This is a genomic window from Scytonema hankhaensis NUACC26 (assembly GCF_045865695.1).
Classification (GTDB): Bacteria; Cyanobacteriota; Cyanobacteriia; order Cyanobacteriales; family Nostocaceae; genus Scytonema.
The window spans coordinates 1-57,671 of record NZ_BAACAP010000206.1; the positions used below are offsets into that span (position 1 = coordinate 1).

Annotated in this window: 55 protein-coding genes and 3 pseudogenes; 34 read left to right on the forward strand and 24 right to left on the reverse strand. The window is 41.0% G+C overall.

Annotated elements, in window-relative coordinates:
- Both ACKTT2_RS24810 and ACKTT2_RS24815 read right to left on the reverse strand, forming a co-directional pair.
- Positions 1–173: pseudogene (locus tag ACKTT2_RS24810) on the reverse strand (photosystem II q(b) protein); the annotation flags it as partial.
- Positions 174–592: 419 nt separating this feature from the next.
- The gene (locus ACKTT2_RS24815) at positions 593–829 is read right to left on the reverse strand and encodes a hypothetical protein (RefSeq protein WP_407891525.1); all 237 of its coding nucleotides are present in this window, start codon (positions 827–829) and stop codon (positions 593–595) included.
- Between the two features lie 325 nt (positions 830–1,154).
- On the opposite strand from ACKTT2_RS24815, the gene ACKTT2_RS24820 reads away from it, so the two are divergent.
- Both ACKTT2_RS24820 and ACKTT2_RS24825 read left to right on the forward strand, forming a co-directional pair.
- A complete protein-coding gene (locus ACKTT2_RS24820) occupies positions 1,155–2,336 on the forward strand; it encodes an aldo/keto reductase (protein WP_407891527.1) in 1,182 nt (393 codons plus the stop codon).
- Positions 2,337–2,369: 33 nt separating this feature from the next.
- On the forward strand, positions 2,370–3,113 hold the full coding sequence (locus tag ACKTT2_RS24825; protein WP_407891662.1) for a superoxide dismutase: 744 nt from the start codon (positions 2,370–2,372) through the stop codon (positions 3,111–3,113).
- Positions 3,114–3,593: 480 nt separating this feature from the next.
- Here ACKTT2_RS24825 and ACKTT2_RS24830 read toward each other — a convergent pair whose 3' ends face one another.
- Positions 3,594–3,863 carry an AAA family ATPase gene (locus ACKTT2_RS24830; RefSeq protein ID WP_407891529.1) on the reverse strand — a complete coding sequence of 90 codons (270 nt, stop codon included), beginning with the start codon at positions 3,861–3,863 and terminating at the stop codon, positions 3,594–3,596.
- Positions 3,864–4,022: 159 nt separating this feature from the next.
- Entirely contained in the window at positions 4,023–4,916 is an 894-nt protein-coding gene (gene rsmG, locus ACKTT2_RS24835; protein WP_407891531.1) for a 16S rRNA (guanine(527)-N(7))-methyltransferase RsmG, read from the reverse strand.
- A 374-nt stretch (positions 4,917–5,290) separates the two neighbouring features.
- Here rsmG and ACKTT2_RS24840 point away from each other — a divergent pair, with 374 nt between their 5' ends.
- From ACKTT2_RS24840 to ACKTT2_RS24910, 15 genes and pseudogenes are all read left to right on the forward strand, one after another.
- A complete protein-coding gene (locus ACKTT2_RS24840; protein ID WP_407891533.1) occupies positions 5,291–6,541 on the forward strand; it encodes an ABC transporter substrate-binding protein in 1,251 nt (416 codons plus the stop codon).
- Between the two features lie 88 nt (positions 6,542–6,629).
- Positions 6,630–7,580 carry a branched-chain amino acid ABC transporter permease gene (locus ACKTT2_RS24845; protein ID WP_407891535.1) on the forward strand — a complete coding sequence of 317 codons (951 nt, stop codon included), beginning with the start codon at positions 6,630–6,632 and terminating at the stop codon, positions 7,578–7,580.
- Positions 7,581–7,598: 18 nt separating this feature from the next.
- Positions 7,599–7,835 (forward strand): hypothetical protein, encoded by a 237-nt coding sequence (locus tag ACKTT2_RS24850; protein ID WP_407891537.1) that lies wholly within the window; start codon positions 7,599–7,601, stop codon positions 7,833–7,835.
- A 9-nt stretch (positions 7,836–7,844) separates the two neighbouring features.
- Positions 7,845–8,777 carry a branched-chain amino acid ABC transporter permease gene (locus ACKTT2_RS24855; protein WP_407891539.1) on the forward strand — a complete coding sequence of 311 codons (933 nt, stop codon included), beginning with the start codon at positions 7,845–7,847 and terminating at the stop codon, positions 8,775–8,777.
- Between the two features lie 17 nt (positions 8,778–8,794).
- Positions 8,795–9,574 (forward strand): ABC transporter ATP-binding protein, encoded by a 780-nt coding sequence (locus ACKTT2_RS24860; RefSeq protein ID WP_407891664.1) that lies wholly within the window; start codon positions 8,795–8,797, stop codon positions 9,572–9,574.
- 26 nt (positions 9,575–9,600) lie between these two features.
- A complete protein-coding gene (locus ACKTT2_RS24865; protein ID WP_407891541.1) occupies positions 9,601–10,323 on the forward strand; it encodes an ABC transporter ATP-binding protein in 723 nt (240 codons plus the stop codon).
- 180 nt (positions 10,324–10,503) lie between these two features.
- The gene (locus ACKTT2_RS24870; RefSeq protein WP_407891543.1) at positions 10,504–10,680 is read left to right on the forward strand and encodes a hypothetical protein; all 177 of its coding nucleotides are present in this window, start codon (positions 10,504–10,506) and stop codon (positions 10,678–10,680) included.
- A gap of 3 nt (positions 10,681–10,683) precedes the next feature.
- Entirely contained in the window at positions 10,684–11,175 is a 492-nt protein-coding gene (locus ACKTT2_RS24875; protein WP_407891545.1) for a hypothetical protein, read from the forward strand.
- 311 nt (positions 11,176–11,486) lie between these two features.
- Positions 11,487–12,152 (forward strand): hypothetical protein, encoded by a 666-nt coding sequence (locus ACKTT2_RS24880; protein ID WP_407891547.1) that lies wholly within the window; start codon positions 11,487–11,489, stop codon positions 12,150–12,152.
- Positions 12,153–12,239: 87 nt separating this feature from the next.
- Positions 12,240–12,848 (forward strand): annotated as a pseudogene (locus ACKTT2_RS24885) (RNA polymerase sigma factor); the annotation flags it as partial.
- A pseudogene (locus ACKTT2_RS24890) lies at positions 12,843–12,989 on the forward strand (ClpX C4-type zinc finger protein); the annotation flags it as partial. The pseudogenes ACKTT2_RS24885 and ACKTT2_RS24890, both read left to right, overlap by 6 nt.
- Positions 12,990–13,371: 382 nt before the next feature.
- A complete protein-coding gene (locus tag ACKTT2_RS24895; RefSeq protein ID WP_407891549.1) occupies positions 13,372–14,043 on the forward strand; it encodes a hypothetical protein in 672 nt (223 codons plus the stop codon).
- Between the two features lie 46 nt (positions 14,044–14,089).
- Positions 14,090–14,326: a hypothetical protein gene (locus tag ACKTT2_RS24900; RefSeq protein ID WP_407891551.1), complete on the forward strand. Its 237-nt coding sequence runs from the start codon at positions 14,090–14,092 to the stop codon at positions 14,324–14,326.
- Between the two features lie 57 nt (positions 14,327–14,383).
- Entirely contained in the window at positions 14,384–14,941 is a 558-nt protein-coding gene (locus ACKTT2_RS24905; protein WP_407891666.1) for a hypothetical protein, read from the forward strand.
- Positions 14,832–15,071 (forward strand): DNA methyltransferase, encoded by a 240-nt coding sequence (locus tag ACKTT2_RS24910; protein ID WP_407891553.1) that lies wholly within the window; start codon positions 14,832–14,834, stop codon positions 15,069–15,071. The genes ACKTT2_RS24905 and ACKTT2_RS24910 overlap by 110 nt, the downstream gene beginning before the upstream one ends.
- Positions 15,072–15,095: 24 nt before the next feature.
- Here ACKTT2_RS24910 and ACKTT2_RS24915 read toward each other — a convergent pair whose 3' ends face one another.
- Complete coding sequence (locus ACKTT2_RS24915) at positions 15,096–15,656, reverse strand: PDDEXK family nuclease (protein WP_407891555.1); 561 nt, start codon at positions 15,654–15,656, stop codon at positions 15,096–15,098.
- A gap of 388 nt (positions 15,657–16,044) precedes the next feature.
- Between ACKTT2_RS24915 and ACKTT2_RS24920 the strand changes: the two genes are divergently transcribed.
- Together ACKTT2_RS24920 and ACKTT2_RS24925 are read left to right on the forward strand one after the other, a co-directional pair.
- Entirely contained in the window at positions 16,045–16,656 is a 612-nt protein-coding gene (locus ACKTT2_RS24920; protein WP_407891557.1) for a Uma2 family endonuclease, read from the forward strand.
- Positions 16,657–16,982: 326 nt separating this feature from the next.
- Positions 16,983–17,336 carry a hypothetical protein gene (locus ACKTT2_RS24925; RefSeq protein ID WP_407891559.1) on the forward strand — a complete coding sequence of 118 codons (354 nt, stop codon included), beginning with the start codon at positions 16,983–16,985 and terminating at the stop codon, positions 17,334–17,336.
- Positions 17,337–17,357: 21 nt separating this feature from the next.
- Here the strand turns inward: ACKTT2_RS24925 and ACKTT2_RS24930 are convergent, their stop codons facing one another.
- The 4 genes from ACKTT2_RS24930 to ACKTT2_RS24945 form a co-directional block, all read right to left on the reverse strand.
- Entirely contained in the window at positions 17,358–19,091 is a 1,734-nt protein-coding gene (locus ACKTT2_RS24930) for an NAD+ synthase (protein WP_407891668.1), read from the reverse strand.
- 28 nt (positions 19,092–19,119) lie between these two features.
- Positions 19,120–19,866, reverse strand: a complete 747-nt coding sequence (locus tag ACKTT2_RS24935) for an NUDIX hydrolase (RefSeq protein ID WP_407891561.1) — start codon at positions 19,864–19,866, stop codon at positions 19,120–19,122.
- A gap of 96 nt (positions 19,867–19,962) precedes the next feature.
- Positions 19,963–20,547: a nicotinate-nucleotide adenylyltransferase gene (locus ACKTT2_RS24940; protein WP_407891563.1), complete on the reverse strand. Its 585-nt coding sequence runs from the start codon at positions 20,545–20,547 to the stop codon at positions 19,963–19,965.
- A gap of 80 nt (positions 20,548–20,627) precedes the next feature.
- Complete coding sequence (locus tag ACKTT2_RS24945) at positions 20,628–22,037, reverse strand: nicotinate phosphoribosyltransferase (RefSeq protein ID WP_407891565.1); 1,410 nt, start codon at positions 22,035–22,037, stop codon at positions 20,628–20,630.
- Between the two features lie 296 nt (positions 22,038–22,333).
- Between ACKTT2_RS24945 and ACKTT2_RS24950 the strand changes: the two genes are divergently transcribed.
- Together ACKTT2_RS24950 and ACKTT2_RS24955 are read left to right on the forward strand one after the other, a co-directional pair.
- The gene (locus tag ACKTT2_RS24950; RefSeq protein WP_407891680.1) at positions 22,334–22,567 is read left to right on the forward strand and encodes a hypothetical protein; all 234 of its coding nucleotides are present in this window, start codon (positions 22,334–22,336) and stop codon (positions 22,565–22,567) included.
- A 1,172-nt stretch (positions 22,568–23,739) separates the two neighbouring features.
- Positions 23,740–24,183, forward strand: a complete 444-nt coding sequence (locus tag ACKTT2_RS24955; RefSeq protein WP_407891567.1) for a hypothetical protein — start codon at positions 23,740–23,742, stop codon at positions 24,181–24,183.
- Positions 24,184–24,263: 80 nt separating this feature from the next.
- Here the strand turns inward: ACKTT2_RS24955 and ACKTT2_RS24960 are convergent, their stop codons facing one another.
- Positions 24,264–24,974, reverse strand: coding sequence for a diacylglycerol/polyprenol kinase family protein (locus ACKTT2_RS24960; RefSeq protein ID WP_407891569.1), 711 nt, complete (start codon positions 24,972–24,974; stop codon positions 24,264–24,266).
- A gap of 61 nt (positions 24,975–25,035) precedes the next feature.
- Between ACKTT2_RS24960 and yidD the strand changes: the two genes are divergently transcribed.
- Both yidD and ACKTT2_RS24970 read left to right on the forward strand, forming a co-directional pair.
- Complete coding sequence (yidD, locus tag ACKTT2_RS24965; RefSeq protein WP_407891571.1) at positions 25,036–25,260, forward strand: membrane protein insertion efficiency factor YidD; 225 nt, start codon at positions 25,036–25,038, stop codon at positions 25,258–25,260.
- A 267-nt stretch (positions 25,261–25,527) separates the two neighbouring features.
- The gene (locus ACKTT2_RS24970) at positions 25,528–26,235 is read left to right on the forward strand and encodes a M15 family metallopeptidase (RefSeq protein ID WP_407891573.1); all 708 of its coding nucleotides are present in this window, start codon (positions 25,528–25,530) and stop codon (positions 26,233–26,235) included.
- A gap of 99 nt (positions 26,236–26,334) precedes the next feature.
- On the opposite strand, the gene ACKTT2_RS24975 is transcribed toward ACKTT2_RS24970, so the two are convergent.
- The 5 genes from ACKTT2_RS24975 to ACKTT2_RS24995 all read right to left on the reverse strand — a co-directional run bounded on the left by ACKTT2_RS24975 (position 26,335) and on the right by ACKTT2_RS24995 (position 30,587).
- Positions 26,335–26,808, reverse strand: a complete 474-nt coding sequence (locus tag ACKTT2_RS24975; RefSeq protein ID WP_407891575.1) for a TspO/MBR family protein — start codon at positions 26,806–26,808, stop codon at positions 26,335–26,337.
- Between the two features lie 92 nt (positions 26,809–26,900).
- Complete coding sequence (locus ACKTT2_RS24980; RefSeq protein WP_407891577.1) at positions 26,901–27,374, reverse strand: TspO/MBR family protein; 474 nt, start codon at positions 27,372–27,374, stop codon at positions 26,901–26,903.
- Positions 27,375–27,485: 111 nt separating this feature from the next.
- Entirely contained in the window at positions 27,486–28,163 is a 678-nt protein-coding gene (locus ACKTT2_RS24985; RefSeq protein ID WP_407891579.1) for a response regulator, read from the reverse strand.
- 92 nt (positions 28,164–28,255) lie between these two features.
- Positions 28,256–29,167 (reverse strand): GTPase Era, encoded by a 912-nt coding sequence (gene era, locus ACKTT2_RS24990; RefSeq protein ID WP_407891670.1) that lies wholly within the window; start codon positions 29,165–29,167, stop codon positions 28,256–28,258.
- Between the two features lie 259 nt (positions 29,168–29,426).
- Positions 29,427–30,587, reverse strand: coding sequence for a succinylglutamate desuccinylase/aspartoacylase family protein (locus ACKTT2_RS24995; RefSeq protein WP_407891582.1), 1,161 nt, complete (start codon positions 30,585–30,587; stop codon positions 29,427–29,429).
- A gap of 67 nt (positions 30,588–30,654) precedes the next feature.
- Between ACKTT2_RS24995 and ACKTT2_RS25000 the strand changes: the two genes are divergently transcribed.
- From ACKTT2_RS25000 to ACKTT2_RS25015, 4 genes are all read left to right on the forward strand, one after another.
- Positions 30,655–31,398 (forward strand): 16S rRNA (uracil(1498)-N(3))-methyltransferase, encoded by a 744-nt coding sequence (locus ACKTT2_RS25000; protein ID WP_407891584.1) that lies wholly within the window; start codon positions 30,655–30,657, stop codon positions 31,396–31,398.
- Between the two features lie 118 nt (positions 31,399–31,516).
- Complete coding sequence (locus ACKTT2_RS25005) at positions 31,517–32,638, forward strand: tetratricopeptide repeat protein (RefSeq protein WP_407891586.1); 1,122 nt, start codon at positions 31,517–31,519, stop codon at positions 32,636–32,638.
- Between the two features lie 240 nt (positions 32,639–32,878).
- A complete protein-coding gene (locus ACKTT2_RS25010; RefSeq protein ID WP_407891588.1) occupies positions 32,879–33,259 on the forward strand; it encodes a two-partner secretion domain-containing protein in 381 nt (126 codons plus the stop codon).
- Positions 33,225–34,844: a pre-peptidase C-terminal domain-containing protein gene (locus ACKTT2_RS25015; protein WP_407891590.1), complete on the forward strand. Its 1,620-nt coding sequence runs from the start codon at positions 33,225–33,227 to the stop codon at positions 34,842–34,844. The genes ACKTT2_RS25010 and ACKTT2_RS25015 overlap by 35 nt, the downstream gene beginning before the upstream one ends.
- A 194-nt stretch (positions 34,845–35,038) precedes the next feature.
- On the opposite strand, the gene ACKTT2_RS25020 is transcribed toward ACKTT2_RS25015, so the two are convergent.
- Positions 35,039–35,746: a hypothetical protein gene (locus tag ACKTT2_RS25020; RefSeq protein ID WP_407891592.1), complete on the reverse strand. Its 708-nt coding sequence runs from the start codon at positions 35,744–35,746 to the stop codon at positions 35,039–35,041.
- Between the two features lie 562 nt (positions 35,747–36,308).
- Between ACKTT2_RS25020 and ACKTT2_RS25025 the strand changes: the two genes are divergently transcribed.
- Positions 36,309–36,977, forward strand: coding sequence for an esterase/lipase family protein (locus ACKTT2_RS25025; RefSeq protein ID WP_407891594.1), 669 nt, complete (start codon positions 36,309–36,311; stop codon positions 36,975–36,977).
- Here the strand turns inward: ACKTT2_RS25025 and ACKTT2_RS25030 are convergent.
- Positions 36,898–37,338 (reverse strand): VOC family protein, encoded by a 441-nt coding sequence (locus tag ACKTT2_RS25030; protein WP_407891672.1) that lies wholly within the window; start codon positions 37,336–37,338, stop codon positions 36,898–36,900. The two genes, ACKTT2_RS25025 and ACKTT2_RS25030, sit on opposite strands and share 80 nt — an antisense overlap.
- Positions 37,339–37,564: 226 nt before the next feature.
- Here ACKTT2_RS25030 and ACKTT2_RS25035 point away from each other — a divergent pair, with 226 nt between their 5' ends.
- Complete coding sequence (locus ACKTT2_RS25035; RefSeq protein ID WP_407891596.1) at positions 37,565–38,164, forward strand: hypothetical protein; 600 nt, start codon at positions 37,565–37,567, stop codon at positions 38,162–38,164.
- Positions 38,165–38,189: 25 nt separating this feature from the next.
- Here ACKTT2_RS25035 and ACKTT2_RS25040 read toward each other — a convergent pair whose 3' ends face one another.
- Positions 38,190–38,327, reverse strand: a complete 138-nt coding sequence (locus tag ACKTT2_RS25040) for a ribbon-helix-helix protein, CopG family (protein ID WP_407891598.1) — start codon at positions 38,325–38,327, stop codon at positions 38,190–38,192.
- A 49-nt stretch (positions 38,328–38,376) separates the two neighbouring features.
- On the opposite strand from ACKTT2_RS25040, the gene ACKTT2_RS25045 reads away from it, so the two are divergent.
- The 3 genes from ACKTT2_RS25045 (at position 38,377) to ACKTT2_RS25055 (ending at position 43,226) form a co-directional block, all read left to right on the forward strand.
- Positions 38,377–39,486, forward strand: coding sequence for an RNA-guided endonuclease InsQ/TnpB family protein (locus ACKTT2_RS25045; RefSeq protein WP_407891600.1), 1,110 nt, complete (start codon positions 38,377–38,379; stop codon positions 39,484–39,486).
- A 234-nt stretch (positions 39,487–39,720) separates the two neighbouring features.
- The gene (locus tag ACKTT2_RS25050) at positions 39,721–40,956 is read left to right on the forward strand and encodes an SdrD B-like domain-containing protein (RefSeq protein ID WP_407891674.1); all 1,236 of its coding nucleotides are present in this window, start codon (positions 39,721–39,723) and stop codon (positions 40,954–40,956) included.
- Between the two features lie 197 nt (positions 40,957–41,153).
- Positions 41,154–43,226 (forward strand): choice-of-anchor Y domain-containing protein, encoded by a 2,073-nt coding sequence (locus ACKTT2_RS25055; RefSeq protein WP_407891602.1) that lies wholly within the window; start codon positions 41,154–41,156, stop codon positions 43,224–43,226.
- Positions 43,227–43,432: 206 nt separating this feature from the next.
- Here ACKTT2_RS25055 and ACKTT2_RS25060 read toward each other — a convergent pair whose 3' ends face one another.
- From ACKTT2_RS25060 to ACKTT2_RS25070, 3 genes are all read right to left on the reverse strand, one after another.
- Positions 43,433–46,123, reverse strand: coding sequence for a peptidase domain-containing ABC transporter (locus ACKTT2_RS25060; protein WP_407891605.1), 2,691 nt, complete (start codon positions 46,121–46,123; stop codon positions 43,433–43,435).
- Positions 46,072–46,830: a peptidylprolyl isomerase gene (locus tag ACKTT2_RS25065; RefSeq protein WP_407891607.1), complete on the reverse strand. Its 759-nt coding sequence runs from the start codon at positions 46,828–46,830 to the stop codon at positions 46,072–46,074. Before ACKTT2_RS25065 ends, ACKTT2_RS25060 begins: the two co-directional genes overlap by 52 nt.
- 239 nt (positions 46,831–47,069) lie before the next feature.
- Complete coding sequence (locus ACKTT2_RS25070; protein ID WP_407891609.1) at positions 47,070–47,867, reverse strand: TIGR00297 family protein; 798 nt, start codon at positions 47,865–47,867, stop codon at positions 47,070–47,072.
- Positions 47,868–48,093: 226 nt separating this feature from the next.
- Between ACKTT2_RS25070 and ACKTT2_RS25075 the strand changes: the two genes are divergently transcribed.
- Positions 48,094–50,124 (forward strand): S8 family serine peptidase, encoded by a 2,031-nt coding sequence (locus tag ACKTT2_RS25075; protein WP_407891611.1) that lies wholly within the window; start codon positions 48,094–48,096, stop codon positions 50,122–50,124.
- 278 nt (positions 50,125–50,402) lie between these two features.
- The gene (locus tag ACKTT2_RS25080) at positions 50,403–52,139 is read left to right on the forward strand and encodes a C2 family cysteine protease (protein ID WP_407891613.1); all 1,737 of its coding nucleotides are present in this window, start codon (positions 50,403–50,405) and stop codon (positions 52,137–52,139) included.
- A gap of 47 nt (positions 52,140–52,186) precedes the next feature.
- Here the strand turns inward: ACKTT2_RS25080 and ACKTT2_RS25085 are convergent, their stop codons facing one another.
- From ACKTT2_RS25085 to ACKTT2_RS25095, 3 genes are all read right to left on the reverse strand, one after another.
- Positions 52,187–55,237, reverse strand: a complete 3,051-nt coding sequence (locus tag ACKTT2_RS25085; protein WP_407891615.1) for a DUF4394 domain-containing protein — start codon at positions 55,235–55,237, stop codon at positions 52,187–52,189.
- 560 nt (positions 55,238–55,797) lie between these two features.
- Positions 55,798–56,019: a hypothetical protein gene (locus ACKTT2_RS25090; RefSeq protein ID WP_407891617.1), complete on the reverse strand. Its 222-nt coding sequence runs from the start codon at positions 56,017–56,019 to the stop codon at positions 55,798–55,800.
- A gap of 57 nt (positions 56,020–56,076) precedes the next feature.
- Positions 56,077–57,507, reverse strand: coding sequence for a flavin monoamine oxidase family protein (locus ACKTT2_RS25095; RefSeq protein ID WP_407891619.1), 1,431 nt, complete (start codon positions 57,505–57,507; stop codon positions 56,077–56,079).
- Positions 57,508–57,671 lie beyond the last annotated feature (164 nt).

A 57,671-nucleotide genomic window follows, 5' to 3' on the forward strand; every position in this document is an offset into this window, starting at 1 on the left:
ACGGGAGGAGCAGCGATGAATGCGATGATGAAGCAAATGGTAGCGGCGAGGAGGGTAGGAATCATCAACACGCCAAACCAGCCTACATAAAGACGGTTTTCGGTGGAAACGATCCAGTTACAGAACCTCTCCCATACGTTTCCGCTTTCGCGACGCTGTACAGTTGTGGTCATAATTTGTTATGAGTGCTTAAATTGCTTAACTAATTGCAATACAGGAATACTTTTTTCCTGTATTATTCTGACTGTACATGAATTTACTGAATTTGAACTATTAAAATGTTATTAATCTTTCTTATAGCTAATATAATATTTTCTTATGCATCAAATTATACCCGCAGAATAGGCTAAGCACTCAGTGCAAAATACTTTATTACACCATTGGGTGGACATTGCCTACCATTTGCGTTTTGTGCGGCATAGCCCTACCTACTACGGTTTTTCCAAAAGCATATGCTGAGTTAATCCTCATATCATCAAACTTAGGGGATATTCTGCAAGAAATTTCTATTTCAACAAGCAATATGACGGAGTTTCCGAGGAATGCATTCCCAGGCTGTACCTGGGAACGAGAGGAAACAAGATATTAAAATTTAATCCTGTCTATAGGTATTGTCTTTAGCATCGATTAACCACATTTTTTCTAGAAAGACTCTTCGCCGACGAAGAACAACAGTACGATATCTTTTATAAGTTGTCATTCCCAATAATAAAACTATGGGTAAAGAAATAATAAAAAAGCCTATAAGATTGAGAGTATAGGCATCAGCAGCGCCCTTAGAATAAGTATTTACATTTGTGGTTGGCTGGGTGCTGATGTGATGTGGCATTGATACCTCCGGAGATTTTTTAGTGGAACTAACCGAGACTTCACACAGAACGTTTCATTTTACGCAATACTCAGATAAATTTCCGGGTACATTGCCTAATTCAAGCTCATTTCCTTTGTACTGTCATGGTCTTACTGCTTTCTTACAGATAAGTCAAGATAGTACAAATACTTATTTTTTGAGCTAATATATTGTATTTTTTGTCGCTTTATGGTATGCACAGAAATGCAATCCGTTCTGTATGCGGACATAATTTAATGTGGACTAACGTCCTAAGATACAACTAAAAATCCAAAATCCAAAATCTAAAATTTAACTTCTAATAATGCTTTACAGACGATTTGGGCGCACAGAATTAAAAATGCCAGTTTTTTCCTGCGGTGGCATGAGATATCAGTACAAATGGCAAGATGTCCCACAGTGGCAAATTCCCCGCGCTCGCCAGGAAAATCTAGAAGCAACGATTCGACGGGCACTAGAATTGGGAATTAATCATATCGAAACCGCTCGTGGTTATGGTAGTTCTGAAATGCAGTTGGGAAAAATTTTGCCAACTTTTGAGCGCGATCGCGCGATCGTCCAAACTAAAATTATCCCTAAAGCTAATGTTAAGGAATTTCAACGAGATTTTGAAAAATCACTCAAAAATCTTCGTTTAGACTACGTTGATTTATTAGGAATACACGGTATTAACAATACAGAGTTATTGAATTACACTATTCGTCCTGGTGGTTGCTTGGAGTACGTGCATAAACTTCAAGCAGAGGGAAAAGTAAAATTTGTTGGTTTTTCTACACATGGCGCAATAGATATTATTATCGAAGCAATAAATACCAACCAGTTTGATTACGTCAATTTGCATTGGTATTATATTAATCAAGTTAACTGGACTGCTATTGAGGCTGCTACCCGCCTCGATATGGGAGTATTTATCATTAGCCCATCGGATAAAGGAGGAATGTTATACAAACCACCACAAAAACTCGTAGAACTTTGTCAGCCCTTAAGCCCAATGGTTTTTAACGATTTATTTTGTTTAAGCTATTCCCAAGTTCATACATTAAGCGTGGGTGCAGCCAAACCGCAAGATTTTGACGAACACTTAAAAACATTAGATTTACTAGACAATGCATCGGAAATTTTGCCACCTATTTTGGCTAGGTTGGAAGAAGAAGCAATAGCGATTTTGGGAGAGGATTGGGTCAAAACTTGGCATATTAATTTACCAACATATGAGAAAACCCCAGGTCATGTAAATATTCCAACAATTTTGTGGTTGAGAAATTTGGCTGTGGCATACGATATGGTGGAATATGCCAAAATGCGTTACAACCTGCTTGGCAATGGAAGTCATTGGTTTCCTGGTCGTCAAGCAGATAAAATCCCTCAATTAGACTTGCGGGAATGTCTCCGTCTCAGTCCTCATGCAGAGAAAATTCCTCGCTTTTTAATAGAAGCACATCAGATGTTGGCAGGTGAAGCAAGACAGCGATTGTCACAAAGCTGATAAATTATGAATTATGAATTATGAATTATGAATATGACTGTTAATCGTCGTCATTTCTTGTTCTTGCTAGGAGCTGGTGCTGGGGTTTTGGCGCTAGATGCTGGTGCTTTTGCACAACAGGCTCCCACAAGAAACCAACCCAGTTCTAATACATCAGGTGCTATTCAACTACCACCACTACCCTATGCGTACAATGCGTTGGAGCCTCATATCGATGCAAAAACAATGCAGTTTCATCACGATAAACACCATGCGACTTATGTAAAGAATTTGAATGCAGCATTAAACAAACATCCAGAACTCAAAGGGAAAAGCGTTGAAGATCTGCTCCGCAACATGAATAATGTACCAGAAGATATTCGTACAATAGTACGCAATAATGGAGGCGGTCATGTGAATCATGCAATGTTTTGGAGAATCATGAAGCCAAAAGGTGGTGGAGAACCCACAGGTGCGATCGCATCTGCCATTACAGAAAATTTTGGCAGTTTCGCAAGTTTCAAAAAGCAATTTAATGAAGCAGGTGGGGGTCGATTTGGCAGTGGTTGGGTTTGGCTCGTTCGCAATAAAGATGGCAAACTAGCTGTTATGACGACACCCTACCAAGATAATCCTATAAGTGAAGGTAACTACCCAATTATGGGTAATGACGTGTGGGAACACGCATATTACCTGAAGTATCAGAATCGTCGTGCTGATTATTTAAACGCATGGTGGAATGTTCTGAACTGGGATGAGATTAATAAGCGGTTTGCAGCATCCAGTAAAAGGCAGTAGGGGACTGACAATCCTCATTGCTCGTCATCCCCAAAGGGGAACTCAAGTTCCCCACTTACGTTTTCAACTTTTTTCCTAGCATTTGAGAATTTAAAGATTTTGACAAAAATTATTAAGATAATTGTAAAGTTCGCGAAATAGAGGGCATCTTTGTTGAACTTCATTTAGCTGTATTTGCAATAATAGTAAAGGAGTGTGTAACCCTTTAGAAAAGCGTGTTACGCTGCGATCGAACTCATCTAAAACACTTGACTCAATAAGTGCCTAAAAAGGAATTAATCCTCTAACTTCCGCTTCTCCACCGCCTGCAAAAACCCATATTACCACGGCCATCCTCCAATACTGGGATCGCCAACACGATATAAATCACCTAATTACCATCCTTCTTCAAGCTTTGAAGCGAGCATTTCTTTGGAGAGTGTTTTAATAGAGAAATGGGTTTCATCTTTTGAAGAAAAACAAAGAATATTCTCCAAACAATCAGTGAACAGCAGGACTAGCTACAGTGCCATCTAAAATTCTATTACCACCAATTTGGGTAACTGCATTCTCAAAACTACTGATACCCCGACTTTCATCAGGAATATTAATTAGGCTATCTTTTAAAAGTTTTAAGCAATTGATAAAGTTACTTTTACCCGAGCCGTTAGAACCGATAAATACATTGAGATTTGTGAGATTAACTCCTCTATCTAAAGATAAATTTTTATAATTTTGGGTAGCTAGAAAGCGAAGAAGGGGTTGATTCATGACGATGGAAGTCAGTTTGTAGATGGCTAATTGTTATTAGAAGCGTATTTTTTCGTTAACGTCTTATAAATTGTATATAAAAATCATATTTAATTTGTAACAATTTCTGTGCCTAGATCCCCGACTTCTTCAAGAAGTTGGGGATGTGACTTTCCATGCTCAAAGAGGTTTTTGCGTAGGGACACCAACAGCACGAGGAAACTGAGATGGTGTAGTTGCTACTTTACGTAAGTAAAGACAGTGACGAATGCTGTGAGTGAGGGGAGTTGTAAATTCTTCGACTGATTCAATTGTGCCACCTAATTGTTGAACAGCATTTTCTAAAGATTTTGCTTCATCTTCCGTCCAATTACCCCGGTAAATGATGGCTAGCCCGCCCTGTTTCAACAACGGTAAGGTATATTCAGCGCAGACAGAAGCTGTTCCGACAGCACGGATGAGAGCAACATCATACTTTTGTCGGTGTTGGTTTTGATGGCTAATCTCTTCTGCTCTACCAGTCACCGTGTTAATGTTGCTCAGGTGAAGCTCGTTTTTTACTTTATCAAGAAAAGCAATTTTTTTCCGAGTGGAATCCAGAAGAGTTACAGTGCTATGAGCAACAGTCATGGCTACTGGGATACCTGGAAAACCAGCACCGGTTCCAATGTCGATGAATGTGGGGGATTGGGTATTGGGGATTGGGTATTGGGGATTGGGGATTGAGTATTGGGGATTGAGTATTGGGGATTGGGGAACTCGGGGTCCCCTCTGGGGATAAGGGGCGATGGGTATTGGGGGAGATGAGGGTGTAAGTTCTTCTTTGTCCCCCGTGTTTTCTTGTGTTTGTCCTGAAAGCAAAAAAGCAATTCCCCGTAAAGAATCCCAAAGATGCTTTTCCCAAAACTCTTGAGGATCGGTAATGCGGGTCAAATTTTGCTGGCTGTTCCCGGATAAAATTAACTCGTAAAGCTTTTGAAACAGCTCTTGCTGTTGGACTGTGGGAGTCCAATTCATGGTTTGCTGCCAGATATTTACCATATCAGGTAAAAAAGGCGGATTCAAGTTATTCACAATTTAATGGTTTGCCGATAAACTTTTGCTATGCCAAGGACTGTATAGGAAGACTGCGCGTAGAAGTTGCAGATTTTTCATGAGGACTGTTATCGGTTAGTAGTTAGTGACTATGGAATGTAGTCACTTAGCATTTCACCACTAACCAATAACCACTAACTACTAACAGCCTTCATGCCAAATATGTAAATTCAATACGTAACAGCTTAAAGCAGTATCTTAAGTTACATTTTTTAGTGAAAATGCTACGAATTTTTTACAATAGCATCTTGCATTAACCCTGACAACTGCTTAATATTTTAATTCCTTGGCTCATATCTCAAGTCTCTTCCTTGAGTTTATCAAGCATACACAGAACCCTGCTTTGTTCGACCATGAAAAAAACTACTTTAACAACTGCATTATTCGCCACTTGCGCTTTGCTGCTAACAGCGTGCGGTAGCAGTCCAACCAATAGCACCAATACGGGAACTAACGGTAATACCAGTACTAGTTCTACAACTAATACAGCTGCAACGACAAACTTATCTAGTGGAATTCCCATCGGTATTGCTTTTGCACAAACTAGTAATGTCGCTTTGCTAGGTCAAGAAGGTGTTGCTGGTGCAAAAATTGCCGAGAAATATTTTAATGATAAAGGCGGTGTTAATGGCACTCCAATTAAACTAGTGTTCCAAGATACTAGTGGTGATGAAGCAGGGGCTATTAACGCTTTTCAAACTTTAATTAACAAAAATAAAGTGGTTGGCATTGTCGGTCCCACTTTGTCACAGCAAGCTTTTGCAGCCGATCCATTTGCTGAAAAATCTAAAGTTCCAGTGATTGGAGCATCAAATACTGCAAAAGGAGTTCCAGAAATAGGTGATTATGTCGCACGTGTATCAGCGCCTGTTTCTATTGTTGCTCCTAATTCAGTAAAGGCTGCTCTTAAACAAAATCCTAACATTAAGAAAGTAGCAGTCTTTTTCGCACAAAATGATGTTTTTAGTAAATCAGAAACAGAGATTTTTCAGAAAACAGTTAAAGACCAAGGATTAGAAATCCTCACCGTTCAAAAATTTCAAACAACTGATACCGACTTTCAAGCCCAAGCCACTAATACGATTAATTTAAAACCAGATTTAGTTATTATTTCGGGTTTGGCTGCTGATGGAGGGAATTTAATCCGACAATTGAGGGAATTGGGTTATAAAGGTTTAATTATTGCTGGAAATGGTTTGAATACGGGAAAAGTCTTTGCGGTATGTCAATTATTTTGTGAAGGCGTAATTATTGCTCAAGCATACAGCCCTGAATACTCTGGAGAAGTTAATAAGGAATTTCGTGCTGCTTATTTAAAGCAGTATAATGAAGAACCACCCCAGTTTAGCGGTCAAGCTTTCGCAGCCGTGCAAGTGTACGTTGAAGCTCTGAAGTCTTTGGATAAAAAATCAAAAATTAGTACATTACCCTTGCCTCAATTGCGTACCCAACTAAATAAAGAGTTACTATCAGGAAAGTACAGTACGCCTCTAGGTGACATTGCTTTTACTCCTGTAGGTGAGGTGATTCAAAAAGAATTCTATGTTGCTCGAATTACGATGGATAAAAATGCAAAGAAAGGGAAATTTGCAATTTTGAAGTAGTTATCAAGGGATTGGCGATTGGCGATTGGGAAGATTTTACCCAGTACCTAGTACCTAGTCCCCAGTACCATACCCATAGCCCTAAAAGATGAACATAAGTCTATTTTTACAACAATTTCTGAATGGGTTATCTATTGGTAGCGCCTACGCTATTTTTGCCTTGGGATACACTCTGGTTTACTCTATTTTAGGCATCATTAATTTAGCTCATGGTGCGGTTTTTACCTTGGGTGCATATTTTACGTATGCACTCATGGGTGGTACTTTCGGATTTAATGGTGTTCTAGCTAATGCAACTCTGCCAATACAATTACCCTTCCCTGTCGCCACGATCGCAGGAAGTATTTTTGCTGGGCTGATTGGTGTGGCAATTGAACGCATAGCCTTTCTCCCTTTACGACAACGAGGTTCCGATCCATTGCTAACGGTTGTTTCTAGCTTGGGTGTAGCAGTCGTTATTGTTAACTTAATACAGTATTTAGTTGGTGCAGAAAGTTATACTTTTCCAGGAAATACTTACGGTAATTTACCCGCCGCTATTAACTTTGGTACGCCAGAAAACCCGATTCCTATTCGTACCGTTCAGTTGGTGATTTTTGCCATCTCTATGACAGTTGTGACAATTCTGACTTATTTTATTGGTAACACAAAGTACGGCAAGGCAATGCAGGCGATCGCGGAAGACCCAACAACCTCAAGTTTATTAGGCATAAACAGCGATCGCTACATCATACTGACATTTTTCATTAGCAGTTTTATTGCGGGAGTAGCGGGAACTCTAGTAGCTACAAGTGTTAGCATTGCTGGACCCTACTTTGGACTTGCTTTTGGGTTGAGGGGTTTATCGGTAATTGTGTTGGGTGGTTTGGGTAGCATACCTGGTGCAGTGTTGGGAGGTTTAGCGATCGGATTAGTAGAAGCGTTTGTCCCTGGAGAGTATTCTGGTTATAAAGATGCCGTTGCTTTTGGCATTTTGTTTATTATGCTGTTAGTGCGACCCCAAGGTTTACTGGGTCGTCGGTTTATTCAGAAAGTTTAGTTTATGGAAAGTTGAAATATGTCCTCTACAGCGATTACCATCATAGTCAAAATGATGGAATCATTACCTGAAGACTTACAAAACCAAATTGTTGAACATCTTCGCGAGTATATTGAAGATTTAACAGATGAGGTGCAATGGGATGCTACATTTCAAAAAACTCAAGAGCAACTTGTAGCTGCTGCTCGAAAAGCTAAACAGGAAATTGCGTCTATGAAAGGCTGCACCGGTAGCTTACAACTACATTACAGGTGACAACACTTTATGACCGAATTTTTCGCGACTTACGGAGCTCTTATTGTCTCTATGGTACTGGGGGCGCTTCTAGGGCTATCTCTGTACTTACCTCTGATGGCTGGACAATTATCTCTGGCGAGTCCTGGCTTTTATGCTTTGGGTGGGTACATTGCTGCTATTCTCTCTACAACTGTTTTTTCTACTACTGGAGTTTTTCCCATTCCATTGCTATTGCTGGAAATGCTGATAGCAGGTATCGTTTCTGGTTTACTGGGAGTGGTGGTAGGAGTTCCAGCGTTGCGGTTGCGGGGGATTTATTTAGCGATCGCGACTATTGCTTTTGTCGAAGTTCTGCGAGTCTTAGCCCTAAATTTAGATATAACAGGTGGGGCTGTAGGTATTTTTGGTATCCCTCAACCCTTCTCCGAACCCATTGAATACTTACGGATTGCACTACCATTACTTATTGTGAGTATGGTACTGATTTATCGTTTAGAACGTATCAAAGTTGGGAGAGCATTCTTAGCTATTCGTGAAGATGAATTAGCTGCGGGTGCAATGGGTATAAATTCGACGTACTACAAAGTACTGGCATTCACTCTAGGATGTATTCTTGCGGGAGTTGTTGGTGCTATGAGTGCTCACGTTCTCAACACCTGGAATTCACGTCAAGGGACTTTTGATACGAGTATTAATTACCTCACTTTTGTGTTAATTGGTGGTTCTAGAACTTTTTTAGGTTCAGTAGTCGGAGGTATGGTATTCACAGCTTTACCTGAGGTGTTAAGAGCAATGGCAGATACAGGCGGTTTACCTTCATGGTTAGCACAATTATTGCGAGATGGCAGGTTAATTATTTTTGGTCTGTTGATTGTCATTGGAACTATCTTTTTTCCACAAGGTCTGGTGACTCCAGATATATTTAAGAAGCGCCGAAAATCAGTGACCAGTGACCAGTGACCAGCGATCGGGGAGAAATGACAAAAAATTCGGAATTATCTTTATTAGAGGCTAAAAACTTAACTCGCCGTTTTGGGGGTTTGGTAGCAGTCAATAATGTATCTTTTCATGTAAATAAATATGAAATTTTTGGACTCATCGGACCTAATGGTGCTGGAAAGACTACACTATTCAATTTAATTACAGGCTTGATTACACCGTCTAGCGGTCAATTGGTTTATCAAGATAAAAATATTTCTCAATTGCGTCCCCATCAAATTGCTGGTTTGGGGATTGCACGGACGTTTCAAAATATACGCTTGTTTGGCGAACTCTCAGCTTTAGAGAATGTCATCATAGCACGGCATTTGCATACCAAGAGTAGTACGATCCAGGGAGTTTTGGGATTGCCTCCTGCTCCTAAAGAAGAACAAAACAGCAAGCGAAGAGCGGTAGAATTATTAAGGCTGGTTGGTTTAAGCGATCGCTTGGATGAAAAAGCGAAAAACTTTTCCTATGGCGACCAAAGGCGTTTGGAAATCGCCCGCGCTCTTGCTTTAGAACCACAGGTGTTACTTTTAGACGAACCGGCTGCAGGTATGAATCCTAGTGAAAAGCACCAATTGAGTGAGTTTATCCGCAACTTACGCGCCAGCTTTGACTTAACCATCGTTTTGATTGAGCATCATGTACCCTTGGTTATGGGTTTGTGCGATCGCATTGCTGTTTTGGATTTTGGTCAACTCATTGCTTTGGGCGAGCCATCTGTTGTCAGAAACAATCCGGCTGTGATTGAAGCATATTTGGGGAATGAATAAATATATTAACCGCAACCTTAACGCAGATGAACGCTGATAATTTGAGGATTTTGGAGATTAAAGACCTTTATGTGAATTATGGAGGTATTCAAGCTTTAGAGAATATTAATTTGTTTATTAATAGTGGGGAGGTTGTGACTCTTATAGGTGCTAATGGTGCTGGGAAAACAACGACTCTCCGCGCTATATCTAAGGTGGTTAATCCTCGTCGTGGTGAGATTCTTTATAACGGGCGCAATATTACTCGCCGTCAGCCTCATGAAGTTGTGCAACTCGGTATTGCTCACTCTCCTGAAGGACGGAGGGTATTAGCACGACAAACTGTATATGATAATTTGTTATTGGGTGCTTATATTAGAAGCGATCGTGCAGAAATTAAAGCAGACATTCAGCAACAATTCGATCTATTTCCCCGTTTATCACAAAGGCGCAATCAATTAGCGGGAACTTTAAGTGGGGGGGAACAACAAATGTTAGCTATAGCCCGTGCTTTGATGAGTAGACCCAAGCTTTTGCTTTTGGATGAACCTAGTTTGGGTTTAGCACCTGCTATAGTCAGAGAAATTTTTAGCATTATTGAAAATTTACGTGCTACGGGCGTGACGATTTTGTTAGTCGAACAAAATGCCAACCTCGCTTTACAAATTGCAAATCGCGGTTATGTTTTGGAAGCTGGTTGCATCACTCTATCAGGTCGAGCATCGGAATTGATAACTGATGAGCGAGTTAGAAAGGCTTATTTAGGATAAGTTGGATTGACTTGCAGATCTCAGTTTTTTCTCTGAGAAAATCTAATACCCTATAGAAAATATTACAAGAAAAATTTCCGGATTGTTGTATTATGAGTGAAAAAGGAAGCGCTCATGTTCACGACAAGAGCACTTCCTCTAAAAAAAATAAACTAATCTTATATCTGGAGCGATCTTAGCATGACTAAAGCATCAGAAACAGCTCTTGCTGGGAATTTTTCTGAAACATTTGCCGGGGAAGTTCAATATCTCATTCGTCAATTAGCGCAACCGGGTAAAGACCTGATAAAAGAAGTCATTGGCGAAATTACTTACACAAACCCATCTTTATTACTTGGAGCCGCTAAAATTGGGTAACTATTGTTATTCCTCAAAGATAAACTCAAGCCCAAGCAATATGAAGAAGCTCTAGTCGATTCTCTCAGATGGATATCGGGCATTGCCAACCAGTTGTTGAAGCTAGCCCCGATACTTGGAAGCTTTACCACAAAACAACTCGAACAAATCAATCGCAACCTCACTTCATCAGCACTCTACAAATTGGCTACAGGTCGGACGCCAGTAGAAGTGATTCAGTCCATGCTGGAAAAAGCCTGCACCCAAGAGGTGTCTAAGAAAGATATTCAAGTTGAAACCAAGAAACACAAAGAGAAGCAACCGAAGAAAGAGCCAACGTCATGGAGATATGTGGGTAATGGTAGAGAATATCAGCCCCCCAGAATCTCTGAAAAAGCAGGCTTGATTGTGGAACAACTCAGCGAACAAAACGAAACGCCGCGACGTAAAGTCATTGAAGAAGCGGTGTTGTTGCTAGCAGAGAAATTCCAGCAAGTACTTTTCGCGGTGGCTTGATTCCGATTTCATATATATCGTTTTTGACTAGACCCTTGAGAGGTTGGATCGTGCTTTAATACAAATTGTCAAGTTGTTATTAAGGCTGCCCCATTTTTTGTAGCATGGTCTCCCGGCTACTAAGCTCCCGCATATTTTAGGTGTAAAGTTCCTGTTTTTTCTCCGAAAAAATTTAAAATCCTCTAGAAAATTTTACAAGAAAAATTTCCGGATTGTTGTATTATGAGTGAAAGAGGAAGCGCTCATGTTCACGACAAGAGCACTTCCTCGAAAAGAAATAATTTAAAACTAATTCTGGAGACGATCTTAGCATGACTAAAGCGCCCGAAGCAGCTCCTGCTGCGAATTTTTCTGAAACATTTGCTGGGGAAGTTCAATATCTCATTCGTCAATTAGCGCAACCGGGTAAAGACCTGATAAAAGAAGTCATTGGCGAAATTACTTACACAAACCCATCTTTATTACTTGGAGCCGCTAAAATTGGGCAACTATTGTTATTCCTCAAAGATAAACTCAAGCCCAAGCAATATGAAGAAGCTCTAGTCGATTCTCTCGGATGGATATCGGGCATTGCCAACCAGTTATTGAAGCTAGCCCCGATACTTGGAAGCTTTACCACAAAACAACTCGAACAAATCAATCGCAACCTTACTTCATCAGCACTCTACAAATTGGCTACAGGTCGGACGCCAGGAGAAGTGATTCAGTCCATGCTGGAAAAAGCCTGCACCCAAGAGGTGTCTAAGAAAGATATTCAAGTTGAAACCAAGAAACATAAAGAGAATCAACCGAAAAAAGAGCCAACATCATGGAGATATGTGGGTAATGGTAGAGAATATCAGCCCCCCAGAATCTCTGAAAAAGCAGGCGCAATTGTAGAAAAACTCAGCGAACAAGATGGGAAACCGCGACGTTTTGTTATTGAAGAAGCGGTTGTGTTGCTAGCACAATTTCAAGAAGTACTCACTGTAGCTTAATTCCGATGTCATGTCTTTTTTGACTAAAGTAACCTTTTCTCTTCACTTTACCACTATTAATTAGTAGAGTTGTTTAGCGAGGAAGACGTGTCCGAACAAAGCGCTCCGGAGTTAGTTTTTCTGTCACGACAGGGAAATAAAGCTGCATTCGGTCAACTTGTGTTGCGTTATCAACCCATGGCACAACGCCTTGCTACACGAGCGGTTGGTAATGAGGATTTGGCTCAAGAGCTTGTACAAGAAGCAATGCTGCAAGCCTATCTCTCACTAGAGAAACTTAACGACCCAACATGCTTTAAGAGTTGGCTATACGGCATTGTTCTCAATATTTGCCGGAACGAATTGCGTCGTCGTAAGGTCATCTGTTTTTCTCTAGAGGCAATGGTAGGGAATTTAGTGGAGGAACCGCTACCAATCTCTGGAAGTTTACCCGATCCTCAAGTAGTGGTAGAACAGGAAGAACTTCACACAGCATTACTAAAAGCAGTTGATACTCTATCTCCGAAGAATCGCTCAGTAATTCTACTATTTTACCATGAGGATTTCAGCCTACAAGAAGTAGCCAATCGCTTAAATATTTCAGTCAGTGCAGTAAAAGGACGCTTACACAAATCTCGTCATCAACTCCGAGAGCAATTATCGCTCCTTCAAGATCGAATTCAACCTAAGTCACTCCAGGAAATTAAAACTATGACCGACAACGCTTCTGTCCAAACCAAGCCAGAACTTAGTTGTTCATTTTGTCGCAAAACCTCAGAACAAGTTGAGCTTCTTATTGCGGGTCCAGCAGGTGTATTCATCTGCAATAGTTGTGTAGATATTTGTAATCAAATTATTAGAGGAAAAATTCCTCCGTCTCCCTTAACTGAGGAGCAAGTTGAAAAATTGATGGATTCAGGCAAGTTGAAGGACTGAATTTGCATCGACTTGCAGCAATGGTACTTTTGCCTAATTTTCCCATACCATGAATTAAAACCCCACCTCTTCTGAAAGAGTTGCGATACGGCAGTGTAGCCGTTAAGCTTCGCTTATCGCGCTTATGTCAAAGGTGTAAAATTCCTGTTTTTTCTCCGAGAAAATCTAAATTTCTCTAGAAAATTTTACAAGAAAAATTTCCGGATTGTTGTATTATGAGTGAAAGAGGAAGCGCTCATGTTAACTGCAAGAGCACTTCCTCAAAAAATAAACATTAAACATTAATTCTGGAGACGATCTTAGCATGACTAAAGCGCCCGAAACAGCTCCTGCTGCGAATTTTTCTGAAACATTTGCTGGGGAAGTTCAATATCTCATTCGTCAATTAGCGCAACCGGGTAAAGACCTGATAAAGGAAGTTATCAGTGAAATTACTTACACAAACCCATCTTTATTACTTGGAGCCGCCAAAATTGGGCAATTATTGCTTTTCCTCAAAGATAAACTCAAGCCCAAGCAATATGAAGAAGCTCTTGCCAATTCTCTCGGATGGATATCGGGCATTGCCAACCAGTTATTGAAGCTAGCCCCAATACTTGGAAGCTTCAGCACAAAACAACTCGAACAAATCAATCGCAACCTTACTTCATCAGCACTCTACAAATTAGCCACGGGTCGGACGCCAGTTGAGGTTATTCAATCGATGCTGGAGAAAGCTTGTACTCAGGAGGTTTCTAAGAAAGATATTCAGGTTGAAACCAAGAAATACAAAGATAAGCAACCAAAGAAAGAGCCAACACCATGGAGATATGTGGGTAATGGTAGAGAATATCAGCCCCCCAGAATTTCAGAGAAAGCAGGCGCAATTGTAGAAAAACTCAGCGAAGAAAATGGGAAACCGCGACGTAAAGTCATTGAAGAAGCAGTGTTGTTGCTAGCAGAGCAATTCCAACAAGTACTTTTCGCTGTGGCTTGATATTGATTAGAATTGAGTGACAGCCTAGTAAAAGAAAAACCCTTCAATGTCTTCTGTTCGCCTTATATCGCCTTTGACTGCTACTTATCAGAACTTAATTGAGGCTTATCAAAGCGATTATGGCATTCTCTACCAAGGCGATTGTCTCAAGTTTTTAAATGCTCTTCCTGATACGTGTGTCGATCTCGTATTTGCCGACCCACCTTTCAACTTAGGTAAGGATTACGGCAAAAGTGTGAACGACCAGATGAAATCTGAGGAATACCTTGAATGGTCAAAATAGTGGCTGAGTGAAAGCATTCGTGTTTTGACGCCAGGAGGTAGCTTATTTATTTTTAACTTGCCTAAATGGTGTATTGAGTATGGTGCGTACCTCAACCAAAAAGGTATGCTTTTTCGCCACTGGATTGCCTGTAGAATGCCTAAAGCTTTTCCTCGTGGCAAGCGAATGTCTCCTGCTCATTATGGATTGCTTTACTATACAAAAGGAGAACCCACTGTTTTTAATAAAGTATATACACCCATTCAAGTTTGCCGACATTGTGGAGGAGAAATTCGAGATTACGGCGGACACCGTAAAAAGCTAAATCCTCAAGGCATCAATTTGATGGATATTTGGGATATGCCTGAAGATGTGTGGGAAGATACATCAGGCTACAGCACTGAAGAAACTTTTTGGACAGAACTTGAGGAAATATGGAGCGATATTCCACCAGTACGACATCGCCAGTATAAAACAAGGGGTGCGAATGAATTAGCTCCTCCGCATGCTAGAACGTATCATTGCTATGGCATCAAACCCAGGACAAATAGTTATCGATCCCTTTGGAGGTTCTGGGACTACATTCTATGCAGCAGAGAAGTTGCATCGATATTGGCTAGGTACAGAAATTGGTGATGTTGAACCAGCAGTGAAGCGACTTGGAGATTTAGCAAATGGGAAACTTGATGAATGGGAATCAGCTAGAGGGAGGAAAAAAGTAAAAACGTTGCAAAATAATTCCAGACAACTAGATTTATTTTCATAAAAGTTAAATAATTTGAGTGAAGTTCTAGATTAGAGCACGACCATCTGTTCCCTTTGTGATTCTTGCTATATTGCTGTCTTGAGCATCATGTTCAACTACAAACACAGCAAGGAATCCTTCATTAATGTTCACTGCTCGCCATACATCAAAGTAAGGTTCTAATTCCTCATAATTTCCTACTCTGTCAGTAAGATAAGGGTAAAGTTTCCTACTAGGAAGCACTAAAGCTGAACCTAAAAACACACCCCGCAAGAGACCAAGAACTAGTTCATTGATTGCACGGTGACTTGATGAAATATTACCAGTTTCCCATTCAAGGGTAAAAAGGTGTCCGTTTAAAGCTTTTGTTGCATCAACTCGTCCAGGTGATTTAGTTGCATACGTTATTTTTGTTTCCAATTGCCAACCAAAAGTTTGCTTAAGCACAGCCATACAAGCATTTTTAATAGGCTTAACTCCATTCCCATGGGGTGTTGGATTAATCGTGAAGTTTGAAGTGCCAGGAGGCCAAACAATTAACTGAATAGCTCGGCGAATTTCCTCCTTGGATGGTAGACCATTGTTGAGACTCCTCAAAGTTACCACAACTAATTAAGGATACTTCTTGCACAATTTTCACAGTTTAGAAATATTCGTTTTTTGATTTTTATTTGGTATATATCTCGTAATTAATTTTTGAAATACACGTAGGGTGGGCATTGCCCACTAGTAGTATCATATGTGCGGCATAGCCCTACCTACAGTACTTAGAAAGTTTCATAAATTATAGCGATTCTCACTTGAATGAAGTACAAATTTATCTGCGTTCGTCCGCTACAGGTTGCGGTTCAAAACTTTTTTATGTATTGCACCCAATTGAAAAGCGCTATATTTATGATACCTATATATACAATGTAGTTATTATAGGAGTGTTTATAACTAAACTTATAAAGTACCACAATAGGTCAGTTAGATGAATTAGATAGGCAAAAGCATGACTATTATCCCAATATACCAGAAGCAACAACTCATCTTTGAGCAATTCCTCGAGCAGTATCCTGAAGATGGTCGTTTTGAGTTAGTAAATGGAGAGATTGTGAGAGTTCAAGCAACTAGACAGCATGATGATGTAGCAGATTTTTTAGCAAAACAATTAGATAAAGAAGTTGACCGTTTAAGCTTGAACTATAAGGTGTCTGGTAGGATCGCGATCGCAACTCTAACTAAGGATGGTCAGGAGCAAGGACGCTTTCCTGATGTCAGTGTAATCAGTTTGGATATATGGCGTAATAATCGTGCTGCTTACTCCGCACTACGCGAACCATTGCAAGTTGTTGTGGAAGTTGTATCAACAAACTGGGAAGATGATTACATTGATAAGTTAGATGAGTATCAACGTCTAGGGATTTTTGAGTACTGGATTGTAGACTACCTAGCTATTGGTAGCAGAGTTTATCTGGGAAAACCCAAAGTTCCCACTGTTTTTGTTTACCAATTAGATGATAAAGGAATTTACCAGCCTACTGCCTATAGAGGTAGCGAGCGAATTATCTCCCCTACTTTTCCGGAGTTACATTTAACTGTCGAGCAAATTTTAAGCGTTTAGAAATTAATTGTTACGAGTAAAACATAGTGATTCTAAATCATTTATGAAAAATTCTAAGTACTTTAGAGGAGCCGCCCTCTTGCGCGTCTTGATGTGCGTTGAGAGGAGTGGTGTTGGGCAATGCCCACCCTACTTTTATGTATCTTAGAAACTCCGATGAGCAATTGCTGAAAGTTTCTCTGAGTAGATTTACAGTATTTGAAAATTCCTCCAAAGCTTATAATAGGTGCTTGGAAAATTCAAGAGCATTCCTTCTTGCGCTACATACCCGATGGTCTAATAGGAATTGTTCTTAATTAATAACTCATAATACTGAGGTAACTACAATGGATTATCGGATAGAAAATCTGCTGAATCGCCAAATTGAGTTGATCGATCGCTTACAAGATAGAGCTGATGAAATCTTGGATTGGAGAACTTCTCCGGATAATGCCGAAGCTGTTTTGGGATATTTTGACGCTCTCGAATGTGCTGTAGAAAGCTTAGGAGGTTTATCTGAGCTTTATCAAAAGTCCAAGGATTGGAATTTAGAGGAAGGGAAAGATCGTAGGAGCGATAAGCCGGGGACGGCTTACGCCAAAGGCGAACGCGACAGAGATGATGAAGATAGAAATGATTACCGTATAACGAGTCGCGATCGCGATGACAGGGATGAATACCAAGATAGAAGAAGATTATAGCAGTCTTGCCAACCATCCCTATTAAGCTTGGGAACTATATTTCATACCTACCCATTTACTTGCAATAGGCATTCGCCAACCAGTGCCAAAAGCGCGGTCAGTAATCTTTAACCCTGGAGGTGCTTGCCTTCTCTTAAATTCTGCACGCGCAACCAAATCGATAACTCTATCTACAATTCCCGGATCGTGACCTACAGAAACAATTTGTGCGGGGGATTGGTGGGAATGAATCAAACGTTCTAAGATATCATCCAAAACATCGTAGGGCGGAAGAGAATCCTGGTCAACTTGACCGGGTTTAAGTTCCGCACTAGGTGGTTTACTCAAGACGTTTTCTGGAATTACCGATTGGGAATTGGAAGGTATTTTCCCCAATCCCAACTTCTCACTGAAGCGCGCCCGATCGTTCAACCACCGACAAATTGAATAAATGCGAGTTTTAGGAACATCAGCAATAACTGCCAATCCACCATTCATATCCCCATAAAGAGTGCAGTAACCAACCGCAACTTCTGATTTATTACCAGTCGATAAGAGGAGATGACCGAATTTGTTAGAAATTGCCATCAATAAATTACCTCGAATTCGAGATTGAAGATTCTCCTCTGCCAATCCAAACTCCGTTCCTGCAAACAACTCGGCTAAAGTATTGTCATAACCTTCCATCAACGTTCCTATTGGTAAAATCTGAGTTTTAATCCCCAAATTATTCGCCAATGCCAAAGCATCACCGATAGAATGATCCGAACTATAAGGTGAAGGCAAAAGAACACCGAGGACATTTTCTTGACCGAGTGCTGCAGTCGCAACAGCAGCAACCAATGAAGAATCTATACCGCCGCTCAAACCCAGCACCACTTTAGAAAAGCCGCACTTACGCACGTAATCCCGCAATCCTAAAACCAAAGCGTGCCAAATTTCCTCATCTTCAGACTCATATCTTGGTGCAATGGAAGCGACTTGCAAATCTCTCTGCACCTTATCAAATTCCACCACAACCAAGTCTTTCTCAAAACCCAAAGCACGGCATGCCATTTCACCTTGACGATTGATGGCAAAACTTCTGCCATCAAAAATTAAATCGTCATTTCCTCCAACCTGATTGGCGTAGATAAGGGGTTGCTGATAGCGCACGGCACCATGCTGAAGCATTTCTTCTCGAAATTTCTGTTTCCCAACACTGTAGGGAGAAGCCGACAAATTCACCACTAAATCCACACCTAAAATCGCTAAGTCAGCAATTGGATTGGTGGTGTAACTGCGTTTGCCCCAAAATTCTTCATCATTCCACAAATCTTCGCAAATAGTAACGCCGATATTAATATCATCTAAAGAAAAATAATTTGCTTGTAATCCCGGTTCAAAATATCGGTTTTCGTCAAAGACATCATAAGTAGGCAAAAGGCGTTTGTGGAAAATATGCTGTACTTTACCTTTTTCCAGCAAAGCAATACTATTAAATAATGTTTTACCACCATTGCTATGTGCTTTGATATTCTCATCAACAGTTCCTACTAAAACAGCAATTTCTGGCGGTAAATCTCTGGCTAATTGTTGCAAGTTAAAGTTCATTGCCTGTAGAAAACTAGGATTCAGCAATAAATCTCTAGGAGGGTAACCACATAACGAAAGTTCTGGAGTTAATAGCAGACGGACACCAACACTTGCGGCTTTTTTTGCCATTTCCAGAATCCCTTTTGCATTACCGGGTAAATCACCAATAATAGGATTAAGTTGAGCGATCGCAATTTTCATATGAATTTTCAATGTTGTTAAAGATTCATTAAATAAAAACTAAAGGTTTATCTTTAAATGGAGCAAAAGCTTCAGCATCAAACCGATATAAACTTGCTGGACGACCAGCCCCTCGCGACACCTTAATTCCTGTATCGCATAAAAAACCCAACTTCAACAGGCGAGCGCGGAAATTAGAATAATCAGAAAAGTTTTCCCCCAAAACCGTAGTATATAACTGATATAAATCATTCAAAGTAAACATTTCCGGCAAAACTTCAAAAGCCACTGGGCTGTACTCCAACTTATTTCGCAAACGCCTATGTCCGTAAGCCAAAATTTCGTTATGGTCAAAAGCCAATTGTGGCACCTGCTTTACAGGATACCAAGCGATTCCCGTCATGCGATCGGCAATTAATTCTGCTTCCTCAAATCGCACGAGAGCAAAATAACTTACCGATAGGTAACGCACGCCATAACTATCACTAGCTTCCCTGGGGTCGCGTTCCGGTCCTCCAAAGGTATACAACTGCTCTAAATAGAGATTTTTTGCCCTAATTTTCTCTGACAAAATGCGATATGCTGCATCTTCCAAAGACTCGCCTTGACGCACCAAAGTACCGGGAAGACTCCAATGATTCAAAAATGGCTCCTGCTGTCTCATCACTAATAAAACAAGCAGGCGGTTTTGGGCAGTATCTACAGAAAAAATAACATTATCCACACCAACCTTAAAATCTGCTAGAGGAGGTTGGTTGAGTGGAGCAACAAACTTTCTTTGGCTGCGTCCCGGCATAAGAATCAATTATTCTTTGTCATTTGTCCTTTGTCATTTGTTGTTTGTCCTTTGTCATTGGTCGTTTGTCATTTGTAAAAAATTAATAACCAATGACTAATGACCAATGACCAATGACCATTTATACAAATGCTCCTTATGAATGTAGTCAACTACTAAAGGTGTGAGGGCTTCGCTATCGCCACTTTCTCGATATGCAGTTGAAGAAACATCTGGACCGATAAAGTTGGCAAACTCGATTTTTCCTCCTAGTTTTTGTACGGTATGTACGCTAGATTCTTCTACAATGAATCCCGGACGTGGTACGACTAGAAGTTGTACTTGCTGTAATAACTCTTCTATTCGGTACCATCTTGGCAGTTGAGGTAGTAAATCCGAACCTATTACTAACGTAAACTCCGATTCTTCTCCCCAACGAGCTTTTGCCTTTTCTAATGTTTCTAGCGTTCTCAAACTACTTAATTGCTGTTCCAATCCTATATTGTCTTGTGGCGCATCTATATCTTTAATTAACAAATGCATCATTGCCACTCGATGCTCTAATCTTGTTTGATGGGATTTAAATGGATTGTCTGCAGCCCAAACTGCTACCCAATCGTATTTATTAGATAACCATCTGATAATAGCTTGATGTCCTGCTGTTGGTGGATCGGCACTCGTACCAAATAATGCGATTCTCATGGTTAGTAGTTAGTAGTTAGTAGTTAGTGGTTATTAGTTAGTGGTCATTGGTCAGGTGATTACTGGTCACTGGTCACTGGTTACTGGTCACTGATTGATTTTCTGGTTTGTTGTGTCAGTTCTTCTAGGGCGGGAGAAATATCTACGTGTACTGATACGGGGTTATCTATTTGCCTGGCCTCTTCTGGTAAACTGGCGACAGCAGCAGTGGTTCGCTGCCGAATTTGTGCTATGCTTTCAAGCGATCGCACTCTTTGACCTTCTTTCATAAAGAGCTCCAGTAGAGGTTGTGCCTCCAAATAATTTTCTGTAACCAGTCCCAACTTATCAGCGATCGCCTTACCTCTTTTGAAAGTACGAAGAATCTGCTTGCGCCCTGGATAAGTTCCTTTGCCAGTTGATTGTTTCATCACTGGGATACCATCTATTTCCACCAGTTTGTAGACTCCGTTTACGGAAGAACCTGTCACTAAACGTGTTCCCAAACCATAACCATCAATCTCAGCACCTGCAGCTTTTAATTTTGCTATTTCCCACTCATCCAAGTCCCCACTGGCAAAAATCGATACTCCAGGAAGCAACGACCTCATTTGTTTTGAGAGGGATGCCAAATCTCCTGAGTCTATCCTGACTCCAGATAATTCCATTTCCCCAGCATTAACCTTTTCCGCCAAACGACGGGCAGCAGCTATTGAATCATAGGTATCAATTAACAACGGCGCACCTGGAAAATAACGGTGAAATGCGGTAAAAGCTTGTTCTTCGTTACCTTCCATTGCTGACAATGCCATAACTAACGAATGAGCCATTGTACCACTGGGCTTTTGCCCCAGTTGCAGCGCTGCTAACACATTTGATGTCGCATCCAAACCTCCAGCTAAAGCCGCACGTGCTGCCCATAAAGAAGCTTGGGGACTAAATGCCCTTCTTGTGCCAAATTCCAACAGTGTCGCATTCTCAGATGCTACATCGCGCAATCTTGCTGCCCGTGTAGCAATTAAACTTTGATAATTCAGAGTGTTTAACAAGTAGGTTTCCACCAACTGAGCTTGCCAGAGAGGTGCTTCTACTCGCAACAGTGGTTCGTGGGCAAATACGGCTGTTCCTTCAGGTACTGCCCAAACATCTCCTGTAAAACGTTCTTCACCGAGAATTGACCAAAAGCGAGTGGGTGCATGTGTAAAAATTCCCGTCGCTTGTAAAGCTTCTATTTGAGAAGCGCTAAAGCGAAAATTTTCCAAATATTCTAAAGCTTGTGCCAAACCCATTGCAATTAAATAACCAAAATTTTTTGGCAAACGTCTGACGAACAACTCAAAACTTGCCCGCCGTTGCTCTACACCTTCTCCGGTGTAACAAGCTGCCATCGTCAATTGGTAAAGGTCTGTCAGCAAACTGTAGTCAAGAGATGAAAACGTTAACTCTTGATTTTCCAAATGCTGCTTCTGGCTGTCTGTAGATGCATAGTTCAATACTGGGAAACTGGTCATGGCATAACGCTCTTGGAAGAAAGCTTATGATTTATGGTAGTTTTTACCATAAATATTGTCAACTACCAGATTGTGTTTTCTTGAAAATGCCCAAAATCCGTATTTCTACGTCGTGCATATTATTATCTTAATCTATTATTTAACCTTTTTTAATAGTTGTATGTGGTAATAAAGAAAAGTAAGAGAGCATGAAAGTCAGAAAAACTAGTCTTTTCCCCTTAGTACTGCTCTTTTCTCAGCTTAACTATTGCAAATATCTGTCTCTTATTGTTGCGGATAGTATAAATATATTTCTCATGAGAGACAAGAAAGAATTGTTGACTAAACTAGAAAAATATAACAATTCAAGCAATTACAAACAAGGGAGTATTGGTATTATGGCTATCTCTAAGATGCTTGCTAATTTCACTCAGTTTGTTTCCGAAGCAGCAATGCGGATTTTTACTCCTACTAATGATGCCTATCCAAACATTGGCGTACAGCCTTTTACAGGCGATCCCTATAACCAAAAAACAGACAATAGGTGGTAAGGGTTAGTGGTTAGTTGTTTTTTTGATAACTGTTAATTTCTGTATAAGCGTGTTTACTAATTTGTACGGATACGGCGGCCTTGCTACCCTGTTACCAACTAACTACTATCAACTATAGGAATCATAAATGATTTGTGAAACTTTTGAACTACTGTAGGGTGGGCAATGCCCACCACTTTTATCTATTGGTGGGCAATGCCTACCCTACTTGCTACTTGCTACTTCCGGAGAGTTTCTAGACAGAGTAAGTGCAAAATGATAAAAGTGGTGGGCTTTAGTCCTACCTACTTGCTACTACTTGCTACCCTACTATCAACTAACCGTTAAGCTTCGCTTATCGCAAAACACCAAAGTATAAAAGATTGGTCTAAACGAGTATAAAAATTTGAACATATTTTGTATATCGCATATTTACCAACTAACTGGCCGAAAACCATGTAAATGATAGTTGTCTAAGGTAGCTTGCTTACGACGCAAAGGCGGCATAGAATTATTAAAAAAGTTCATTTGAATTTTTGCCGAATATAAAGTTATTTTTTATGCATTATATTGCTATATTTAATCTTTAAAATTAATCGAGTAGTTCTTCTGTCTTAATCTGTCTTTATGTATGACTTTGATCCAAGCGTCTTCTCTCGTTCTTTGGATTTTTACGCTCTGTTTTAAACATAAGTAATAGTCTCTATTTTTCCATTAATTAAAAACTCCTTCTAATTGAAGAATTTTTAATATTAAAGAAAAACAGTATTTGGAAGGAAGCTTTGAACACAACATAAACTGGGTGAGAACCCCGATTTCTTTAAGAAGTCGGGGTTCTGGGAGTCAACCAATTAGTGTCAACAGTAAAAACCATGACTATATGTCAGTTTATAAATACAGTTAGATTTTATTTGTATTGAAAAATACACGTTGCTATTTATCTTTGTTAGCAATATTGCAGAGGTTTGATTTTATTTTTAGACGAGAATGCAAACATTAACAAATAATAAAGAATCCGGCAAAAAGAGAGTTGCGATCGCTAATAACTCTCCCTTGTCTGTCATGCATGATAACCCATTTTTATAGGCTTTGCTTTCTCTTCAATCAAATAAAAAGGATAGCTTCAGCCAAAACCTTGTAAAAGGAATTCCCAGAAGACAGGTAGGGAAAACAAAACTAGGAGCACCGAAAGAATGTTGTCCAAAAACAGTTATTTGCGGTTTGCCGTCAGTACCTTAATATTGCTGAGTTGTTTGGGGTTTGAAACAGCCACAGCGCAAACAAATAGAAGGATTAAAAACCAGTCACAGCCTTTTCAAACAGAGGTTGACACAAAGGTGATGAATCTCCTCTCACCTGAAGCACAAAAATATTTATCAGCAGAAGACAAATTAGAATCAGGAGAACTCATACAAGCCAAACATTACCACTGTCATAAAACTCGTTACCGAAGAGTTCGGCATTACAGAGGGCGTCATCACAGAAACTACCGTCGTTGTCCTTGTCCTGTCTACCATCACCGCCCCGTTCATTACCCTCGAAAAGTCTATCACTACCACTATCATCACTATAGAGTGCATCCACGTAAGGGCTATCGTCACGGAATTCCACGTCACGAGAATTTTTATCGGTATTGATTAGGGTTTAGGGGTTAGGGGTTAGGGGTTAGGGGTGAAAACAACTAACCATTGTACGGGCGCAAGGCTTTGCGCCCCTACTAACCACTAACCATTAACCAATTATTTAAAAAGAAAGCTACTGCAGCGCTACCTAAAGGAACTGTAACATTATCAATTCCAAACATTGAAAAAACTTCCAAGCCAGTTGCTACTAGGGCAACTACCAAAGAAACCAACCAAGTTTGCCAGATATTACCCTGTACGCTTAGTAAAATTGAACTGCTGAGCAAATAGCTAACAGCAGTCACTGTGAGAGATCCTTCCAAGCTTTTCTGTTTTCCAAAAACTGTGTATTTGTGCTTACCAAATCGCTGACCAACAAGTGCTGCTAGTCCATCACCCCATGTCATGACTAAAACTCCTAACACAGCATAGTGGGGCTGCTGTATTGACCAGAAGCAAGCTATGAGAATACCAATACTGGCAGAATAGAAAAAAGTTCCGAGACTTTTGCGTCCAACGCTATCAATACCGGGGAGAATGGGAAATCGGTAAGACAACAGCGTGGCTGTACTCGCTACAATCGAAGCGGTAATGCCTACACTGGCTGGAATACTTAACAACCAAGCAACTAAAATTATGTTTCCAGTGCCAATATGTACGATCTTTCTGACAACTTCAGGGTCTTTGTTATCAAGACGATTGACTTGCCACGCAATTCCGAGTATGAAGAATACCCAAATTGACGCAATGGCAATCTGTAAGTAAACAGGAGGTACGGATTCTAAACTAGGTAATGAATTTAGCAAAGATAAAACAAGATAAAAACTTTAACCTTCAATACCACTTTATTAGATTTCAGCGACAGAAATGAAATTATTACTAATTTTGCCGATTCGGTTTTACAGAATGTTTATTTCACCGATGTTTCCTCCATCCTGTCGCTTTCAGCCGACATGTTCAATGTATGCTCTTCAAGCCATTGAACGATTTGGAGTCTGGCGGGGTAGTTGGTTGGCAATGAAACGCATTTCACGCTGCCATCCATTTCATCCCGGCGGCTACGATCCCGTACCGGAAGACAGTGACCAGTAATCAGTGAGCAGTGACCAGTAACCAGTGACCAACGAGCGGTTACATATTAGGATGCAAATCTCTGAATTTATGGAAAAAAGAAATTGATTTATAATTTAAATTCTTAGTTTCAAGTATATACCGGTTTTCACTTGAATGAAGTACAGATTTATCCGCTACGGGCTGCTACAGGCTGCGGTTCCATTACTTTTGTACGTACTGTACCCAATTGAAAACCGCTATATTAGTTAACTGGTCACTGATTACTGGTCACCGGTCACTGTTAAAATGCGACCCTATCATAAAGTATTAATTATTGAGTGTGGCGAACCGTTGGTAGAGATTCCTTTGGAACAATTTGCTGTGGAATCTCCTCATCCTTATGAAAGGTTGGGTGCGCCTTATGGCGAAGTCTCACCTTATTTTCTCCGTAAAAGTGTTGTTGATAGCTTGATAGCTGCTCAGAACTATCTCCAGCAAATTCGTCCTAACTGGCAAATCCAAATTTTTGATGCCTACCGTCCAGTACAGGTACAGCAGTTTATGGTGAGTTATGCTTTTTCTCAAGCTTTGGAGATAAGAGGCTTAAGTGAGGCTGAATTGTCACAAAATCAGATGCAAGAGATTTGGGAGGAGGTTTATAAAATTTGGGCTGAACCCAGTTTGGATGAAAAAACACCTCCGCCTCACAGTACGGGTGCTGCTGTTGATGTTACATTGGTGGATGATAAGGGAAAAATTCTCGATATGGGTTCGCCTATTGATGAGATGTCAGAGCGATCGCATCCGTTATACTTTGCCAACGCCACTGACTTGCAAGAGCAACAGTACCACGCTCATAGACAACTTTTATGCCATGTTATGGAAAAAGCAGGATTCAAGCGTAATCCTAGAGAGTGGTGGCATTTCTCCATAGGCGATCAGATGTGGGCTTGGCTAAATAATGAAGCAAATCCCGACCAATCTTTTCATGCCCGTTACGGACGTTTAGCCTGAAATCCTTAACATTGACAAATGACTAAGAGCAACGGAACCTAACAATAAGGTTCAATGTTGGGTTTCGTTCCTCAACCCAACCTACGTAATATTATGATGTTAAGCATCTTGAGGATTCAGTTGAATTAGCTCTTCTGTAGTGTAAGCTCCTACTGGACTCCAAATTAGATATGGAACGAGGAGTAACGCAGCCAGTTTAGATATTGGGAAAACAGCGATTGTTAGCAACACACCCAGAATAGCGCCAATCGAGCCAATAATTTCTCCGATTCTTAAACTCCGCCATCTTAACATGAGTGGAATGTAAGAAATAGTAATGATTTCTAACAAGAGAAACAAACCCATAAAAATCCAGCTTCTCAAACTGCCTGGATTGTGCTGCCAAACAATATTGGCGGAAGCCGCACCGCAAACAAAAATAACAGTCCAAATAAGGGGAATAAGTGGTTCAAAGACTAACCAACGGGGGCGAGTTAACCGTGCAAACCACTTGACATCCCGAGGTGTTATGAAAAAACTCCCAACAGCAATTAAAAAAGTAACCGCCCCGATTACCATCCAAGATTGAATCATTGTTGTATACCTTATTTTGTCAAGCTACACAAGGTAATTGTGACAATTGAAGACATCATTTTAATCAGTCGTTAGTTGGAATACTATCTAATTTACGCATCTTTCGGATTGAGTTGTATCATTTTCCAAGTAGTATACGTACCAATGGGACTCCAAAGTAAGTAGGGAACAATAAGCAGTGCTGCCCAACCAGATATAGATAAAACTGCCATTGCTAATATAATTCCTACAATAAAACCTGTACCTCCAACGATGGTACCCGCTTTCAAACTGCGAAGTCGAAGCATGACTGGGTTATAAGCGACTGTAACAATTTCTAAAAGGAGGTATAAAGCCATAAACAACCAAGTTCCAGTTGTTCCTGGCTCTTTTTCCCAAATAATATAAGCAGACCAAGCACCACAAATAAATACTACAGTCCAGATAACTGGAATTGCTGCCTCAAAAGTAAGCCATCTTGGTCTTTGCAAACGCTTAAACCACTTGACATCGTTGGGAGTAATGATGTTAGAAGCTAATGCAACCAAGAATGCCACTCCGCCAATTACCATCCAGGATTTAATCATCCTTCACCCTTTGCGAGGCTCGCACATAAAATTTCTAAATCCAATTTTGTCAAGTTTTAGGCGAGTAACTCATCAATCTTGGGTTCTAAAATTCACCCATTCGGGTGAGAGTTAAACCAGTCCAGAACGTAAAGCCACAACGGCTGCTTGTACGCGGTCATCAACAGACAGTTTATTCATAATTCCGCGAACGTGAGTTTTTACTGTGTTGGGACTGAGATAGAGTTTTTCAGCAATTTCTGGATTGCTATATCCTTCTACCATTAGTTTCAACACCTCTAACTCGCGTTGAGATAAGTTGGCTGTATTTCCACTAGTAGTAGGTGGTTTAAGATTTTCAATTACTCGTCTGGCAATTTGAGGATCGAGGTAAGTTGCACCTTCAACAGCAGCTGCGATCGCACTTAACAATCGTTCCACACTTGCTCCCTTGATACAATATGCATCTGCACCACTCGACAAAGCAGCAACAATTTCTGTATCAGTTTTGTGAGACGTTAGCATAACCACATGAGTTTCTGGAAGTGCGGCTTTGATTTGCTGTGTTGCGGCAATTCCATCTAAACGTGGTAACCCAATATCCATCACTACCAAATCTGGTTTTAGTTTGAGTGCTGCTTGTACGCCCAAGTAACCATCTTCTGCCTGTCCAACAATTTCTAATTGGGGATGAGCAGAGAGTGATTGTTCGAGTCCGAGTTGCATCATGGGATCATCTTCCACAATGAGAACTCTTAAGGGAGAAGCATTAACTGCCAAATTTAAGGGAAAGGAACTTTCTAAAGACATATTTATGAATTATGAATTATAAATTATGAATTATGAATTGGGGATTATGAATTTTCTTTTCATCATTCAGCATTCATCATTCATAATTCTTTTTATTCTTCTACGCGATACCCCAGGTCTGCCAATCGCGTCCGAGATTGACGCCATTTCGGTTGTACTTTGACAAATAGCTCTAGGTAGACTTTACCTGCAATTAACTTTTGGATTTGCTCGCGAGCAGCGCTACCAATTGCTTTTAACATGGTTCCGCCTTTCCCAATGAGAATTCCTTTTTGAGAATCGCGTTCTACGTGTATGGTAGCAAACACGCGAGTAATCGTTGGAGTTTCTTCTACTTGGTCTATTGCGATCGCTACTGAATGAGGAACTTCTTCACGAGTTAACAGTAAAATTTGTTCTCTGATTAACTCTCCCATGATAAAACGTTCTGGTTGATCGGTTACTAAATCAGGTGGATAGTACATCGGACCTGGCTCTAACTTTTCACTGAGTAACCCTTGCAGTTCCGACAATCCGATACCTGTCTTAGCTGAGAATTTTACCGTTTGCCATTGAAGCGATTTAGCTAATTGAGTGTAACTCGCATCTATTTGTTGAAACTCTGCTGGTTGTTGGTCAATTTTGTTCAAACCCAATATTACTGGTGTTTGACTGCGATTCAGTAACTCGGAAATGTACAGGTCGCCTGTTCCACAAACTGACGATCCATCTACCACAAACAATACAATATCCACCGATTCAATTGCTATTTTGGCATTTTGCACCAAAACCTCCCCCAATTGATGATGAGGTTTATGAATTCCTGGTGTATCTACAAAGATTAACTGTGCTTCTGGTGTTGTTAAAATGCCTCTTAATCGATTCCGCGTGGTTTGTGCAACCGGAGATGTAATGGCTATTTTTTGTCCTACCAATTGATTCATTAGCGTAGATTTACCGACATTAGGACGACCAATAATGCCAATAAAACCAGACTTAAATCCAGGAGGAGCCTGTGGAATCATCATTTCTCCCGAATCAGAGAAGATGTTTAAATCGCTACTATTCACTCTTTGACCCCACCCTCATCTTGTACCTTAAAAATTCCTACACTGAGTTGCAAATTCCACAAGAACATAAAAAATCACCCTGGCACTTCTTGATAATTGCCTTACACCTTTGCTTAAAGTTTAACAATCATTGGTAGTCACTGGTCATTGGTCACTGGTCACTGGTCACTGGTCACTGGTCACTGGTCACTGATTACTAGTCACTCGTCACTGGTCACTGATTACTGGTCACTGAAATTAGACCTAGTACAAATTCGCCTTCATTAACGGCATGATTGGTTGAGGAATCGTAAATCAACCCATCTTGTTCGGCAAAGACATCAATGACAGTAGGTAATTTTCCTTCTTTATTAAATTGCAAAATTTGATACAACTTATCTCCAGCCTTTACTGAACTTCCTAATTCAACTTTTGATTGAATCATTCCACCTGTTGGAGCATAATATTTTTTGGCTTGACTTCTCGTGCTAAAACTCATCTCATGGGATGATGTACCTTGTGATAATTCTCCTTTGACAACAGTGTCAGAAGTTTGCAACACTCCTTTCCGTACCAAATAGTTTTTTATACCCATAACTCCTTTATCTACAGAATCAGGGTTCATCTGCATTCCTGTTCCTAGTTCTAGCGTCCAAGCTTCCACATCAAATTTAGTTTCTCTACCAAGTTCTTTGAAACATTTTTCGAGTGCTAACCAAGGTTTGATAAACGCCTCATCAAAAGCATTACCATCATATTCATCTAGTAAAACTCCTAGAGGAAGTAAAAAGTATTTTGCACTTTCTTCTCGCTCGCGGAAGTAATACACATAGTTTAATCCTTGAGTTGTGTGGCTGTGTAAGTCAATTAGATAATCAGCATCTATACTCAAAGATTGTAATTTGTAACGAAATTTTTCTGTATAGGGAACGCTACTATATGAGTTAATGTTTTCTAACAAACCTGTAAATTTCTGCTGAATAGCATCTAGATAATTCTTCCTCACAACTTCTAAGTTCAAATGGATTTGAGATTGGGCAAATTCCATTATATTGTTGGTAAACTTCTCATAATCCCAAAAAATACGGTTCCAATCTTTAGCTTCAGAAATAGAGTAACGACCTGAAGCAAAATAGTGCGATCGCTGATTCGTACTCATAGAATTACAAACAGGAACCAGCCAGATTTGTCCGGCGATCTCTGTATCGTTTACAGATAGCAAAAACTCAAGAAGCTGATGAATAACTGCATTACCAACAATTTCCGCCCCATGTAAATTAGATTGGATATAAACTTTTTTTCCAGGACGAGCGCCAATAAATTTATAAACTTGAAAGGAAAGCACATCACCTGAAGCCATGTGACGCTGTGGAATTGTTTCAATATGTGGAAGCATGACAGTGACCAGTAACCAGTGAACAGTGACCAATAACAACTAACAACTAACCACTAACCATTAACAAATGCAAAGAATTGCGATCGCACCATCCCAAATCCAACAAGGGCAAATTCTGCTTACACCCCAACAACAGCATTATCTGGGGCGGGTTTTGCGTTTGCGTACTGGAGAACGCTTTATTGCAATGGATGGAATGGGGCAATGGTGGGTGGCACAGTTGGAAGGAGATAACGCGCAAGTTATAGAACCCATGGTAGTGGATACCGAGTTAAGAGCAACTATAACACTGATACTTGCTTTGCCCAAAGGTAATGTATTTGACGATGTGGTACGCTGTTGTACTGAGTTAGGAGTTGCGATCGTTGCTCCAGTGATGAGCGATCGTACTCTACTTAAACCAAGCTCTCAGAAACTTGAAAGATGGCAGCGAATTGCACAAGAAGCTGCAGAACAATCCGAACGTTCTTTTGTCCCCACTATCTTAGAACCAGTCCCCTTCAGCACAGCTTTATCTTCTGCAAATGATTGGCAATACATTTGTGTTGCTCGTGGTAACTCTCCTCATTTACGAAACTGCTTGCAAAACAAAGAACAAATGACTAATGACAATGGACAAAGAACAATTGCTATTGCAGTAGGACCAGAGGGAGGATGGACGCAAAAAGAAGTAGAGCGTGCTGTTGAGGCAGGATTTCAACCTGTTTCGCTTGGACGTCGTATTCTCAGAGCAGTCACAGCCCCAATTGTTGCCTTGTCTATTGTGGCAGCTGAGTTAGAATCTGAAAAATTTGGGAACTATCAAAAATAATATGGGAGGGTGAGAACCCCCGTGATTTATCTGGGGGATAAATCCCCAATCCCCATTGCCCCTCAACAAGGAGGGGACCCCGAGTTCCCCAATCCCCAATCCCCAATCCCTACCCAATATGCTTGAGCAAATTGCTTCCGCCTTAGAGCGCCAAGATTATCCTACTGCTGCTAAATTACTTAAACAGTTGCTCAAAGAATCGCCAGATAATCCTTGGGTGCAGTTTTACTTGGGCAAGTTCTATGAATCCACAGGAAAGTATGCGGAGGCAGAAAAAGTATATCGCCGACTGCTACGAGATACAACGAACTCTAAGTTACTGACACAAGCACGTCAAGGTTTGCAACGTTTGGAAAATATTGCAAAAGAAGAACGACAGCAGGCAAAAGCAAAAGCAATAACTGATTCTAGTAGTACAGAATTAGGAGTCTTAGTTTTAGAACCAATTGACAATGAATTAAAAACTCAAGTAGCACAAAAGTTTGCTCAAATTATGCAGCTTGACGCTTACAATGCAAGATTGATGTTACCAAGTCGTGGTTGGCGGGTATACCGGATAGGAGCAGTGGGAGAGTTAAAATATTATGGCGAACAGCTACGCAATGCCAATATTCCTTGTTTTTGGACGAGTCTATCTCAAATTCAAAAAATTCAAGTTTTTCAAATCAATTATTTTCAAGAAGCCCCTTCAGGTATAACTGTTGTTTGTAAAAATGATTCCAATCAAATTGGTTCTATCAACTTTGAATGGTCAGAAGTTCGAGGACGAGTACAGGGACTCCTACCTATTTTTGAACAAGTCGTAGATAGAAATGTACGTGGTAAATTGGAACGCAAAACTCAAACTCAAGACTACTTTCAATTTTGCGATTTACACCTTCCTGGAAGAAACTCTATTTTACGATTGTATGATAACGGCTATGAATTTCAACAAGGAATAGAAATTGGCGTCGCGAAGCACAAGCCGTACCCGGCTTATCGCACTAGTCAAAGTACAATCAGAATGAATTGGAATAGCTTGTTAAGTTGGCTTGACCAAAAGCTTCCACAAGTCGAAATATGGTCTGAGTTTACACATTTTGCAGAAACAGCATTAGATAGAACTGATTTACTACATCAAATTCAATCTCACGTTCATTTATTTCGCCGAGAACCAACTGCTTGGGACTCTGCTTTTCATTTATATAGTAGTCTGGTTTTTTTACGTTATGCAAGAGGATGTTTCATAAGTGATAACTGAGGTATCCAAAACTCAAGGAGTAAATTTATGTAAAAATACTGAAATTAAGGATTCACAAGAAATAAATTAACCCATATTATTGGTATTGTGGGACAGGCGTCCCCGCCCGTCCTATGTGAGTGGCTAGCGGAGCTTGCGTCATGTTTCCTCCACGGGCTAAAGCCACGTGGTTTCCACACTTCCCAGGAGGTTTTATGAATACTGATTGGGGATGGTTCAAAAGGTTGGGAATTGTATATTGTGGCGTGTTGCACTGCAAGCCCTACGACACCACTGCTTAGTATCAGTGTTCCCATTGGTTTACAATATGGGACGAATCCTCAACCCATCAGTCATCAATCCCAGGCTCGCACTATATTCGGTGAATCTGTTGGTTTACAGGTGCAAGAAGGTAAAACTTTAGCGCTTGTGGGTGGTGATGTCCGCTTAAATGGTGGAATTTTAACGGCTTCGGGTGGTCAAGTGGAACTAGGGGGATTGGCAGAACCTGGAATGGTAGGATTGAGTCTAGATGGAGATGGTTTAAGTTTAAGCTTCTTCTGTGGAACTGACTGGAACATCAGTGCGCCCTACTGGCAACGATATATTGGGTCCAAGTCTATTAACGAGTGCTGTCAGTAAAACTTCTACTGGAATCGGTGGCAATGTTGACATCACCACCGACTTTCTGTCTGTGGATAATAATGCTCAAATCACTGCTAGTACTGCTGGGCAAAGAAATGCAGGTAAAATTAACATCCAAGCAACACAGAAGGTGTCATTAACTAATAACGGTCAAATTAGAAGTACTGTAGAACCAACAGCAACAGGTGATGGTAACCAAATCGGTATCCAAGGGCGATCGCTTTCTATGACCAACGGTGCTCGAATCACTACCCAAACTCAGGGACGGGGAAAAGCTGGCAATATATTCCTTGATATTAAAGAAGATATTACACTTTCTGGTAAGAATACTGGAATATTTGCCAGCACGAGTGATTCGCTTGTTGAGCAAAACATTGGTGTCGTCAAGACAGAAGATGGAGAGGCAGGTCAGCTACTTGATACTGCTCAAAATTTGACGCTCCAACCAGGTACTTTTGTTACTAGTATTTCTGGGGAAGTCAACAATAACAATGATGTTGACTTGTACAAAATTTTCTTATCAGGAGGGCAAACTTTCTCAGCAACCACCGTTGAGGGAGCTACTTTTGACACGCAGTTGTTTCTCTTTGATGTCACTGGTAGGGGAGTTTATGCTAACGATGACAATCCCAGCATTAGGCAATCTACTTTACCAGAAGCAAATACCCTCACCCCAACTCAGCCCGGTTTCTACTACTTAGGAATTTCTAGCTATAACAACGACCCGCAAAGTGGGATGGGCAGGATATTTGATACGAGTGACTTTACAGTAGCTCCTATAAAACCGGGAGGAGACTTGCCTTTAAGTAGCTGGAATAATGCTGGTAATAGCAGTGGAAATTATACTATCTCTCTCAGAGGAACTGCTGTAGCTATTCCTCAATCAGTATTACAAGCTAGTGGAGATGGGGGTAATATTACTATCAAGGCTCGGTCAGTATTTGCTACTAATAGTGCGCGAGTAGCTGCTAGTACTTTTGGTCAAGGTAATGCAGGAGATACCAGTATTAATACGCAGAATACCATTTTTTTAGATGGAGAGGGTACTGATGTATCTGCTAACACAGCGCCCAACTTAATCAGTAAAGCAGGAGACTTAACGATTAACACGAACACATTGCAACTTCAGAATCAAGCAAGTCTCACGGTGAGTAGTCCTCAAGGACAAGCAGGCAATTTAACGGTCAATGCTAAGACTGTTCTCCTTAACCAAGCAAGCCTAACTGCAGAAACTGGAATTACTGGCGATGAAGAAGGCGCTAATATCACGTTAAAGGATTTGAATTTATTGTTAATGCAGAACAACAGCCGCATTTCTGCTCGTGCAAGCAGTACTGCCAAAGGAGGAAATATTACAATTGATGCGGCTAAGGGTTTTGCGATCGCAACACCACTAGAAGACAATGACATTATTGCCAGTGCTTCTCGCGGTCAGGGAGGTAATATTACAATCGACGCTCAACGAATCTTTGGTCTAGCACAACGTAGAGCAATTCTTGGAAACAAAACTAACGACATTGACGCTAGCTCTGAATTTAGCAACCCAGGTACGGTAACTCTCAATACACTGTATCTCGATTGATTACCTATGGGCGTAGGTAGGGCTAAAGCCCACCATTATCACGTTGTAGGGCATAGCCCCACCTACAAAATTCGGGAATTTTAGAGCCCAAAGGGAGCAAGTAAAGCTACCGGATCGAGATGATGAGAGATGACTACCATAAAAAAACCCAGTTTCTCTAGGGAAGCTGGGTTTTAGTAAGTTTTTTTATTTAATTACTTGGCTGGTTTCACCTGACGTGCCATATCTAAGAAAGAATTCATGTTCGCACCAGGACGCCGACGACCATTGCTACTGTTAGGTATGAGATATTTTGGTGCAAAAGTTGTTTCAGCTGGTTGCTCTTGTATAATTTTTTTTGCAGCTTCAGCTTTTGCTGGTTGAACGGGTTCTGGTCTTACACCATTAGAAGTTTGTACTAACTCTATCTTAACTTGTGCCTCCGTAGGTGATGTAGCACTCTTTGTTCCATTCTGTGTTGCTTCCGCTTTTGCTGCAACAGGTTTAGTAGCTTTCTTATCTTTCGCTGCTGCGGTTGCTTCCGCTTTTGCTGCAACAGGTTGAGCAGCTTTCTTATCTTTCGCTGCTGCGGTTGCTTCCGCTTTTGCTGCAACAGGTTGAGCAGCAGCTTGCTTTTCTTTCGCTGCTGCGGTTTCTACCTCTTTCTCCGTGCTTGATACAACCGATTGCGCTGCTTCCACAGTCTTCGATGCTGCTTCCACAGTCTTCGATGCCGCTTCCTTAGTCTTCGATGCTACTGTTTGCGCTACTTCCTTAGTTTTTGATGCGGCTTTTTTGGCTGCATCTTGTGCTACCTCAGCTGCTTCATCCAACTCCAGATAGTAGCCGCTTTTTTTACCGCCAAACAGCCCGATGAAAAAATTCAAAATTCCGGCAATTAAATTTTTGATAAAACCGAACATTACAATTTCTCCTGCCTTTTATACCTGGTCTCTGACCGTAATCCTTAAAAAATCACGGAATATTGTTACGTTTTATCAAGACATACCCCACTAGCTCAGTCACCTGTATAACCATCTCGATCGCAGCCTCTGTAGGCTTATTTCTCAATCAGGTTGTTGTCACAGGACAGGGTTAATGCTCATAAGCTGATGCTTTCAGGCACTCGTAACCTGTATACAGTCAGACTTCATTATTAAATTTTACTGTAACTATAGGCAAGATTTCGAGAGACAGCTTAACAAAAGTTAATATTTCTTGGGGATTGGGGATTGGCGACTGGCGATTGGGGATTGGCGACTGGCGATTGGGATTGGTCACTGGTAGAGAGTGTCATACTATGTGTGTCAAGTGGCGATTGTTGTTGATTAAATTAGAAAAAATATACAGTAATCGTGTTTGATTTATGAAATATAAGTAGGGTGGGCAATGCCCACCAAAAATCTTGTTGGTGGGCATTGCCCACCCTACTACGTATATTTCAAAACTTAAGTAGGATTCCTATATACATACAGAATATTGCTAATGATTAATGTAAAAGAACAGAAAAACCCCGTAGTACTGGTACATGGCATTTTTGATACCGGGCGAGTTTTCGATAGGATGATTCCTTACTTGAAACAGAGGGATTTTACATTGTACGATTTGGATTTAGTACCAAATACTGGTCGAATTGGTCTTGATGATTTGGCAAAGCAGGTTGCTCAGTATATTGAAGCCACTTTTGACCCAGAACAACCTATAGATTTGGTAGGTTTCAGTATGGGGGGTATTGTCAGTCGTTATTATATTCAGAAATTGGGTGGTATAAATCGCGTACAACGATTCATCACTATCTCCTCTCCACATCACGGTACGTGGATAGCTTTTTGCAGTCCGGGTGCAGGTTGTCTCCAAATGCGTCCTGATAGCCCTTTTCTCCAGGATTTAAACCAGAATGTTGCAATGTTGAAACAGCTGGATTTTACATCTATATGGACGCCCTACGATTTGATGATTGTCCCTGCCAATAGTTCGCAAATGCCCGTGGGTCGAAATGTAATTGTTCCTGTTTTAACTCATGCTTGGATGCTGACGGATATCAGAAGCTTGGCATCCGTTGCAGAAGCGTTGGCTACTCCACTTCAAGGCGATCGCCAATTTGTGTATACTCAGCACCCCCAAAAATCGCTTCAGAATAACGGTAGTATTTAAATTCCATCAAGTTATAAAAAGGATCTTCTAGAAAGAAGGTGCTGTGTTCTAAAGGAGAACCGACAAAACGATGTTTGGGTTCTTCTCGAAAAAGAAGTTGTTGTTTTTGTGCTCTTACTAGTAAAGCTTCCCAATCTTCTAATGTAGTAAAAATTATTCCGAAATGCCTGGGGTATATACTGTGTTGTGTGACTAATGATTCTTTAGTAACATGAGCAACCAGTTGATGCTCGTAGAGCTTAAGAATCAAAGCATGGCGATTTTCTCGACCGGGAATACAACCCAAACCGTCTACATAGTAGGCTTTAGCTTGAGTAATATTTGTGACAGGAAATGCAAGATGAAATAAAGTTTGATTCATAATTTCACTTTTGCTGGCATTTTCACGTAATTTTATTGTATTCATAATTTTTTGTCTTTGTTTCTAATGTGACTTAACAACCAAATGTTTTCTTAAGTATCATGTCTTTGCTTATATATAATTTCATACAATAACTCTGGTAAAATACTGCTTTAGAGTGTATACCTGAGTAAGAAAAAGTACAAAATTTCAATCCAATAACTGCTTCCGTTGAGGAACAGAAACGGTGAATTGCGACTTATTTTTATACTCAGGTTCTTCATCTGCTTTCAATATCAAAGTTTACTTGGCCAATAATTCTGATTTAAAGGCGGCTGGATTTACTGACCAACAGGCTTACACGCACTTCCTTGTTTACGGGCTTAACGAAGGACGTCAGGGTAGTGATTATGCCGGAAATACTTTGGAAAAGGCTCGTAATATATCTGTTGGAGGGCAAGAAACAAGTTTCACTGACTGGGTAGGAAACGCTGATACCAACGACTTTTACAAATTGAATTTAGTTGGTGTCAATAACTTAACGATCGCATTGAATACCTTTTCAGATATCAACATGAAATTGATTCGAGATACCAATAATAATGGTGCGAGCGATCTTGAAGAGACAATCGCTAGTTCAACAAGTACAAGTGTATCTTCAAAAGAACTTAAGCTAAATAGTCTGGCAAGTGGTATTTACTTCTTGCAAGTGTACTCAGGAGCCGATGCAAATGGTCACTATGATGTGAAGTTTGTTGCTACACCTACACCTCCTAGTGGCTCACATATTCAAGGTACTAAATGGAATGATGCCAATGGAAATGGTATTATAAAACTTCGTTCATAATGTCATCAAATCTAGTCATTTATCATTATTTATTGGGCGCAGCGAGTTGTGCTATCCAAGCTCGAACAATATCTGAGGCGGATACACCCCTTTTTGCTGCTTCTTGCTGTAGCTGTTTTAATTCATATTCCGTTACTCTAATGACTAGCCTTTTATCTCTCATGTGTATTACCATATGGATATACGTACAAGATAGCAAGGAGGTGAAAGTTGTGCAACTAGTAGAGCAACGAATTATCAAGATTGGGCATCCAGCATGGGAACAAATAGATGCAATGTCATTTGCTGCTAAAAACCTATGGAATGCAGCACAATACACAATTCGGCAATCATTTATTTACGGACATGGAGTGCCATCCTACAACCAAATGGATAAATTAATGCAGCCTACAGACCAATATAAATCGTTGCCAGCTAAAGTGGCACAACAAGTACTTAAATTATTGGACAAATCTTGGAAATCTTATTTCGAGGCAATAGCGGTATTTCGTCTAGAGCCATCTAAATTTACGGGAAAACCCAAAATCCCTGGTTACAAGAAAAAAGATGGTAGATCTGTGTTGATATTCACAGACCAATCTACCTCAAAAAAGGTTTTCAAAAAAACGGGACAAATTAAACTGACAGATATCGATTACAATTTTGATACTCAGATTCAAGACATTGAACAAGCGTTCTACTGTCAATCACGCATAGTCCCCAAACTAGATCGTTACGTTTTAGAAATAGTGTATTATGTGCCAGATGTAGAATTAAACGACAAAGCCGAAAAAATTGCAGCGCTCGATATGGGGATAGACAACTTAATGGCTGTAACATCAAATGTGTCTGGATTTAAACCAGTTCTCATTAACGGCAGACCATTAAAGAGTATCAACAAATTTTTCAACAAAAAACGCGCTCAACTCCGTTCCCGAAGTGGACTAAAAACATCAAAACGGTTGAGAGCATTTACCACAGCTCGCAACCTGAAAGTAAAAAATTACCTGCATCGTGCTAGCACCCATGTCATCGATTTATTGGTAGCTCACAAAATTACTAAACTGGTGATAGGTCACAATCGAGATTGGAAGCGCAATTGCAATATTGGCAGAGCTAATAATCAAGCCTTTATCCAAATTCCGCACGGTCAATTAATTGATATGTTTACCTACAAAGGAGCAAGAGTGGGGATTGAGGTAATTGTTCGAGAGGAGAGCTATACTAGCCGTGCGTCGTTCTTAGATGGTGATTTTATTCCCACTTATGGTAGTAAACCAGTAAATTGGCAACCATCGGGTAAACGCATTCCGAAGCGGTTTGTACAGATCCAGATCGGGTAGATTAATTAATGCTGACATTAACGCTAGTTTAAATATCCTAATTAAAGAATTCCCCAATTCCTTTGGGACAGGGGATAGGGAGGTCTTAGTTGACCCAATTCGGGTAAATTTAGGTGGTTTTAAAGCTCCAAGCTTGACGCCATTCTAAATGCCTTAAAGGTTCCGCGAACGAAGTAGCAGTTATCTATTATAGAAAGCTACGTCTGACTATATTTGACTAGACGGAACTAAACTATTAAAGAAGTTGGAGAACAGGGGTTAGCCGGTTGGACAATTTACTTAGATACAAATAATAACGGTCAACTCGATTTGGACGAGATATCAACTACAACTGGGTTAGATGGTAAGTACAGCTTTACTAACTTGACACCTGGTACATACACTGTTTCTACTAAAACTCAACCTAACTGGCGAGAGACATTTCCTTTAACTGGAGGACAAGGGAGTGGTACTTTAATTGCGATCGCCGACCGTAGAGACCTAATTTTTGACCAAAAGCGTAACCGACTCTATATGACAACAAGTGACGGAGATGTAGAGCGTTACGATATTGCCACAGGTACATTGCTCGCGCCTTTTGACGTTGGAAACTCTTTATACGGTGGTGATATTACACCAGATGGCAATTATTTGTATATTGCTGAAGGTCAAAAAGGTGCTACACAAGCCTTTATTCGTAAGGTGAATCTGAACGATGGTACCGTTTCAAATCTGACTTTCAATTTAAGCTATGACGATCTACCCAGGGATGTTGCATTTGGTATGAATGGCATAGGCATGATTAAATCTTTCGGTCAGTGGGGACCAATGCGCCAATTGAATTTAAGCAATGATACAATTGTTGCCCGCAATGATACTGGTGGGTCAGTCTACGGAGGCGCACAAATTGTTCGAAGTGCAGATCGCTCGCTATTTTTTATGACAGAAGATGGGATATCAAGCGGTGATATTTTTACCTATGATGCTACTACCGATAAATTCTCTCAAGAACGACGTACCGATGCATATCTTGGTAAAAACTTGTCTGCTGTGAATCGCAATGGTTCGCTCATTGCACTGGAATGGGGTACTGGTGTTTCTATTATGGATCGCAACCTGAATGCTGTTGAGAACTTGAACAATATTGATGCTGGGATTGTATTCGATTCTACGAAAGACATTCTGTACGGTGCTAACTCTTCTACAGATGAAATAGTTGCTTTTGATACAAACAATTGGAAAGAATTATATCGTTTCAAGATAGGTGAAAACATTGCTTCAGACTATTACGGTCATACTTCTGCACCTTATGGTACTGGCATGATGTCAATGAGCGATAATGGGCAACTTCTCTTTATGTCCACACCTTCTGGCGTGCGAATGTTTCAGTTAGAACGTCCTGGTAGTTACACAGTTCAACTAAACTCCAGTCAGGTCGTAAATAACATCAACTTTGGTGCTAAAGCATTGCCTGCTGAGGGAAAAACTTAAACTCCGTATTACTACTAATAAGTCTTTTCGTGTATGCAACTAAAATCAGCACATTTACTATTCTCATTCTTCATCAAAACCAAATAAACAAGTAACATAAAATACAAACAAATTGGCTTCTATCCCTGTGTTGTTAAATTAATAACACTCAAACATAGACCAGAAGCCAATTTGTTTATGTTACGGGGAGGCAATGTATGGCTGTTAACTTATTCGATGCCAATTACTATAGATCTGCCAATACAGATCTAGCAGCAGCAGGTATTACGACAAACGAGCAATTACTTTCACACTTTCAAAACTATGGTCTTAACGAAGGGCGAGCGTTTTCACCTCTAGTTAATCTCAACTTCTATCGTGCTAGCAACGGCGATTTAGCTAGCATGAATAACCAACAAGCATATAACCATTTGAGCAATTATGGTGTTGCTGAAGGACGGCGCTTTTCCTTATTTGTAGATTTGGGGTTTTACAAGCAAGCAAATGGGGACTTAACAGCACTTAACTTCAACAACGAGCAACTGTTTGACCATTTGAGCAATTATGGGGTTGCTGAAGGACGGAACTTTTCTCCATTCGTTGATTTAAATTTTTATAAGCAAGTCAATGGTGACCTAGCAGCAGCTGGTTTCAACAACAAGCAACTTCTGGATCACTTACAATCTTATGGTTTAAATGAAGGACGCCTATTTAATCCTGCTTTTGATGTCACCTACTACCGTGAGGTCAATGCTGACTTAAAAGCAATCAATTTCAATAACAGCCAACTGCTAGACCACTTTCAATCTTTTGGTTTGACTGAGGGGCGGATTTCATCATCTGCTTTTAATGTCAAAGTTTACTTAGGCAATAATGCCGATTTGGTTGCTGCTGGTTTTGGTAATCAACAGGCTTACAGGCATTTCCTTATGTTTGGTAAGAATGAGGGGCGTCCTGGTAGCGACTATGCTGGGAATTCTCTAGATTCTGCTCGTATCTTTCCTCAAAGCACGAGTGCGATCGCCTATACTGACTTTGTTGGTCTTGGTGACACTAAAGACTACTATCGCGTTTCTTTTGATGGTCTTACTAATGCTAGCCTTAAACTTGATGGCTTAACCGACAACGCCGATGCTAAAATACTGGACTCTACAGGTAAGGTCATTGCGAGTTCGTTAAATACAGGCGCGACAGCAGAAACAATTAATGGCACGCTAGAAGCTGGCACATACTACATAGAAGTTTCTTCTGACGGTGCCAATACCAACTACAATCTGACTCTATCTACAGAAAATCCTTTAAGTAAAGCTATCTCCCTTGGGGAACTCAATGGTACTAATTCCCTAGAAAAAACTTCTACACTTAAAGTCTCAGCTAATGACTTTTACCGTTTTAGTGTTAAGACAGAAAGTACGGTCAATGCATTACTTGATGGTTTGAATGGAGATGCCAATCTACAAGTTATTTGGGATGTAAATAAAAATGGTCTGGTTGATAAAAGCGATGCGATTTTCTCATCAGCACAATCAGATATGACATCAGAGCAACTTAAGGGCTTCTTACCTGCTGGAGATAACTACTATGTTCGGGTAATATCAAACGCTGCTACCCCTGTAAATTACAAAGTCACTCTGTCTACTGTTAACCAAGCCTCAACAATGTATAATTACTACACTGGTTCTGGAACAGCAGACAAAGGTGGGCTATTCTTCGATAGCAGTGTTGGTGGGGGTACTCAAACGGCTGTTGACAATACCTCTAAGTTAGTCTCCACCACTTATGGTGTTGCTGGTTATAGTAAGTACGATAGCGGAGCTGTTAAGCTCGATCGCAATAAGGGTTATAAACTTAAGTTCCAAGTTAAGCTCAATACTGAAAGCCACTTTGGCGATAACAACGGTGACAAGCTAGACGATAATGCTGGTTTTAATGTGACTGTTACAAGTAGTGATGGCAAAGGCATTGAACTCGGTTTCTGGAGTAATGAAATCTGGGCAAAGAGTTATGACAGTGCTTCTGGTAGTTTGACTCATGATAGTAGCGAAAAAGCTACCAAAAATACCACTGCCATGACAAACTACGAACTGTCAGTGTCGGGAGATAATTACCAACTGTTTGCTGAGGGTTCTTATGTCCTCAGTGGTAAGCTGCGAGATTATTCGGGAATTAGTGAAAAATACGGTTTGTCAGACTACTTCTTCTTGGGTGACAACAGCAGTTCTGCAAAGGCTGATGTCAACATAGGGGCTATTTCTTTAATGACACTAGATACGGCAACTATGGCAGCTTAAGTTGGCTCAGATACCTAGTTGTTATTTTACACCACCCTAACTCTCTCCTTTCTAAGGGGAGGGAACTAGAAATCTAGTAGTAGGGTGGGCACTGCCCACAATTAGCTGTTGGTGGGCAGTGCCCACCCTACGCCCATAGGTAATCATAAGCGTGCGAAGGGAGTAGTTTCCCCCCTTTCATGCGTGGCGACTAAGGGGGGTAAAAACTACACATTAGCCTGTTGTCTTTGATACAAAGACCAATACAAACCCTTCTGTTGTAAGAGTTCGGAGTGAGTACCCCGTTCGGCGATTACGCCCTTTTCTAACACCAAAATAAGATCGGCTCGCTTGAGAGGCGCAAAACGGTGAGCAATTAAAAACACAGTACGGTTAGCAGAAACTGCTTGGAGATTTTGTAGTACCTGCTGTTCCGTTTCGCTGTCTAAAGCGCTTGTTGCTTCATCCAAAATTAAAATAGGTGCTTGTGAGAGGAACAACCGCGCTAAAGCAATGCGTTGTCGCTGTCCTCCAGATAAAGCCGTACCTCTTTCTCCGACATTAGTATCATAACCGTGAGGCATTTCACTCACAAAATCATGAGCAGATGCTAACCGTGCTGCTTCTACAACTTGTTCTGCTGTGATATCTGGATTGCCTAATGTGATGTTCTCTAAGATAGAACCGTTGAATAAAAAGTCTTCTTGGAGAACAACACCAATTTGTTGGCGGAGTGATGCTAAATCGGCACTTTTTATATCAAAACCATCTATCAATATCCGCCCTGATTCATTTTGATACAGACGTTGCAAAAGTTTAGAAAGAGTACTTTTCCCAGAACCACTGCGTCCAACAATACCAACAAATTGACCTGGTTGTACGTCAAAGGAAATTCCCCTGAGAACGGGTTCAGTATTTTGTCGGTAACGGAAGAAAACGCGATCGAAGACAACTTGCCCTTTGAGGGATGGCAAAACTAACCCCGTTCCTGGTTCTGCTTCTGGCGCTACGTTAAGAATATCGCCAATCCTGTCTACAGAAAGTAGAACTTGTTGTAAACTTTGCCATAACTGTACTAAACGTAGCAGTGGTGCTGTGACTCTACCGGAAAGCATTTGGAAAGCAACTAGTTGACCGATTGTTAGCTTTTGGTCAATAACTAACCTAGCTCCAAACCAAAGAATGAGTAAGCTGGAAAAATTAGTGAGGAAATCACCGATATTGCTACTGATATTAGAGGTGGTAGAAGCTTTGAAACCTGTACGGATGAAGCGAGCAAATAAACCTTCCCATCGAACTCTTGCTGTTGGTTCTGCAGCATGGGCTTTGACGGAGTGAATTCCTGTTATTGTTTCAACTAGAAATGACTGACTATCAGCGCTGCGATTAAAAGTTTCGTTTAACCAATTGCGAAGAATGGGCGTAGCTATCAGTGTCAATGTAGCAAATAAGGGTAGAACTGCTAACGCCACAAATGTCAGTGGAATGTTGTAGTAAAACATCAACGCCAGGTAAACCACGGCAAAGATGCTATCTAATACTACTGTCAGTGCTGTACCCGTAAGAAACTGACGGATTTGTTCCAATTCTTGAACTCTGGCTACAGTATCTCCTACTCGTCGCGACTCAAAATAAGCTAGAGGCAATCGCATCAAGTGGCGGAAGAGTTGTGCGGATAAGCTTAAATCTAAGCGACGGGCTGTATGGGTAAAGATAAATAACCGCAAAATTCCCAAAACTGCCTCGAACACCGCGACTAACAGGAGTGCAATTGCCATCACATCTAAGGTTGGCAAACTCTCCTGCACCATAACCTTATCAATCACAACTTGGGTGATGAGCGGAGTTGTTAAGCCCAAAAGCTGCAATGTAAAAGATGCTAGCAGCACCTCTCCCAACAATTTTCGGTACTTCCAGACTGCGGGTGTAAACCAGTTCAGGTTAAACTTTTCTTGTTTTTGGATCGGTTCTACTTGCCACAACTGCCCATCCCAAGTTTCTTCAACAACTGTTCTGAGCAAAGTTTCACAAGTTTGTTCGGGATTGAGGGGATTGGCGACAATCATGCGATCGCCTTTCACTGCATATGCCACAATCCAATGCGGAGAGGAAGACGCATCAGAACTCCATAGCAGTAAAGCAGGGAATGATAACTGCCGCAACTCAACCCAATTGACTTGTAACTTTCGCAACACAAAACCTAACTTTTCTGCTGCTTCCACAAGATTTTTTGGTCGCTGTCCCCGTAACTGACGCTGTACCCATTCTAATTGCACGGGATTTTCTAGCTGTTGAGCTACCATGGTTAAACAAGCAGCAGCCGTATTTCCACTGCTAACAAAGGGATAATTAGCTACAGGAGGGGCAGACTCAGTGAGTAGGGGTCTTGAAAATCCCTCCGAACATAGGGGGGAACTGGAGGAGATAATTTGTTCTTTCCCTCCCTCTCCCTTTCTCCCCCTCTCCCTCTCTTCTTCCACTCCTTGCCAAAACTCCTCTATTTGCGGTGTAGAAACTTCTGCCCAAATAGTTGTATTCCAACGTACTACAACCACTTCTTTACTAGCAGCGACAGCTTTACAATCAAAAGAGAATTTTTGAAGGCTACCAAACCAGTTGTCCGAATGTAGGGTTGCTATGGGCTGGTTGACTCCTTCAGACCGCAAACGCACTTTACCCGAAACAATCAGAAACTGAAAATCTCCTATGTCTGGCGACCAGATTTTTTCTCCTAAGTTGTAACGAAGAGTTTCTGATACTTCTTGCAGTCGGCTTTTTTGTTCGGGAGTTAACCAGCACAGTGGTGGTTGATTCCAAGGTATAGAAGCTAGCACGTTATTTTGCGAGGATTCGTTACCTATTAATTTCAATTCACTTGAAGTTTTACCGTTAATTTTTGGATTTTCTCTGCTAGCCATTTCTCAAATAACTCATTTTGTAGTGCTTGTTTTAGTTGAGTATCTTCTAACGACGCTGGCAGAAATTGTTCCAAACGAAACAATCCATAGCGTTGTTCTAGTTCTATTGGACCGACCACTTGTCCGGGGCTAGCTATGTCAATGACTGCCCTAAGTATATCTGGCATTGTGCCTCGACTCACTGGTCCCATCATCCCGTTTACAATCCGGTCATCTGCAAGAGAATATTCTTTAGCCAGTTGTTCAAAGCTTGCACCTTCTTCAATCTGTATTTGTAATTCTTCCGCTAATTCCCGATTGTCAACAATAATTCGAGATACAACAACTCTATCTAGAAAAATTTTTCGCTCAATAAAATATTCTTGTAGCTTGGGTTCAATGATAACTGCTTTCAGTTTTTCTACTTTAAAGCCAAAAGCCACTGAGGCGTGAAAATTCTCATAATTCGTACCATTGTTCGTCAGCCACTCTTGAAAAGTTTGGGGGTCAGTTAGCTGGTTTTTGAGCCGAAAATCAACGATCGCCTGTTCTGTTAAAGCCGGACTAATTGTCACATCCTCTCGCTTCTCAAGTTCTTGCTCGATCGCATATTGTCTGAGAACATCTCCTATAAACTGTCCCAATTTTCCAGAAGCTTGTAAATATCTTACTGCTTGTCCGATAGAAATTGGTTTGTCATCTACACTTAAAAACGATCCAGACTCCATAAATTTAATGAGTAGAAAAAACTACATAATAAAATATACAACTCATGCTAGTACAAAGGCAGATGGCAGCTATGCGTAGCAGATCTTCTATAACTTTTTCGTCTGTTACTAATTTTTGCTGAAGTTTAGTTAACAGCTTGGCAAAAATAGCATACGGCAATTTTAAGCAGCCGAAAGTTCGAGCCGCAACTAAACTTCAAAAATAACAGGCGAACAGTTTAAATTATATTCAGAAAAAATTAAGCGACAACACTTGACCAGAAAAGAGCCAAGAAAATTGCGGCGATCGCACCTATCAATGTGTTAATAATATTCACCAATTCATTAGTTAACCAGTTAAATCGGGGTTGTAATGTTGCGCCGATCGCACTTTCTAAATTGGTGGCTATGAACGCTGCTAGCACGCACCACAGTATACCTAACAAATCTATCAAACCGACTCCCCAACCAAGGAGCGCGAGTGCTAGCGACGCAACTGCACCCGCTAAAGTTCCCTCTATGCTAACAGCTCCTTCCGTTCCTCGCGGTACGGATCGGAATGTAGTAATAAGAAAAGTGCTCTTACCGTAAGCTTTACCGACCTCGCTTGCACAAGTGTCGGACAGTTTGGTACTGAAACTTGCTATGTATCCCAGCAAAAGGAGGGGGAGAGGGGGGGAGGGGGAGAAGGGGGGAAGGGGGGAAAAAATACCAGAATTTATGAGACCTACGCCGATAGCGCATAATGCCCCAGTGAGGGCTGAACCCCAAACGTTTTCTGGACCTCTAGCACCAGAACGCTTTTCTGCTATACCTTCTGCTTCCTTTTGTGCCATACCGACACGGGTTACAAAAGAACCAACAAGAAAATAGAACATAACTATTACATATCCCTGCCAACCTAGTGTTCCCCAAATGAGAGTCCCAAGTAACCATGCGTGGAAATATCCTGTCGGTGTCAGTAGCTTTTTAGGCGAAATCCAAGCCAAGCCAAGCAAAAAGGTGTTGAGAGCGACACCCACTAACCAAGGATTTACATAATTTAGTAAAGAAATCATTAAGGTTTGACGTTTTCATGTATTTTTGCTGAAGTACCAATTAGGATATCTGATTTGGTGCAGTGTGGGTTGTTTGCTGCAACCTCTAATTCTGTTTAAAGAATACACTTTAAAGTTTAAGTAAAATTTTTGTTTTATTTTGATAAATTTATACATACACTATTTTTTTTTAACAAAAGAAAGATTGTGATGTAAGTATGTACTGCGTGCAACACATAATATGTCCGTGACACTATCCCAAGATTCTCTAGAGACCGCTTGTAATTTCAATGCTTTGACTTATTCTTCAGTCAACAAGAATTCCACAGATATACTGGGTAATAGTTTGTACCCAAAAAAATTGTACAATCGCAGTAGTTTGACAACCGACTTTTGTAATCTAAGTGATAGTGTATATGTAGAACCAAGTGGATATGAAATCAATGAAGAAGCGATAGGCGAAGCGCCTAATGGCTTAAGCCGTATCGCTGTTTCTCGACCGAGGAGTGCGAGTCCCGATCCAATTAACGTAATTAACAATACTTATGGAACTGCTTTATCCATTCCAATTAATTCCTATACAAATAACTACAGTGATTGGGTAAATAGATCGGAAACCGACTACTATCAATTTAACCTTGAAACCACAACAGTAATGTCACTTAAACTGTACGATCTAAGTGGCAATGCCGATTTGGAGTTACGAGACATCAGTGGTTTTACCCTTGCAAGTTCTAAAAACGCAGGCGTTGTAGACGAAGCGATCGTTCAAAGGCTATCACCGGGTACATATTATATTCAAATCTCTGCTGACACTAACAGTAGTACAACGTACTATAACCTCAGTGTGTCAGCAGCCCCTGTCAACAAAAATACATTACCCGTGCCTACAACTGGCAGCACACCGTCCAATGCTGGTGCTAGTAGTAACCCGCCAACAGCCGCTTCTGTGACATCTCAAACTCTTAGCGACGGTGTGACATTTCAACTCCTTAGCGACGGTACTCGTTACTATAAAGGAAATCTTGGAGCCAATACTTTTACTTATACTGACGATCCCACTTCTAAAATTACGGTATTCTCAGGTAATGGTAATGCTTATTTTGGTAGCGGACAGCGAGATTTGTTATATTTGTCATCAATTGTCTCCAGTAAATTAGAAGATGCTAGTACTAGCGGCAAGGGTGTACTTTATAACGTAGGTAACTGCACTCGCCTATTTGATGCTATTAAGCTTGATGATGGCAGACAAATTCTTTTTGAAGGCATTAACCGCATTATATTTGCAGATAAACAGGTGAATTTGTCTGTAGAACCTAATGACCCTCTATTTAATCAGCAATGGAATTTGCACATGATGGGCGTGCAAGATGCTTGGCGTTTTACTACAGGTAATTCCAATGTTCTTGTAGGTGTTCAAGATACGGGTCTAGCACTGGTCAATGGCAACACTCACCCCGATTTGGGACCTACCACTTATAGTGCAGATAACTACGCGGATGAGATGAGTGGTGCAAATGCCACTAGTCACGGTCTTTCAACTCAATCAATTATCAATGCGCGGACTAATAACGGTCAGGGAGGAAGTGGCATTCTTTGGAATGGTGAAGTTTATGCTGGTGACGTTATTGGTGGTGATGCTAATGACTGGAGTTTAGTAGATGCTACTTCAAAAATGATTACTAAGGCAAATGCAGAAAATCGGCGTTTAGTAATTAACTTTAGCTTAACTGGAGGATATTCGTTGCAACTGGAACAACTGGTTGCTAGTAACCCAAACGTTTTATATGTTTTTGCATCTGGTAATACCGGGGCAGATACTCTCGCAGAACCGGCTATTTACTTGGCTAAGTACCCAAATGTTATGGTTACGGGTGCTTCTTGGGGACCCAAAGACTACTATGGTAATCTAAAAACTTTGGGAGAACGTATTACATACCTTAATTGGTGGGGTTCTAATAGCGGACAAGATCTGACCCTATCAGCACCTGGTGAAGTTATTGCCGCTAATGCATCTCAATCAAACGCATCTTCTGGGCTTCAGTTTGGCTATAACTATAATTTTAACGGAACTTCTGCCGCCGCACCACACGTGACTGGAGTTGCTGCATTACTGTGGAGTGTTAATAAGAACCTGAGTGCAAGCGACATCAAAACAATTCTGTCTCAAAACGCTTACGATTTGGGGACCCCTGGCTACGATAGGTATTACGGTAACGGTTTTGTAAATGCTGATGCTGCTGTACGGAGAGCATTGGCTATTGCTAGAGGCGCTTAAGCAGTGAACAGTGACCAGTGACCAGTGACCAATGACCAGTGACCAGTGAGCGATCGCTGGTCTCTATTTATTATAAATGTGTTTATACTGATATAATAATATTTTTCTGTTAAAAAAGTTACGTGCTTTTAGCGTGGCTGTTTTCAAGTTGCTGCAAGCATTATTGAATAACATACCTTGAATCTCATACATCGAGCTTTTTGTAAAACCTTTACCTAGCTTAGGTTCTGATTGGTTTGTCTATCAAATCTTTGCAGCAACAGGACACATATATTTTTATGCAAAACAATTTTACCAGTCAAAGCCTTGACACATCTTTAAGTATAAACATTACTACAAGCAACCAAACTTTTGTAGGTTCATTAGGTCGGCGTAATCCAGATAATTTCTATAGTTTTAGTCTCAGTGGAAGTAGTAGTCTGAGTCTAAATCTTGATGGTCTTTCAGCAGATGCAGATTTACAGTTACTCGATAGCAATGGTTCGACTATTGCAGGCTCGCATAACCGTCACAACACGGCTGAATCTTTAGGTATTACTGTAGGTGCAGGCACTTACTACATTCAAGTTTCTCGGATTGGTAGTGCAAATACTAGTTACAACTTAAAAGCTTTTCAAAACGAAGCACCACAATCCCTACAATTCAACACCTATAAAGGCTCTTATAAAGCTGGAGAGACAGTCAGTCTTTCCAATGCTAAAGTTTTCGACCCTAACGGTGCAAGTGATTTGGCACGAGTTGACTTTTGGCTGCAAAAAGATGGTAGTCATTGGCAGGATATTAGCGATGCCGTACAGTTCGCTGTTGATAACACTGACAGTCATTATGGCAGCTTTACGTACTCTCTAAATAGCCTATCTAGCGGTAACTACCAATTACTTGCAAAAGCTTATGACAAACTAGGTGCTAGCACTCAAAGTATGCAAACAGCTTTTAAAGTCGGAGCCGTACCGGATTGGTTTGACCAAAATATTCAAGATGAAGTCATACGTTCGTCTGCAAGGTTGCGTTTTGGTGATGGTTTGTTAGATCGCAATGATATCATCTCTATTCTTCGCGAGTCAAAAGATGGTAGTGTGGTAGATGCTACTGAACTATCAGATCTCCGTACATTGGTAAGTAATACCTCTTACATAAAAATATTTGACCACGTTAGAGTTCTATCCAACAAAGTTATAAATAGTGATACTGCCAATCAAAAGTATCAAGGAAACTCTTTGGGAAATTTGGCTGCTGGTAGTAGCGATGTTCAACTAGAAAACTTGATTAACAAATGGTTTTATGGGAGCGATCGCCCGCAAAGCTCTTACACCTATCAATTTGCAAGTGGTTCTTTGTTCCAAAATAGGGTTAGCTACGAGGATGTAAAACAAGGCGGTATGAATGACTGCTATTTCTTAGCAGGACTGGCATCAACAGCCTCTCGTACCCCTAGTACAATAGAGAGTATGTTCATTGACAATGGTGACAACACCTTTACAGTACGCTTTTTCCGAAATGGAGTTGCAGATTACGTCACAGTAGACAGATATTTACCCACAGATGCATCTGGAGCCTTTATTTATGCAAGTAAAGGCAGTCACTACACCAATGCTGGCAATGAATTATGGGTTGCCTTTGCTGAAAAGGCTTACGCTCAACTAAATGAATCGGGATGGATTTTCCAAAACAATACCAACACTTACGAAGGTATTGGGAATGGAGGGTACATAAGTGATGCCTTTGCACAAATTACAGGCAAAAAATCTGCTCTAGGAAAAGCTATTGATTGTAACTCAATCATCAATGCCTTCAATTCTGAACAACTTGTTGGATTTGGTTCAAAAACCTCTGGAGTCGCAGCAAATGTAGTAGCAGGTCATGCTTACTCACTTGTTGGTTACAATGCTTCTACGCAAAAATTTGCCCTTTTCAATCCTTGGGGTATGAATACAAACGCTGCTAAACCAGGTATTATCGAAGCCAGTTGGAGCGAACTTCAGTCAAACTTCAGTTACTGGGATACAACTGTGTAAGTTGTTAGTGGCGTAGGACAGGCGAGACGCCTGTCTTCATTAGTAGCTTAAATAGTCACACGCACGATGACATCGTTAAAGTCCTTATCTCCGCCACCTGGTAAATCCTCAAAGCCGAACGTATTGTCACCGAGAAGGCGAATACGATCGACTCGATCGGAATTTGCTCCCAAATAGGCAAAATATACCTCATCTAACTTTTGACCGCTAAGAACCTGGTTCACTGAGCCATTTGCAATTAAGAAAGGAGCAAAAATAGAGCCACCTGCAAACTGTCCTGAGACGGTTGCTGTTTGTTGGTTTCCTACACTTAAGTCAATTCCTGTTACACGATTACTCACCGCTGCTTGAGCATAACCTGTGTCACCCGGCAGGATGTCTGCGATACCATCGCCATTGGTATCAATTCCACCATTCTGGTCTACCACGCGGTAAAATCCTACAAAATTGTCGAAGGCTGCTTCACGATTAACCGTAAATGAAGTATTGACTTGTCCTGTGAGAGAGCTAAAATCTAGCACCTCGCTCTGTCCTTGTCCCTGTAATGCAGTCCCTGCTAATGTATCTTGGCTAACCAGATTCACCTGTAGCACTACATCATTAAAGTCATTACTACCAGTGTTGGGACTATCTTCAAAGCCAAAGGTGAAATTACTAGCAGTCGTATTAGAAATACGTACCGAAGTCTGGTTACTAAAAAAGACATTGTTCCTAGAAATCTGTCCTGCTCGCAATTCATCAAGGCTACCGTTTTGAATCAAGAAAGTCGAAAAACGTGCATTAGACCCAAAATCTAAAGTACTTGATAATCCACCAGTACCAAAGCCATTTGGATTGTTATTGAGTGTGGAGAAGATGGTACGGGAACGAGCGCTCGCAGCATCAAGGTAGCCTGTGGCATTAGGGGCAATACCATTGATTGTACCCAAATCGTCATCAACCGTGAAAGCAACAATCTCGTTGACAAAAGCATTCTTTTGACTGGATAAAGAAAACTGTACAAAATTTTGAACTTTGTTAGTGGTAGAGATAATAGCACTACCGTTGGCAGCAAAATTAGCCGCGATCGTGCCAACAGTATTGCCAACAGTATCATTGTCAGTAATATTAAGGGTAGCAGTGTCCTGAGAAGCTAAAACAGATCCATTCGTCGGATTCCTCAAAGCCAGTAAAACTGTCTCATTGCTTTCAGTCAGGCTGTCATCAGTAATATTTAAGGTAGCAGAGGCAGTCGTCTGACCGTCAGCAAAAGTCACGGTTATAGGATTGGCAGTGTAGTCAGTACCAGCAGTTGCTGTTCCACCTGTAGCAGCTACACTTACCGTAAATTCCCCTCTCGAACCACCTGTGCGAACTAGATTGAGCGCGATCGCACTACCATTCTCAGCAACGGTATAGGAAGGCGTGCCAAATGCCACCGCGCCAATAGGAGCTTCACCAACCGTTAAACCAGCTAAACTTGTTGCACCTGTACCGATGGGACTAAGAAAGGTAGCCGCCCCAGTACTGAGTTCGATTTCATACAAATTAGTGACTCCCCCGACTCTCAATGCTGCTAACGCCCGTCCGGATGCTGCTGCGTTTGATGCTTGTACCCGTACATTTGAAGGAATATCGAAACCGCTAGCTTCAGTAAAGTCTAATGGAGCACTGTTAAGAGTCACTGGTAATTGAACTGTTTGCGTGCCATTATTAGGCGGGTTCTGAATAAACAAGCTGTTGCTAGTTGAGTCCAGAGTGTATTGAGTTGTAACAGTGGTTCCATTGAAGCTGTTGGTGTAAGCACTAGCAGAAATCCCAACTGAACCTGTAGGAAGTCCGTTAACTGAACCATCTGGGTTAATACCTGCGACTCCGGCATTTCCATCAACAGCGACACCTGTAATTGGATTGAGGCGGAAGTTCAACCCAGTACCCGTGACGACACGAATGCGATCGACTGTTGGATTAAAATCAAAACCAAAACCAGTGTCAGCAGAGGGTAAATCCACAGGATTGCCAAGAGCATCAACAAAGGCAATTTGCCCTGCTTGCCCACCTACGATTGTTGCTGTTCCAGTTTGAGGATCGATCAGGTATAGACTGCCTGTGTTAGCTACATTGTTAATTCCCAGTCCGTATAACTGCCCAGTCGCTGGACGTAGGTCAATGCCCACTAGGGTCTCATCTGCGGCTACACCAGTAACAGGCGCGGAGATCGCTGTTCGAGCACTGGCGCTATTGAAGCGAAGAAGTTGAGTACCATCTGCAGTCAATCCAATTAGGGGTAAGCCGTCAGGAACCACTTCATTTTGGAGTGCAAACCCTTGAACTGGATCTGTGCCACCACCAACCGTTTCAACCAATGTCGCAGCACCAGTAGAAAGCTCTAGAGCGTAAAGTCCAGCTTGACCACCAACCGTAAGAGCGGCAAATGCTTGTCCAGTTGCTGAAGTATTTGATGCTGAGACATTAACACTTGATGGAATATCAAAGCCATTGACGTTAGTAAAGTCCAGAGGGCTGCCATTAAGAGTTACTACCAGTGGTGATGTCTGGGTACCATTGTTGGGGGGATTTTGAATGAATAATGTATTAGTAACTGAATCCAGGGTGTATTGTGTCGTTGCTGTAACGTTGGGAGTGCTGTTTGTGTATGCTGTGGCGTCAACTGTAGTGGTACCACCACCGATCGAACCATCAGGATTGGTATTTGCCACAAGCATATTACCGTCGATCGCTGCTCCAGTGTTTGGGTTAACGCGAAAGTTTAGTCCACTTGAGGTCACAATGCGGAGGCGATCGACAGTTGGGTTGAAATCTACTCCAAAGCCGGAACCTGTAATTGCAATTGTGTTACCCGTACCATCAACAAATTGCCCCAATGTCCCGACAGCAACAGCCGATCCAGTTTGGGTACTGATGGCATAAAGTTGGGCATTGCCCATACCATCGCTAGCGATTCCGTAGAGTTTGCCGTTTTGGGGACGGAAGTCAATACCTACTAGATTCTGACCTGCCGCGAGTCCAGTAATGGGGACGCCAGCGTTAGGGTTATCGGGGTTAGAGGTATCAAATGATATCAGGGTGTTGTTACTAATAACATAAGCTGTTGTCATGTTTTTCTCTCTATATTGAATCGATTTTTATACCGATCGAGAAGTTATTTGTAAAATATTCTGTAATATAAATCATATTTTGACTCCAAAGATAATACTTATATTCCTTATACAAATAGTTTTTAATCTTTCCGAATTATTACTGAGTAGATAAAAATACAGAAGAAAAGTGTAGGAAATGCGATCGCAACCCCATTTACATTTCATGAATTTAGGAATGCTAGAAAATACAAAACCTTTTAAAAAATAATATTTGTCAAATAATTATCTTTTTTTTATTTGATTAAATAGTAATTTCTACATAAGTAAGTGGGTTGGATTAAATATAAGATGCAGTGCGGGTTGAAAACCCCGCGAGCGAGATGCTTGCACTACTGCTATTGACGGATTAATTAAGCCTACCTACAGAAAGACATAATTTGCATATTTCTACTTTTATGTGAGGACGCAGTGCCTTTGCTAACCTAAATTTGGATAAATAGCTTATTGTAACTTATCCTCCAAAGTTTTGGAAGTCTCAAAGGTGTTCATTATAAAAATCTATGTTTAAGTTTTACCCGCTAAACTTTATTGTAATACTCAAGATATGCTCTTCGCACAGCTTCTGCTTCTTTGTCAGGTAGTTTACTTCGGAAACCATAGAGGAAGGATATCTCAAAACCCGAAGTTTGTATCTTGAGTCCTGGTTCTGTTTTGTTGAATTGCTCAACGCTCTCAAACACCGTACTAAATTCATGATAATCATATTTTTCAGGTGCATATGTTACATCCGAGTGCAACATGAGTAGTTAGTGATTAGTTGCTACTAATTACTAACTACTAGTTTGCAACCGCTTCATTTACTCTATACGCGCCAAAACTTCGTTCGCTACTCGCTCAGCTGATTCTAAAGCCGATTCCATGCCTGCAGAAGCGATTGCTGTGTGTTCGCCAGCAAAGTGAATCCTGTACCAAGGTTGAGCCATTTTGTCTTGAAAGCGGCGGATTTGTCCGGGTGCAAAGTGAGAATAAGCACCTCGTGCAAACGGATCGCGACCCCAGGAAACAACACTGGTTATCTCCACATTCCCTTTGCTGGCGGGGCGGATTCGCGCCAGTTCGGATTGGACAAATTCGGCTAATACCTGCGAATTCATGGCATCCAACTGCTGAGCTTTAGCACCACCTGTAATGCATACTAGGTTTTGCATTCCTGTTGCATCTTCTATAGGAGAAATGGACTGAAGTGGCGTGTCCGTCCACATTTGTGTGGGAAATCCATCTTCTTCCCAGAAGGGACGGCGAACTGCCAATTGAATCCGCGTCACAATCGTATAGGGTAATTCTGCTACTGCTTCAGCCTGTCTACCTTGTAAAGGAGGAGATACTTGTATCCCACGTAACACAGAAAATGGCAAAGTAACGATAGCATAGTCAGCTTGAAACTTTGAACCATCAGCACATTCAACTCCTACTCTAGTGTCACTCGACTGGATAGATGTGACTATCTTGTTCATTTGAACGGGAAACTTAAGAGCATCTGCCATTTTTTCTGGTAGGCGAGAGTTCCCACCGTCAATCCGCATAGGTTGTTGACTTGGAATCTTGGCTCTTTGATTATTTCGGAGTGCCCAGAGAGCAGAGGTAGCCCTTACGCTATTGAAGAAGGAACCAGGATTAAAATTCATTAGGCGCAAAGCTTCCGGGGAAGCGCCTTTGGTACTCAAATATTGCTCTAAGGGAATGTCGAGAGCAAAATATTCTGCCTTTGTCCAGGCTGTCTCGTCTGGTAAAGGATTATCTGGGCTGAGGTAAGATGTTAGTAGTTGCGGTGGCAGTGTATTACGTTCTGTTGCTGCTAGCAAGTTTGCGGTAGATCCAGCCCAATCTGATGACAGCACAGGTTGCTCTCGTATGTAAAGCAGTAGTTCTCGATTTGACACGCTTATTTGTTCTGTAGGTACTTGCAAGTTTTTGCTGAGAGTTAGCAAGCGCTGGTAATTCTCATTGAATGCTTGACCTCCTGCTTCTGGTTTACCAGGAATATTGTCTAGAGTATAGACGCGACCTCCAACGCGATCGCGTGCTTCTAGTACAGTCACTGCTAGTCCCTTTGCCTCTAACAGCAACGCCGTATATAACCCCGAAAGACCAGCACCAAGAACTAACACCGAGGTGGGCTTGCTCTCTGCTGCTACCTGCTGGCATGCTCGTCCTAAAATGAGAGAGGTTAGGACAGACTGGCTAAGTCCCCACAAGAATTCACGGCGATTAAAACTTCTGTTAGTCATGGTTCGTTTCATGTGTAATGAATTGGGTAGTGTCTTTTACAACAAATAGCAGCGGCTTTCAAGTAAACGCATCGCACCCCTGCAACCTTTTTGATCGCTCGCCCCTATGTAGAGATCGAGTGCCATAATCGAGTCAATAAGACTCCGTATAGTTCCTCTAACTC

What these genes read in the sequence shown, in the direction of transcription:
- ACKTT2_RS24845 (WP_407891535.1), top strand. Translation starts at nt 6,630, where the DNA reads ATGAACATAAGTCTATTTTTACAACAATTTCTGAATGGGTTATCTATT.
- ACKTT2_RS24900 (WP_407891551.1), top strand. Translation starts at nt 14,090, where the DNA reads ATGTCTTCTGTTCGCCTTATATCGCCTTTGACTGCTACTTATCAGAAC.
- ACKTT2_RS24920 (WP_407891557.1), top strand. Translation starts at nt 16,045, where the DNA reads ATGACTATTATCCCAATATACCAGAAGCAACAACTCATCTTTGAGCAA.
- ACKTT2_RS24995 (WP_407891582.1), bottom strand. Translation starts at nt 30,587, where the DNA reads ATGCTTCCACATATTGAAACAATTCCACAGCGTCACATGGCTTCAGGT.
- ACKTT2_RS25005 (WP_407891586.1), top strand. Translation starts at nt 31,517, where the DNA reads ATGCTTGAGCAAATTGCTTCCGCCTTAGAGCGCCAAGATTATCCTACT.
- ACKTT2_RS25000 (WP_407891584.1), top strand. Translation starts at nt 30,655, where the DNA reads ATGCAAAGAATTGCGATCGCACCATCCCAAATCCAACAAGGGCAAATT.
- ACKTT2_RS25065 (WP_407891607.1), bottom strand. Translation starts at nt 46,830, where the DNA reads ATGGAGTCTGGATCGTTTTTAAGTGTAGATGACAAACCAATTTCTATC.
- ACKTT2_RS24815 (WP_407891525.1), bottom strand. Translation starts at nt 829, where the DNA reads ATGCCACATCACATCAGCACCCAGCCAACCACAAATGTAAATACTTAT.
- ACKTT2_RS24820 (WP_407891527.1), top strand. Translation starts at nt 1,155, where the DNA reads ATGCTTTACAGACGATTTGGGCGCACAGAATTAAAAATGCCAGTTTTT.
- ACKTT2_RS24985 (WP_407891579.1), bottom strand. Translation starts at nt 28,163, where the DNA reads ATGTCTTTAGAAAGTTCCTTTCCCTTAAATTTGGCAGTTAATGCTTCT.
- ACKTT2_RS25060 (WP_407891605.1), bottom strand. Translation starts at nt 46,123, where the DNA reads ATGGCTAGCAGAGAAAATCCAAAAATTAACGGTAAAACTTCAAGTGAA.
- ACKTT2_RS24895 (WP_407891549.1), top strand. Translation starts at nt 13,372, where the DNA reads ATGACTAAAGCGCCCGAAACAGCTCCTGCTGCGAATTTTTCTGAAACA.
- ACKTT2_RS25085 (WP_407891615.1), bottom strand. Translation starts at nt 55,237, where the DNA reads ATGACAACAGCTTATGTTATTAGTAACAACACCCTGATATCATTTGAT.
- ACKTT2_RS25055 (WP_407891602.1), top strand. Translation starts at nt 41,154, where the DNA reads ATGGCTGTTAACTTATTCGATGCCAATTACTATAGATCTGCCAATACA.
- ACKTT2_RS24975 (WP_407891575.1), bottom strand. Translation starts at nt 26,808, where the DNA reads ATGATTCAATCTTGGATGGTAATCGGGGCGGTTACTTTTTTAATTGCT.
- ACKTT2_RS25020 (WP_407891592.1), bottom strand. Translation starts at nt 35,746, where the DNA reads ATGTTCGGTTTTATCAAAAATTTAATTGCCGGAATTTTGAATTTTTTC.
- ACKTT2_RS25025 (WP_407891594.1), top strand. Translation starts at nt 36,309, where the DNA reads ATGATTAATGTAAAAGAACAGAAAAACCCCGTAGTACTGGTACATGGC.
- ACKTT2_RS24850 (WP_407891537.1), top strand. Translation starts at nt 7,599, where the DNA reads ATGTCCTCTACAGCGATTACCATCATAGTCAAAATGATGGAATCATTA.
- ACKTT2_RS24825 (WP_407891662.1), top strand. Translation starts at nt 2,370, where the DNA reads ATGACTGTTAATCGTCGTCATTTCTTGTTCTTGCTAGGAGCTGGTGCT.
- ACKTT2_RS24870 (WP_407891543.1), top strand. Translation starts at nt 10,504, where the DNA reads ATGACTAAAGCATCAGAAACAGCTCTTGCTGGGAATTTTTCTGAAACA.
- ACKTT2_RS24950 (WP_407891680.1), top strand. Translation starts at nt 22,334, where the DNA reads ATGAGAGACAAGAAAGAATTGTTGACTAAACTAGAAAAATATAACAAT.
- ACKTT2_RS25040 (WP_407891598.1), bottom strand. Translation starts at nt 38,327, where the DNA reads ATGAGAGATAAAAGGCTAGTCATTAGAGTAACGGAATATGAATTAAAA.
- ACKTT2_RS25080 (WP_407891613.1), top strand. Translation starts at nt 50,403, where the DNA reads ATGCAAAACAATTTTACCAGTCAAAGCCTTGACACATCTTTAAGTATA.
- ACKTT2_RS24855 (WP_407891539.1), top strand. Translation starts at nt 7,845, where the DNA reads ATGACCGAATTTTTCGCGACTTACGGAGCTCTTATTGTCTCTATGGTA.
- ACKTT2_RS24840 (WP_407891533.1), top strand. Translation starts at nt 5,291, where the DNA reads ATGAAAAAAACTACTTTAACAACTGCATTATTCGCCACTTGCGCTTTG.
- yidD (WP_407891571.1), top strand. Translation starts at nt 25,036, where the DNA reads ATGAAATTATTACTAATTTTGCCGATTCGGTTTTACAGAATGTTTATT.
- ACKTT2_RS24940 (WP_407891563.1), bottom strand. Translation starts at nt 20,547, where the DNA reads ATGAGAATCGCATTATTTGGTACGAGTGCCGATCCACCAACAGCAGGA.
- ACKTT2_RS24935 (WP_407891561.1), bottom strand. Translation starts at nt 19,866, where the DNA reads ATGCCGGGACGCAGCCAAAGAAAGTTTGTTGCTCCACTCAACCAACCT.
- ACKTT2_RS24930 (WP_407891668.1), bottom strand. Translation starts at nt 19,091, where the DNA reads ATGAAAATTGCGATCGCTCAACTTAATCCTATTATTGGTGATTTACCC.
- ACKTT2_RS24980 (WP_407891577.1), bottom strand. Translation starts at nt 27,374, where the DNA reads ATGATTAAATCCTGGATGGTAATTGGCGGAGTGGCATTCTTGGTTGCA.
- era (WP_407891670.1), bottom strand. Translation starts at nt 29,167, where the DNA reads ATGATTCCACAGGCTCCTCCTGGATTTAAGTCTGGTTTTATTGGCATT.
- ACKTT2_RS24860 (WP_407891664.1), top strand. Translation starts at nt 8,795, where the DNA reads ATGACAAAAAATTCGGAATTATCTTTATTAGAGGCTAAAAACTTAACT.
- ACKTT2_RS24910 (WP_407891553.1), top strand. Translation starts at nt 14,832, where the DNA reads ATGGCATCAAACCCAGGACAAATAGTTATCGATCCCTTTGGAGGTTCT.
- ACKTT2_RS24955 (WP_407891567.1), top strand. Translation starts at nt 23,740, where the DNA reads ATGTTGTCCAAAAACAGTTATTTGCGGTTTGCCGTCAGTACCTTAATA.
- ACKTT2_RS24970 (WP_407891573.1), top strand. Translation starts at nt 25,528, where the DNA reads ATGCGACCCTATCATAAAGTATTAATTATTGAGTGTGGCGAACCGTTG.
- ACKTT2_RS24880 (WP_407891547.1), top strand. Translation starts at nt 11,487, where the DNA reads ATGACTAAAGCGCCCGAAGCAGCTCCTGCTGCGAATTTTTCTGAAACA.
- ACKTT2_RS24945 (WP_407891565.1), bottom strand. Translation starts at nt 22,037, where the DNA reads ATGACCAGTTTCCCAGTATTGAACTATGCATCTACAGACAGCCAGAAG.
- ACKTT2_RS24865 (WP_407891541.1), top strand. Translation starts at nt 9,601, where the DNA reads ATGAACGCTGATAATTTGAGGATTTTGGAGATTAAAGACCTTTATGTG.
- ACKTT2_RS25095 (WP_407891619.1), bottom strand. Translation starts at nt 57,507, where the DNA reads ATGACTAACAGAAGTTTTAATCGCCGTGAATTCTTGTGGGGACTTAGC.
- ACKTT2_RS24830 (WP_407891529.1), bottom strand. Translation starts at nt 3,863, where the DNA reads ATGAATCAACCCCTTCTTCGCTTTCTAGCTACCCAAAATTATAAAAAT.
- ACKTT2_RS25030 (WP_407891672.1), bottom strand. Translation starts at nt 37,338, where the DNA reads ATGAATCAAACTTTATTTCATCTTGCATTTCCTGTCACAAATATTACT.
- ACKTT2_RS24925 (WP_407891559.1), top strand. Translation starts at nt 16,983, where the DNA reads ATGGATTATCGGATAGAAAATCTGCTGAATCGCCAAATTGAGTTGATC.
- ACKTT2_RS25090 (WP_407891617.1), bottom strand. Translation starts at nt 56,019, where the DNA reads ATGTTGCACTCGGATGTAACATATGCACCTGAAAAATATGATTATCAT.
- ACKTT2_RS25070 (WP_407891609.1), bottom strand. Translation starts at nt 47,867, where the DNA reads ATGATTTCTTTACTAAATTATGTAAATCCTTGGTTAGTGGGTGTCGCT.